Annotated in this window: 50 protein-coding genes and 5 pseudogenes (1 of these 55 only partly in view); 30 read left to right on the plus strand and 25 right to left on the minus strand. The window is 73.4% G+C overall.

From position 1 onward, the window contains the following. The 6 genes and pseudogenes from feoB to G7070_RS02200 form a co-directional block, all read right to left on the minus strand. On the minus strand, positions 1-2,009 hold the 5' portion of the coding sequence (feoB, locus tag G7070_RS02175) for a ferrous iron transport protein B (RefSeq protein ID WP_206079896.1). 25 nt of this gene lie to the left of the window's left edge; the window shows 2,009 of its 2,034 coding nt (coding positions 1-2,009); it begins with the start codon at positions 2,007-2,009; its stop codon lies beyond the left edge, outside the window. Continuing rightward, positions 2,006-2,242 (minus strand): FeoA family protein, encoded by a 237-nt coding sequence (locus tag G7070_RS02180; protein ID WP_206079897.1) that lies wholly within the window; start codon positions 2,240-2,242, stop codon positions 2,006-2,008. Before G7070_RS02180 ends, feoB begins: the two co-directional genes overlap by 4 nt. Before the next feature lie 82 nt (positions 2,243-2,324). Then, positions 2,325-2,714: pseudogene (locus tag G7070_RS02185) on the minus strand (DUF2017 family protein); the annotation flags it as partial. Further along, entirely contained in the window at positions 2,690-2,887 is a 198-nt protein-coding gene (locus tag G7070_RS02190) for a DUF2017 family protein (protein ID WP_166231626.1), read from the minus strand. The pseudogene G7070_RS02185 and the gene G7070_RS02190, both read right to left, overlap by 25 nt. Beyond that, positions 2,884-3,195: an ATP-dependent Clp protease adapter ClpS gene (clpS, locus tag G7070_RS02195; RefSeq protein ID WP_166231628.1), complete on the minus strand. Its 312-nt coding sequence runs from the start codon at positions 3,193-3,195 to the stop codon at positions 2,884-2,886. Before clpS ends, G7070_RS02190 begins: the two co-directional genes overlap by 4 nt. 64 nt (positions 3,196-3,259) lie before the next feature. Then, positions 3,260-4,105 (minus strand): alpha/beta hydrolase, encoded by an 846-nt coding sequence (locus G7070_RS02200; RefSeq protein ID WP_166231630.1) that lies wholly within the window; start codon positions 4,103-4,105, stop codon positions 3,260-3,262. A gap of 146 nt (positions 4,106-4,251) precedes the next feature. On the opposite strand from G7070_RS02200, the pseudogene G7070_RS02205 reads away from it, so the two are divergent. Beyond that, positions 4,252-5,594, plus strand: a pseudogene (locus G7070_RS02205) (nicotinate phosphoribosyltransferase). Positions 5,595-5,597: 3 nt separating this feature from the next. Continuing rightward, on the plus strand, positions 5,598-6,161 hold the full coding sequence (locus tag G7070_RS02210) for an isochorismatase family protein (RefSeq protein ID WP_166231632.1): 564 nt from the start codon (positions 5,598-5,600) through the stop codon (positions 6,159-6,161). Between the two features lie 24 nt (positions 6,162-6,185). Here G7070_RS02210 and malQ read toward each other — a convergent pair whose 3' ends face one another. Genes malQ through G7070_RS02225 form a run of 3 tightly spaced genes read right to left on the minus strand, consistent with a single transcriptional unit; the run spans position 6,186 to position 10,280 of the window. After that, positions 6,186-8,333 carry a 4-alpha-glucanotransferase gene (malQ, locus tag G7070_RS02215; protein ID WP_166231634.1) on the minus strand — a complete coding sequence of 716 codons (2,148 nt, stop codon included), beginning with the start codon at positions 8,331-8,333 and terminating at the stop codon, positions 6,186-6,188. Between the two features lie 49 nt (positions 8,334-8,382). Further along, on the minus strand, positions 8,383-8,880 hold the full coding sequence (locus G7070_RS02220; RefSeq protein ID WP_166231636.1) for a MarR family winged helix-turn-helix transcriptional regulator: 498 nt from the start codon (positions 8,878-8,880) through the stop codon (positions 8,383-8,385). Positions 8,881-8,933: 53 nt separating this feature from the next. After that, positions 8,934-10,280 (minus strand): MFS transporter, encoded by a 1,347-nt coding sequence (locus G7070_RS02225; RefSeq protein ID WP_166231638.1) that lies wholly within the window; start codon positions 10,278-10,280, stop codon positions 8,934-8,936. A gap of 41 nt (positions 10,281-10,321) precedes the next feature. Between G7070_RS02225 and G7070_RS02230 the strand changes: the two genes are divergently transcribed. Genes G7070_RS02230 through G7070_RS02240 form a run of 3 tightly spaced genes read left to right on the plus strand, consistent with a single transcriptional unit; the run spans position 10,322 to position 11,699 of the window. Continuing rightward, on the plus strand, positions 10,322-10,600 hold the full coding sequence (locus tag G7070_RS02230; protein WP_166231640.1) for a DUF3039 domain-containing protein: 279 nt from the start codon (positions 10,322-10,324) through the stop codon (positions 10,598-10,600). Continuing rightward, positions 10,597-11,097: a SixA phosphatase family protein gene (locus G7070_RS02235; RefSeq protein WP_166231642.1), complete on the plus strand. Its 501-nt coding sequence runs from the start codon at positions 10,597-10,599 to the stop codon at positions 11,095-11,097. The genes G7070_RS02230 and G7070_RS02235 overlap by 4 nt, the downstream gene beginning before the upstream one ends. Further along, positions 11,094-11,699: a hypothetical protein gene (locus G7070_RS02240; RefSeq protein WP_166231643.1), complete on the plus strand. Its 606-nt coding sequence runs from the start codon at positions 11,094-11,096 to the stop codon at positions 11,697-11,699. Before G7070_RS02235 ends, G7070_RS02240 begins: the two co-directional genes overlap by 4 nt. A gap of 9 nt (positions 11,700-11,708) precedes the next feature. Here G7070_RS02240 and ahcY read toward each other — a convergent pair whose 3' ends face one another. Continuing rightward, positions 11,709-13,124: an adenosylhomocysteinase gene (gene ahcY / locus G7070_RS02245; RefSeq protein WP_246227233.1), complete on the minus strand. Its 1,416-nt coding sequence runs from the start codon at positions 13,122-13,124 to the stop codon at positions 11,709-11,711. A gap of 135 nt (positions 13,125-13,259) precedes the next feature. On the opposite strand from ahcY, the gene G7070_RS02250 reads away from it, so the two are divergent. The 10 genes and pseudogenes from G7070_RS02250 (at position 13,260) to G7070_RS02290 (ending at position 27,151) form a co-directional block, all read left to right on the plus strand. After that, complete coding sequence (locus G7070_RS02250; RefSeq protein WP_166231647.1) at positions 13,260-16,361, plus strand: DUF4132 domain-containing protein; 3,102 nt, start codon at positions 13,260-13,262, stop codon at positions 16,359-16,361. 101 nt (positions 16,362-16,462) lie between these two features. After that, positions 16,463-16,648 (plus strand): annotated as a pseudogene (locus G7070_RS19725) (WGR domain-containing protein); the annotation flags it as partial. 169 nt (positions 16,649-16,817) lie between these two features. Beyond that, on the plus strand, positions 16,818-19,562 hold the full coding sequence (locus G7070_RS02260; RefSeq protein WP_166231648.1) for a DUF4132 domain-containing protein: 2,745 nt from the start codon (positions 16,818-16,820) through the stop codon (positions 19,560-19,562). A 25-nt stretch (positions 19,563-19,587) separates the two neighbouring features. After that, complete coding sequence (locus tag G7070_RS02265; protein WP_166231650.1) at positions 19,588-20,703, plus strand: ATP-binding protein; 1,116 nt, start codon at positions 19,588-19,590, stop codon at positions 20,701-20,703. Between the two features lies 1 nt (position 20,704). Beyond that, entirely contained in the window at positions 20,705-21,631 is a 927-nt protein-coding gene (locus tag G7070_RS19140; protein WP_166231652.1) for a DUF5682 family protein, read from the plus strand. After that, positions 21,628-23,049: a DUF5682 family protein gene (locus tag G7070_RS19145; RefSeq protein ID WP_166231654.1), complete on the plus strand. Its 1,422-nt coding sequence runs from the start codon at positions 21,628-21,630 to the stop codon at positions 23,047-23,049. The genes G7070_RS19140 and G7070_RS19145 overlap by 4 nt, the downstream gene beginning before the upstream one ends. Then, entirely contained in the window at positions 23,046-23,210 is a 165-nt protein-coding gene (locus G7070_RS17505) for a hypothetical protein (protein WP_206079898.1), read from the plus strand. The genes G7070_RS19145 and G7070_RS17505 overlap by 4 nt, the downstream gene beginning before the upstream one ends. A gap of 46 nt (positions 23,211-23,256) precedes the next feature. After that, positions 23,257-24,132, plus strand: a complete 876-nt coding sequence (locus G7070_RS02280) for a VWA domain-containing protein (RefSeq protein WP_206079899.1) — start codon at positions 23,257-23,259, stop codon at positions 24,130-24,132. Between the two features lie 492 nt (positions 24,133-24,624). Next, entirely contained in the window at positions 24,625-26,190 is a 1,566-nt protein-coding gene (locus G7070_RS02285) for a hypothetical protein (RefSeq protein WP_166231656.1), read from the plus strand. Between the two features lie 127 nt (positions 26,191-26,317). Beyond that, the gene (locus G7070_RS02290; RefSeq protein WP_166231658.1) at positions 26,318-27,151 is read left to right on the plus strand and encodes a Cof-type HAD-IIB family hydrolase; all 834 of its coding nucleotides are present in this window, start codon (positions 26,318-26,320) and stop codon (positions 27,149-27,151) included. On the opposite strand, the gene G7070_RS02295 is transcribed toward G7070_RS02290, so the two are convergent. From G7070_RS02295 to G7070_RS02315, 5 genes are all read right to left on the minus strand, one after another. Further along, positions 27,148-27,594, minus strand: a complete 447-nt coding sequence (locus G7070_RS02295; RefSeq protein ID WP_166231660.1) for a type II 3-dehydroquinate dehydratase — start codon at positions 27,592-27,594, stop codon at positions 27,148-27,150. The genes G7070_RS02290 and G7070_RS02295 overlap by 4 nt on opposite strands. 34 nt (positions 27,595-27,628) lie before the next feature. Continuing rightward, positions 27,629-28,471: an SIS domain-containing protein gene (locus G7070_RS02300; RefSeq protein WP_246227234.1), complete on the minus strand. Its 843-nt coding sequence runs from the start codon at positions 28,469-28,471 to the stop codon at positions 27,629-27,631. A gap of 169 nt (positions 28,472-28,640) precedes the next feature. Continuing rightward, positions 28,641-28,826 (minus strand): Trm112 family protein, encoded by a 186-nt coding sequence (locus G7070_RS02305; protein ID WP_166231662.1) that lies wholly within the window; start codon positions 28,824-28,826, stop codon positions 28,641-28,643. After that, on the minus strand, positions 28,823-30,181 hold the full coding sequence (gene manB / locus G7070_RS02310; RefSeq protein ID WP_166231664.1) for a phosphohexomutase domain-containing protein: 1,359 nt from the start codon (positions 30,179-30,181) through the stop codon (positions 28,823-28,825). Before manB ends, G7070_RS02305 begins: the two co-directional genes overlap by 4 nt. After that, positions 30,178-30,564: a DUF3499 domain-containing protein gene (locus G7070_RS02315; protein WP_166231666.1), complete on the minus strand. Its 387-nt coding sequence runs from the start codon at positions 30,562-30,564 to the stop codon at positions 30,178-30,180. The genes manB and G7070_RS02315 overlap by 4 nt, the downstream gene beginning before the upstream one ends. 80 nt (positions 30,565-30,644) lie before the next feature. On the opposite strand from G7070_RS02315, the gene G7070_RS02320 reads away from it, so the two are divergent. Further along, complete coding sequence (locus G7070_RS02320; protein WP_246227236.1) at positions 30,645-31,085, plus strand: metallopeptidase family protein; 441 nt, start codon at positions 30,645-30,647, stop codon at positions 31,083-31,085. Positions 31,086-31,089: 4 nt separating this feature from the next. Here G7070_RS02320 and G7070_RS02325 read toward each other — a convergent pair whose 3' ends face one another. The 3 genes from G7070_RS02325 to G7070_RS02335 all read right to left on the minus strand — a co-directional run bounded on the left by G7070_RS02325 (position 31,090) and on the right by G7070_RS02335 (position 33,270). Next, positions 31,090-31,344 carry a WhiB family transcriptional regulator gene (locus tag G7070_RS02325; protein ID WP_166231668.1) on the minus strand — a complete coding sequence of 85 codons (255 nt, stop codon included), beginning with the start codon at positions 31,342-31,344 and terminating at the stop codon, positions 31,090-31,092. A 144-nt stretch (positions 31,345-31,488) separates the two neighbouring features. Next, on the minus strand, positions 31,489-32,178 hold the full coding sequence (locus G7070_RS02330; RefSeq protein WP_166231670.1) for a hypothetical protein: 690 nt from the start codon (positions 32,176-32,178) through the stop codon (positions 31,489-31,491). A 15-nt stretch (positions 32,179-32,193) separates the two neighbouring features. Continuing rightward, positions 32,194-33,270, minus strand: coding sequence for a mannose-1-phosphate guanylyltransferase (locus tag G7070_RS02335; RefSeq protein ID WP_166231672.1), 1,077 nt, complete (start codon positions 33,268-33,270; stop codon positions 32,194-32,196). A 35-nt stretch (positions 33,271-33,305) separates the two neighbouring features. Between G7070_RS02335 and G7070_RS02340 the strand changes: the two genes are divergently transcribed. Then, on the plus strand, positions 33,306-34,004 hold the full coding sequence (locus tag G7070_RS02340; RefSeq protein WP_166231674.1) for a TIGR03089 family protein: 699 nt from the start codon (positions 33,306-33,308) through the stop codon (positions 34,002-34,004). Positions 34,005-34,033: 29 nt separating this feature from the next. Continuing rightward, complete coding sequence (locus G7070_RS02345) at positions 34,034-34,876, plus strand: serine hydrolase (RefSeq protein ID WP_166231676.1); 843 nt, start codon at positions 34,034-34,036, stop codon at positions 34,874-34,876. A gap of 30 nt (positions 34,877-34,906) precedes the next feature. On the opposite strand, the gene G7070_RS02350 is transcribed toward G7070_RS02345, so the two are convergent. The 3 genes and pseudogenes from G7070_RS02350 to G7070_RS02360 all read right to left on the minus strand — a co-directional run bounded on the left by G7070_RS02350 (position 34,907) and on the right by G7070_RS02360 (position 38,266). Beyond that, positions 34,907-36,493 (minus strand): LCP family protein, encoded by a 1,587-nt coding sequence (locus tag G7070_RS02350; protein ID WP_166231678.1) that lies wholly within the window; start codon positions 36,491-36,493, stop codon positions 34,907-34,909. A 140-nt stretch (positions 36,494-36,633) separates the two neighbouring features. Then, positions 36,634-37,131 (minus strand): 5-(carboxyamino)imidazole ribonucleotide mutase, encoded by a 498-nt coding sequence (gene purE, locus G7070_RS02355; RefSeq protein WP_166231680.1) that lies wholly within the window; start codon positions 37,129-37,131, stop codon positions 36,634-36,636. Continuing rightward, positions 37,128-38,266: pseudogene (locus G7070_RS02360) on the minus strand (5-(carboxyamino)imidazole ribonucleotide synthase). The gene purE and the pseudogene G7070_RS02360 overlap by 4 nt, the downstream one beginning before the upstream one ends. A gap of 100 nt (positions 38,267-38,366) precedes the next feature. On the opposite strand from G7070_RS02360, the gene G7070_RS02365 reads away from it, so the two are divergent. Together G7070_RS02365 and G7070_RS02370 are read left to right on the plus strand one after the other, a co-directional pair. After that, complete coding sequence (locus tag G7070_RS02365; protein WP_166231682.1) at positions 38,367-39,080, plus strand: Type 1 glutamine amidotransferase-like domain-containing protein; 714 nt, start codon at positions 38,367-38,369, stop codon at positions 39,078-39,080. A gap of 506 nt (positions 39,081-39,586) precedes the next feature. Continuing rightward, positions 39,587-40,516, plus strand: a complete 930-nt coding sequence (locus tag G7070_RS02370; protein WP_246227238.1) for a type IV toxin-antitoxin system AbiEi family antitoxin domain-containing protein — start codon at positions 39,587-39,589, stop codon at positions 40,514-40,516. 922 nt (positions 40,517-41,438) lie between these two features. Here the strand turns inward: G7070_RS02370 and G7070_RS02375 are convergent. Next, positions 41,439-42,059 carry a GtrA family protein gene (locus G7070_RS02375; protein WP_246227240.1) on the minus strand — a complete coding sequence of 207 codons (621 nt, stop codon included), beginning with the start codon at positions 42,057-42,059 and terminating at the stop codon, positions 41,439-41,441. 36 nt (positions 42,060-42,095) lie between these two features. Between G7070_RS02375 and G7070_RS02380 the strand changes: the two genes are divergently transcribed. Next, complete coding sequence (locus tag G7070_RS02380) at positions 42,096-42,779, plus strand: alpha/beta fold hydrolase (RefSeq protein WP_166231688.1); 684 nt, start codon at positions 42,096-42,098, stop codon at positions 42,777-42,779. Positions 42,780-42,800: 21 nt separating this feature from the next. Here the strand turns inward: G7070_RS02380 and G7070_RS02385 are convergent, their stop codons facing one another. After that, complete coding sequence (locus G7070_RS02385) at positions 42,801-43,574, minus strand: biotin--[acetyl-CoA-carboxylase] ligase (RefSeq protein WP_166231690.1); 774 nt, start codon at positions 43,572-43,574, stop codon at positions 42,801-42,803. An 83-nt stretch (positions 43,575-43,657) separates the two neighbouring features. On the opposite strand from G7070_RS02385, the gene G7070_RS02390 reads away from it, so the two are divergent. The 7 genes and pseudogenes from G7070_RS02390 to G7070_RS02425 all read left to right on the plus strand — a co-directional run bounded on the left by G7070_RS02390 (position 43,658) and on the right by G7070_RS02425 (position 51,845). After that, positions 43,658-45,232 carry an acyl-CoA carboxylase subunit beta gene (locus tag G7070_RS02390; protein WP_166231692.1) on the plus strand — a complete coding sequence of 525 codons (1,575 nt, stop codon included), beginning with the start codon at positions 43,658-43,660 and terminating at the stop codon, positions 45,230-45,232. A 58-nt stretch (positions 45,233-45,290) separates the two neighbouring features. Further along, a pseudogene (locus G7070_RS02395) lies at positions 45,291-45,461 on the plus strand (acyl-CoA carboxylase epsilon subunit); the annotation flags it as partial. Between the two features lie 86 nt (positions 45,462-45,547). Continuing rightward, positions 45,548-46,942, plus strand: a complete 1,395-nt coding sequence (locus G7070_RS19730) for a Maf family nucleotide pyrophosphatase (protein ID WP_431977915.1) — start codon at positions 45,548-45,550, stop codon at positions 46,940-46,942. Positions 46,943-46,954: 12 nt separating this feature from the next. Beyond that, the gene (locus tag G7070_RS02410; RefSeq protein WP_166231694.1) at positions 46,955-47,851 is read left to right on the plus strand and encodes a decaprenyl-phosphate phosphoribosyltransferase; all 897 of its coding nucleotides are present in this window, start codon (positions 46,955-46,957) and stop codon (positions 47,849-47,851) included. Between the two features lie 122 nt (positions 47,852-47,973). Then, positions 47,974-49,740: an acetyl/propionyl/methylcrotonyl-CoA carboxylase subunit alpha gene (locus G7070_RS02415; RefSeq protein ID WP_206079900.1), complete on the plus strand. Its 1,767-nt coding sequence runs from the start codon at positions 47,974-47,976 to the stop codon at positions 49,738-49,740. A gap of 112 nt (positions 49,741-49,852) precedes the next feature. Further along, on the plus strand, positions 49,853-50,662 hold the full coding sequence (locus G7070_RS02420; protein ID WP_166231696.1) for a hypothetical protein: 810 nt from the start codon (positions 49,853-49,855) through the stop codon (positions 50,660-50,662). A 130-nt stretch (positions 50,663-50,792) separates the two neighbouring features. Then, complete coding sequence (locus G7070_RS02425; protein WP_166231698.1) at positions 50,793-51,845, plus strand: glycosyltransferase family 2 protein; 1,053 nt, start codon at positions 50,793-50,795, stop codon at positions 51,843-51,845. Here G7070_RS02425 and G7070_RS02430 read toward each other — a convergent pair. Next, complete coding sequence (locus G7070_RS02430) at positions 51,838-52,749, minus strand: DMT family protein (RefSeq protein WP_166231700.1); 912 nt, start codon at positions 52,747-52,749, stop codon at positions 51,838-51,840. The two genes, G7070_RS02425 and G7070_RS02430, sit on opposite strands and share 8 nt — an antisense overlap. 83 nt (positions 52,750-52,832) lie before the next feature. After that, positions 52,833-54,257: an NAD(P)H-quinone dehydrogenase gene (locus G7070_RS02435; RefSeq protein WP_166231702.1), complete on the minus strand. Its 1,425-nt coding sequence runs from the start codon at positions 54,255-54,257 to the stop codon at positions 52,833-52,835. Positions 54,258-54,326: 69 nt separating this feature from the next. Between G7070_RS02435 and G7070_RS02440 the strand changes: the two genes are divergently transcribed. Together G7070_RS02440 and G7070_RS02445 are read left to right on the plus strand one after the other, a co-directional pair. Beyond that, positions 54,327-55,133 carry a purine-nucleoside phosphorylase gene (locus G7070_RS02440; protein WP_166231704.1) on the plus strand — a complete coding sequence of 269 codons (807 nt, stop codon included), beginning with the start codon at positions 54,327-54,329 and terminating at the stop codon, positions 55,131-55,133. Further along, positions 55,133-56,782, plus strand: coding sequence for a phospho-sugar mutase (locus G7070_RS02445; RefSeq protein WP_166231706.1), 1,650 nt, complete (start codon positions 55,133-55,135; stop codon positions 56,780-56,782). Before G7070_RS02440 ends, G7070_RS02445 begins: the two co-directional genes overlap by 1 nt. Positions 56,783-56,843: the final 61 nt, after the last annotated feature.

The raw sequence follows: 56,843 nt of genomic DNA on the forward strand, positions 1-56,843 counted from the left end.
AAGACGGCCACCGCGGCCGTCCAGGCGACGACGAGCTGCATCGCGATGCCGAACAGCGTCCATGCCCAGCCGATCTCGCGCTTCTGGGCCGCGATGGTGGCCACACACGGGGTGTAGGCCATCAGGAACACCAGGAACGCGGCGACCGCGGGCAGCGGGTGCCCGCCCGAGGAGCCCTCGAAGGCCGTCATGATCGCCGTGCCGAAGCTGCCCGGGTCCTCGCCCTCGTCGGGCTCCTCCACGGCGTAGGTCTGCGCCCACGAACTGATGACGGCCTCCTTGGCCACGAACCCGACCACCAGGGCCGACGCCGTCTGCCACTGCCCGAAGCCCGCGGGCTCGAACACGGGCGCGATGGACTGGGCGGCGACGCCGTAGGCCGAGTCCTGCACGGGGACCTCGCCGAAGCGCTCGCCGGGCTGGGTCGGGATGGACTGCAGCAGCCAGACGGCGCAGACGGTGACGACGATGATGCCCGACGCCGTCCGGAGGAAGCCCCGCAGCCGCGTCCACGACACCGCGGCGGTCAGCCGGGCGGTGGGCACCTGGTAGGGCGGCAGGTCCAGCACGAGCGGCTCGGCGCCCATCGCGCGCCACAGCGTCCTGCGCAGCACCAGGCCCACGCCGATCACCATGGCGATCGAGGCCAGGTACATGACGAACACGACCGTGCCGGCGCCGCGCCCGAAGAAGATGGTGCCGATCATCACGTAGACGGTCAGCCGGGCGGTGCAGGAGGTGAAGGGCACCAGCAGCGAGGTGAGGATGCGCTGGCGCGGGTCGCCCAGGATGCGGGTGGCGGAGATGGCCGGCACGTTGCAGCCGAAGCCGACGACCAGCGGCAGGAAGGCCTTGCCCGGCAGCCCGATGCGCCGCATCAGGCGGTCGGTGACCACGGCGGCGCGCGCCATGTAGCCCGAGTCCTCCAGCAGCGCCAGCAGGACGAACATGAGCGCCATCAGCGGCACGAACGTCAGCAGCATGCCGACGCCGGCGACGAGGCCGTCCACGACGAGCCCCTCGACCCAGGTGCCGCCCAGGCCGATCAGGCCGAGCAGGCCGCGGGCGGCGTCCGAGACCGGGCCGGTGAAGAAGCCGTCCAGCCAGTCCTGCAGCGGGGCGGCGACCGTGGTGGTGATCTGGAACACGATCCACATCACGCCCAGGAAGACCAGCGGGCCGGCGACGGGGTGGGTGACCACGCGGTCGATCCGGTCGGACCGGCTGACCCGCTCGGCGCCCGTGCGCGTCGTGCCGGACGCCGCGGCGTCCTCGATCCAGGCGAAGCGCTCGTCCTCGCGCTCGAGGTCGTCCGACCACTCGCCCACGGCGCGGGGCGCCGGAGCGGGGCGCGCCAGCGCCTCCCGGACCGCCCGGGTGAGGTTGTCCAGACCGACGCGGTGGCGCGGGTCGACCACCACGACGGGGATCCCGAGGGCCTCCGACAGGGCGTAACTGTCGACCTCGACGCCGGCCTGCCGGGCGACGTCGGTCATGGTCAGGGCGACCACGACGCGGCAGGACGCCTCGCGCAGTTGGGCGACCAGGTACAGGGAGCGGGCCAGGTGCGCGGCGTCCACCGCCACGACGGTGACGTCGGGGCGCTCGGAGGCCGGCGCCTCCAGCAGCAGGACGCGGGTCAACTCCTCGTCGGGGCTGAGCGGGTCGAGGCTGTAGGCGCCCGGCAGGTCGATGAGGGTGAACTCGGTGACGTTGTTCGCCGTGCAGGCGCCGTCGCACGCGTCGCACTGGCACACCTTGTCGCCGGCCCGGAACCGCCAGACGCCGCGTCCGACGTCGACGGTCGTGCCGGGCCAGTTGCCGGTGGTGGCGCGCAGGCCCGTCAGGCCGTTGAACAGGGTGGACTTCCCGACGTTGGGCGCGCCGGCCAGCGCCACGATCGGGGCGCCCTCGGCACCCTCGCCGCTGCCCTCGCAGCACGCCGCGCGCAGCGTGGGGGTTCGGGGCTGGATGCTGAGCACGCGGCCCGACCGGGTCTCGGCGCTCACGCGGCGACCTCGGCCGACAACTCCCGCAGCACGGCGGCGTCCACGGCCACCCGGCCGCCCGCGACCGACACGATCCGGCCGCCGCCGGCCAGGCGCTGCACGAGTTCGATCCGGCTGCCGCGGCGCAGGCCGAGGCTCGCCAGGCGGCGCGCGGTGGTGTGGTCGGGGTGCACTCCGGTGAGGAGAAGGGGGGTGTCCATCGGGGCGCCCGCCAGATTCAGCGTTTCAGGCACGTTTGAAAGGCTAACCTAAGTTTCTTACTACCGCCAGTAGTAACACCGATTTGCGCAACGTTGCCCTAGCCAAAAGGCGATCTCAGGCGTCGCGGTGCAGCGCGTCGAGCAGCGACTCCAGGACCAGGCCCAGCCAGTCGTACAGGTCCACGATCTGGCTGCGCGGGTCGCGGGGCGACAGCGCCTCCAGGTCGGCGTGATCGGTGTCGGTCTCGATGCCGAGGCGGACCGCGAGGCTCAGCCGAACCCCGTTGAACACCCTCAGCCACGCCTCGGCCGCGTCCGCCGGCACGACGAGTTCCCCGCCGTCCTCCCCGACGTCGCCCAGCACGGCCAGCACCGCGTCCGAGTCGGCGATCCGATCCCGGCGCAGCGCCTCCTGGCTGAAACGGTGGTGCTCCCCTGCGGCCCCGGCGTCCTCGTAGGCGTCGGGGAACAGCCGGGCGATCACCGGGTCGGACCGGTCGAGCTCGACGCCGGGCTCGAACTCGCTCTCCCACTGGGCGAACGGGTCGCTCGACTGCGCCCGGGGGCGCGGCCGCCCAGGAGTTCGGCGACCTGCCCGACCAGGGAGATCATCAGGGCCGCCTCGAAGCCGTCCACGTGCGCGACGAGGTCCTCGCCCCGCCTGCTGAAGGGGATCACTCCGACTTCTCCAGGGTGGCCCACAGGCCGTAGGCGTGCAGTGCGTTCACGTGCTGCTCCATCTCCTCCCGCGTGCCGGACGCGACGACGGCGCGGCCCTCGTGGTGCACGGCGAGCATCAGCCGTTCGGCCTTGGGCCGGGCGAACTTGAAGTAGGTCACGAAGACGTGGGTGACGTAGCTCATCAGGTTGACCGGGTCGTCCCAGACGATCGTCACCCAGGGGGTCACCTCCTGGGCGGTCGCCGCGGGACGGTCGGCGACCGTGGTTCCACCCGCGGGGGTGGCCAGCTCCTTCGGCGTGGACATGCTTTCATTCTGTCACGCGCCCCCGACGCCCCCGGATCCGGGCCGAACGGGACGGCTCGGGCGCTCAGCGGGCGTGCAGGTCGAGTTGCTGGGCCAGCACGCCGCCGAACCGGTCGTCGAGGTCGTGACCCAGACCGGGCACCCACTCGTACGTCGTGGGGAACCCGGCCGCGCTGTAGTAGGCCACGCCGGCCTTGGCGCCGTGCACCTCGTCACCGAGCGCGTCGTAGCCGTCGTCGGAACGCCGGCCGTCGTCCCGGGCGCCGGTGTACCAGTGCATGGGGAACCGGGGCTTGAGCGCATCGGGGAAGGCGCGCGACGCCACGTCGTAGGGGCGACCGCCGCCCGCGAACATGACCGCTCCCCCGCCGGTCAGGGTGCGCGCGTGCAGCGGCAGGTAGAACTGGGTGATGAACTGGCTGCCGCCGGAGTACCCGACGAGCCAGGTGTTGTCCGCGGCCCCCGGGTAGCGCTCCCGCATCGTGGCGATCAGCTCGTCGGCGAAGGTGGCGTTGCGCTCGCCCTCCTCCCACCACGTGGTCTCCCCGGAGCGGTCCGGCGACAGGACGGGCACCACGATGTAGCCGCGGCTGCGCGCCTCCGCCACGATGCCGGCGGACCCGCCGAAGGAGTAGCTGCTGGTCGGGTGGGTGAACTCGTACGCGCCGTCGCCGTGGAACTGGAAGACGATCCCGATGGCGGTCTCGTGGGTCAGGCCGGCCGCGTAGAGGTGGTAGGTGGAGGACAGCCCGTTCGAGGCGGTGAAGGTCTGGTTGGTGCGGTCCGCGAACGTGCCCCCACCCCCGGTGAACAGCTGCCAGGGGCGCCACCAGGTGAACCCGATCGCCGCCACCATCGTGAGCGCGACGGCGCCGAACAGCACGGGGACGTGTCGTCTCCTGCGCGCCATCGGGCGGTCCTCCTTCGCATCCGGGCCTCCCTGTCGGACGCCGGCGCGCCGCGGGAGGGCGTTCCACAGTCTGCCACCCGCACCTGTGCGTCCGGGTCGCGGTCGTTGATGTGCCGCACCGGACGCCGCGTCACTAAACTCGCGCCATGCTGCAGACGACGGCCCTGTTGACCGACCACTACGAGCTGACCATGGTCCGCGCCGCCCTCGGCTCGGGCACCGCGTTCCGGCGCTCGGTCTTCGAGCTCTTCCCGCGTCGGCTTCCCGAGGGCCGCCGCTACGGGGTGGTCGCCGGCACCGGACGCGCGCTCGACGCCCTGGAGAACTTCCGCTTCGACGACGAGACGGTCAGCTTCCTGCGCGAGCACGACGTCGTGAACGACGAGCTGGCGGCCTGGCTGGCCGACTACCGGTTCACCGGCGACATCTGGGGCTACCCCGACGGTGAGCTCTACTTCCCGGGCTCCCCGATCATGGTCGTGGAGGGCACGTTCGCCGAGGCGTGCATCCTCGAGACGGTGCTGCTGTCGATCTTCAACTACGACTCGGCCGTCGCGTCCGCCGCGTCCCGGATGACCGCCATGGCCGGGCATCGGCCCTGCATCGAGATGGGCTCGCGGCGCACCAACGAGTGGGCGGCGGTCGCCGCCGCGCGCGCCGCCTACATCGCGGGCTTCGGCTCGACCTCGAACCTCGAGGCGGGCCGGCGCTACGGCGTCCCGACCGCCGGGACGGCCGCGCACAGCTTCACCCTCCTGCACGACACCGAGGAGGACGCCTTCCGCTCCCAGATCGCCGCCCTGGGGCCGAACACCACGCTGCTGGTGGACACCTACGACGTCGCCGAGGCCGTCCGCAAGGGCGTCGAACTCACCAACGGACGCCTCGGGGCCGTCCGGCTCGACTCGGGCGACCTGCTCACCCAGGCGGTGGACGTCCGCAAGCTGCTGGACTCCCTCGGCGCGGTCAACACCAGGATCATCGTCACCTCCGACCTGGACGAGTACCAGATCGCCGCGCTGCGGGCCGCGCCCGTGAACGGCTACGGCGTCGGCACCTCGCTCGTCACCGGGTCGGGCGCCCCCACCTGCGGCTTCGTCTACAAGCTGGTCTCGCGAGCGGAGTCCGACGACCCCGACGCGCCGCTGCTGCCCGTGGCCAAGAAGTCGCTGAACAAGAGCTCCATCGGCGGCCGCAAGTTCGCGCTGCGCCGCCTCAACGACGCCGGGATCGCGGAGGCCGAGGTGATCGGCGTCGGCGCACCCCCGAGGGCGACACCAACGACCGGCCGCTGCTGACGCACCTGGTCTCCGGCGGCGAGATCGTCGGGCGCGAGTCGCTGGAGGCCGCCCGCGAGCGGCACGCGGCGTCCCGTGGCGAACTGCCCAGCGAGGCGTTCAAGATGAGCAAGGGTTACCCCGCCATCGTCACCATCATGCTGGACGCCGAGGGCGACCAGACCTTCAACCCCTACGCCCCGGAGGGCTGAGTGATGACCGGAAAGCGCGCGCTGATCGTCGTCGACGTGCAGAACGACTTCTGCGAGGGTGGCTCGCTCGCCGTGGCCGGCGGCGCCGCCGTCGCCGCCGACGTGGCGACCCTGCTCGCCTCCGACCACGGCTACGACGTGGTGCTGGCGACCCGCGACCACCACATCGACCCCGGGCCGCACTTCTCGGATCACCCCGACTACGTCGAGTCCTGGCCGCCGCACTGCGTCGCCGGGACGCCGGGCGCCGCCTTCCACCCGAACCTGGGCGAGCCCGCGTTCGACGCGGTGTTCGACAAGGGCGACTACGAGGCGGCCTACTCCGGGTTCGAGGGGTCGGACCGCGTGAGCGGCACCGGGCTGACCGGCTACCTGCGGGGCGCGGGCGTCACCGACGTGGACGTGTGCGGCATCGCCACCGACTACTGCGTCCGGGCCACGGCGCTGGACGCCGCCCGCGAGGGGTTCGCGACCGTCGTGCTGCTCGACCTGACCGCCGCCGTCTCCCCCGACGGCGTCCCCGCGACCGTCGCGGAGTGGGAGCAGGCGGGCGTCGGCGTCCGCTGACGCGCGGCGCTGGGCGGCCGCGGCTCAGCGGCGCCCGACCGACTCCACGCCGAAGCCGTTCATGACGGCGGCCAGCTTGGCCGCGCGCGCGGAGACGTAGACATCCTCGAGGGTGATCGGCTCGCCGTCGGGCCCCGACAGCGGGACGCGCCAGTTGGGGTACTCGTCGACGGTGCCCGGCTGGTTCTGGGTGCGGTGGTCGCCCACGGCGTCGGTGAGCGCCGCGTTCAGCACCCGGGCGGGCGAGGCCACGATCCAGCGGTGCATCGCGAGCACCTGCTCGTCGATGTCCTCGGCGTGCTCGGGCGCGAGGAAGCCGCGCGCGATCAACGCCTCGCGCCAGGTCGCGAAGGTCCGTTCGGCGAGTGCCGTCTCCTCCGCGATCCCCTCGGTGAGCAGGCCGAGCCGGTCCTGCAGCTTGATGTGGTCCATCGCCAGGTACCCGGCGGTGGGCGGCATGTCGTGGGTCGTCACCGACGCCATCGCGTACTCGCGGTACCCCTCGGGCGGCACCGGCCGCTCGTCCCCGCCCATCTCGAACCAGGCCACCGACGTGCCGAGCACGCCGCGGTCGCGCAGGTAGTCGCGCACCCAGGGCTCGACCGTGCCCAGGTCCTCCCCGACGACGAGCGCGCCGGCGCGCTGCGCCTCGAGCATGAGGATGCCGACCATCGCGTCGTGGTTGTAGCGGACGTAGGCGCCCTTGGTCGGGGCCATGCCCCGCGGGATCCACCACAGCCGGAACAGGCCCATGATGTGGTCGACCCGGATGCCGCCGGAGTGCCGCAGGATCCCCTTCACCATGGCGCGGAACGGCTGGTAGGACAGCTCCTCGAGCCGGTCGGGCCGCCACGGGGCCTGCCCCCAGTCCTGGCCCAGCTGGTTGTAGTGGTCGGGGGGCGCGCCGACGCCGATGCCCTGGGCGAAGGCGTCGCCCAGCACCCAGGCCTCCGCGCTGGAGCCGCTGACGCCGACGGCCAGGTCGTTCATGATGCCGACCCGCATGTTGGCCGCCCGCGCCGCGGACTGCGCCTCCCGGAGCTGGTTGTCGGCCACCCACTGAAGCCACACGTAGAAGTCGATCTCGCGGGCGTTCTTCGCCGCGAAGGCGGACACGTCCGGCGAGCTGGGCCGCTGGTACTCCACCGGCCAGTCGCGCCAGTTCGTGCCGAACTCCCCCACCAGCGCGCACCAGGTGGCGAACTGCGACAGCATGCGGCCCTCGCCGCGCACGAAGTTCTCCTTGGCCATGGTGCGGACCTCGGTCAGCCCCTGGTCGTAGACGATCCGCAGCGCGTCCAGCTTGGCCTCCCAGATCGGGTCGCGCTCGATCTGGTCCGACGGCGCGAGGAACCGGGAGAGCTCGCGGTGCAGCTTGTCGATGCGGGCGCGCTTGTGCTCGGGCAGCGTGGCGTACTCGGGGATCAGCTCGGGCCGGATGTAGAGCGGGTTGACGTAGCGGCGGCTGCTGGGCAGGTACGGGGACGGCTCCAGCGGCGGCACCGGTTGGGCGGCGTGCAGCGGGTTGACCAGCAGGTAGTCGGCGAAGTGCTGCGTGCCCGACCAGGTGGCGAGGTCCGCCAGGTCGGCCAGGTCGCCCATGCCCCACGATTCCTGCGAGCGGACGCTGTAGAGCTGGGTCGCGTACCCCCAGATCCGGTGCCCGTCCATGGACGCCGGGAAGCCCAGGAAGGCGGGCGTGACCACCAGGGTCGCCTCCGCGTCGCCCGCCTCGGACTCCAGGTGGACGCGGTGGTAGCCCAGCGGCAGGTCCCCGGGCAGTTCGAAGGTGGCCTCGCCGGTCCAGACGCCGTCCACGTCCCGGTCCGCGACCTCGTTGTCCACCTGGACCGCCTCGCGGCGGCCGCCCTCCTCCAGCCGGATGTGGACGGCCGCGGGCGTGCCGCCGGGCACGTGGACGCCCAGGCGCAGCGGGGTGCCCTGCCGCATCACGGTGCAGGCGGGCAGTCCCCGGCGCCACGGGCGCAGCTCGCGCTCGGTCAGCGCGTCCTGCGCGCCGGCGTCGGTGGTCGCGTCCACGCCCATGCCGGCGAGGATGCCGATCACCGTGGCGTCGTCGACGTGGGTGAGGCGTCCCTTCCAGTCCCAGAACTCGGTGGAGATACCGAAGGCGTCCGCCAAGCGCGCGAGGACCGGGTTCGTCAGGGGCATGGCCACGAGATTACCGGGAAGCGGTGCCGCACGGCGCGCACCTGCGCCCTCAGCCCTCGGCGGTCTCGAACGGCAGGACGAGCCGCCGCAGCAGGCCGGCGATGAGTTCGCGCTCCGCGGCGTCCAGGTCGTCGAGGATCAGCCGCTCGCGCGCCACCAGGTCGCCGAGCGCGGCCTCCACGACGGCGCGTCCGGGCGGCAGCAGCCGCACCCGGACGCCGCGGCGGTCGCGGGGGTCGGGCGCGCGCTCCACGAGGCCGCGTTCGGCGAGCCGGTCGATGCGGTTGGTCATGGTGCCCGACGTGGACAGCGTCTGCTGGATGAGCTGGCCGGGCGAGAGCTCGTACGGGGGGCCCTCGCGGCGCAGCGCGGCGAGCACGTCGAACTCCCACAGGTCCAGGTTGTGCACGGCGAACGCCTCGCGGCGGGCGAGATCGAGGTGCCGCGACAGGCGGCTGACCCGCGACAGCACGGCGAGCGGGCTGACGTCCAGATCGGGCACCTCGTGGGTCCACGCCACCAGGATGCGGTCCACCTCGTCGTCCACGGCTGCCTCCTCTCGCCGACGGTGCGCAAGCAGACTCTAGACCAACGCGAGCATCACACCGTCAGCGAGTGGTTCTCCACGAAACCGATGCGCTTGGACGCCGCGATCGCCAGCAGCGCGACGGCCGCGAGCAGCGTCATCTGGGTGCCGAACGTCACCTGGGTGGCGGCGATCGGGTTGAGCGCCGCGAACACCGTGCCGGCGATCCCGACGAACAGCGCGTTGCCCGCGGTCTCGCCCACCTGCAGCGAGCCGGTGTTGCGGCCCAGCTCTGCCTCCGAGGAGAGCTGCATCGTCGCGAGGTTCGTCGAGGCGGACTGCAGCCCCATGCCCAGTCCGCAGGTCGCGAACCCGACCGTGGTGAGGAGGAGGTCGGACGCCGGCACCCAGGCGGCGACGGCCACCAGCGCCGCGCCGGAGGCGACGCTGACGGCCCCGGCGACGATGATCTGGTCGCGGGAGAGCCGCAGCCAGGGGCGGGCCTGCAGCCACGACCCGAGCATCCAGCCCACCGACGCCAGCGTGATGACCAGCCCGGCGCGCAGCAGCGGCGTGCCGCGCGTGGTGAGCATCAGGGGCAGGAACGACTGCACCCCGAAGAAGGTGCCCGAGGTCAGCAGCCGCACCATCACGACCGCCGACAGCCCGGGGGCGGCCGGCGAGTATCCCCGCGGCATCAGCCGGCGCCAGTTGAGCACCAGGAGCGCCAGGCCGACGACGAGCCACACCAGCGACAGCCACTCGAGCCGCTGCCCGGCGGCCTGCAGCAGGGCCAGGCCGATCGCCACGGCGGCGGCGGCGTGCAGCGGCACCGGGTCGCCGGGGGCGTCGGCGTCCGTGCGGGGCGGCAGCTGCCGCAGCCCCGAGGCCATGAACGCCAGCCCCAGCCCGACGAACGGGAGGATCAGCCAGAAGACCCAGTGCCAGGACAGGTGCTCGGTCACCCAGGCGGCGATGCCGGGGCCCACGAACGAGGGCATCATCCAGCAGGCCGAGTACCACGTCATGATCCGCGCGCGTTCGGCCGGGTCGAAGGCCCGGGCGGTGACGACCATCAGGCACAGGTTGACCGCGCCGCCGCCCAGCCCCTGGATGAACCGCCCCACGAGCAGGATCAGCATGGTCGGCGCCAGCGCGGCGACCACCACCCCGACCGCGAAGAGCCCCAGCCCCACGAGCAGCGGCCGGACGGGGCCGGTGCGGTCGGCGACGCGCCCGGCGGCGGCGATCGCGAACAACTGAGGGATCATCACCGCGGAGAACGCCCAGGCGTACAGCTCCTGGTCGCCCAGGTCGGCCGCGGCGGCGGGCATCGCGGTCACGACGGCCATGCCCTCGAAGGCGACCGCCGTGACGCAGACGAGCAGCCCGAGGGTCAGGCCGCGGCGAGATGGGGTCACGGTCATCCATTCCACCACCGGAACGGCTTAGGATGAAATGCATGACCCAACTCACTCCGGCCCCAGGTTCGCAGACGGTCGTCGATGAGCGCACCGACCTCCGGCTCGACGAGGGCGATCACGAACGGTTCAGCCACTTCGTCGCCAAGAACAAGCTCACCGAGGCCATGGTGATGGGCACCCCGGTGGTCGCGCTGTGCGGCAAGGTGTGGGTGCCGAGCCGCAACCCCGACAAGTTCCCGGTCTGCCCCGAGTGCAAGGAGATCTGGGAGAGCTTCCAGGGCGGCGGCGACAAGGACGGCGGCGGGCAGGACTCATGACCACCACGCGGACGCTGGTCGTGATGCGACACGGCAAGTCGTCCTGGAAGACCAACGATCCCGACATCGCCCGGCCGCTCAACCCGCGGGGCACCCGCGACGCCGTGGTGGCGGGGCAGATCCTCGCGCCGCTGGGCTTCGACCTGGCGCTGGTCTCCCCCGCCGCACGGGCGCAGCAGACCTGGCAGTGCCTCCAGATGGGCGGCGCGACCGCCCGGGAGGTGCGGACGCTGGACGCGCTGTACCACGCGTGGACGCCGCAGATCATCGCGGAGCTGAAGGGGCTGCCCGCCGGCGCGGCCCGCGTCCTGATGATCGGCCACGAGCCGACCCTCAGCGACGTGATCCTGACGCTGACGCCCCCCTCGGCGTCCCGGTCGGAGATCGAGGCCAAGTTCCCCACGAGCGCCATCGCCGTGTTGACCACCGAGCACCCCTGGGACGCCCTGGCCGAGGACGTCGCCACCCTCGCGGCCTACGAGGTGCCGCGGGGATGATCTGGTACGACGTCATCGGTTACGCGGGCGCGGCGTTCATCGTCACGTCGCTGGCGATGAGGTCCCGGGTGAAGATGCGCTGGCTGGGGATCATCGGCGCCCTGCTGCTCGCGGTCTACGGCGTCCTGATCGCCGCGTGGCCGGTCACCATCGCCAACCTGGTCTACGCCGTCATCAGCGTGACCCAACTGCGACGCGACCTGGGGGCCGGCACCGCGTTCAGCGCCGTCCCGCTCGACCCCGGGTCTCCCTTCCTCGCCGACTACCTGGGCGGCAACGCCGGCGAGATCGCCAACAGCCAGCCCGAGTACCACCCCAGCCCGCACGACACGTTCATCCGCCTCGTCAACCGCGACGGGCTGCCCGCGGGCATCCTCATCGGGGAGCCGGCGGGCAACGAACTGCTCATCAAGCTCGACTACGTGACGCCCGCCTACCGCGACAGCACGCAGGCGCGCTGGCTGTTCGGGCCGGGGCGGACGGTGTTCACCGAGGCGGGCTTCACCCGGCTCGTGGCGAACGCGCACACCTCGGTGCACCGCAACTACCTCGAGCTGCTGGGCTTCCACCCCGAGGGCAACGCCTACGTGCTCGACCTGTGACGGCCCGCCTCAGTAGCGGTAGGCGTCGGGCTTGAACGGCCCCTGGGCGGCCACGCCCAGGTAGTCGGCCTGGGTGTCGGTCAGGGTGGTCAGCCGGACGCCGAGGGCGTCCAGGTGCAGCCGGGCGACCTCCTCGTCCAGGTGCTTGGGCAGCGTGTAGACGCCCGTCGGGTAGTCCTGCGGCTTGGTGAACAGCTCGATCTGGGCCAGCACCTGGTTGGTGAAGCTGTTGCTCATCACGAAGCTGGGGTGCCCGGTCGCGTTGCCGAGGTTCAGCAGCCGGCCCTCGCTCAGCACGATGACGGCGTGGCCGTCGGGGAACACCCACTGGTCGACCTGCGGCTTCACGGTGCGGCGCTCGATCCCCGGCGTCGCCTCCAGGCCGGCCATGTCGATCTCGTTGTCGAAGTGGCCGATGTTGCCCACGATCGCGTTGTGCTTCATGGCCGCCATGTGGGCGGCGGTCACCACGTCGCGGCACCCGGTCGCCGTGACCACGATGTCGGCCGTGCCGACCACGTCGTCCAGGGTCGCGACCTGGTAGCCGTCCATGGCGGCCTGCAGCGCGCAGATCGGGTCGATCTCGGTGACGATCACGCGGGCGCCCTGCCCGGCCAGCGACTCGGCGCAGCCCTTGCCGACGTCGCCGTAGCCGCACACCACGGCCACCTTGCCGCCGATCAGCACGTCGGTGCCGCGGTTGATGCCGTCGATCAGGGAGTGTCGGACGCCGTACTTGTTGTCGAACTTGGACTTGGTGACCGAGTCGTTGACGTTGATCGCCGGGAACAGCAGCGCCTGTTCGCGCGCCATCTCGTACAGCCGGTGGACGCCCGTGGTGGTCTCCTCGGTGACGCCGCGGACGCTGTTGGCCAGGGCGACGAAGTCCAGCCCCGAGGTGCGCAGCTTCTCCAGGATCACCCGGTACTCGCCCGAATCGGACGCGCTCGCCTGCGGCACCTCGCCGGCCTTGGTGAACTCCACGCCCTTGTGGACGTAGAGGGTGGCGTCGCCGCCGTCGTCCAGGATCATGTTGGGCTGCTCGCCGCCGGGCCAGGTAAGGATCTGCTCGGTGCACCACCAGTAGTCCTCGAGCGTCTCGCCCTTCCACGCGAACACCGGGACGCCGCGGGGATCCTCCGGCGTGCCGTCGCCGACCACCATCGCGGCGGCGGCGTGGTCCTGGGTGGAGAAGATGTTGCAGGACGCCCAGCGCACCTGCGCGCCGAGCTCGACCAGCGTCTCGATCAGCACGGCGGTCTGCACCGTCATGTGCAGGCTGCCCGCGATCCGTGCGCCGGCCAGCGGCTTGGCGTCGCGGTAGCGCTCCCGCATCGCCATGAGGCCGGGCATCTCGTGCTCGGCCAGCTCGATCTCCTTGCGGCCGAACTCGGCCAGGTTCAGGTCTGCGACGCGGTAGTCCACGAGGCCCGAGCCTACCGGGGCCGGGGCACCGCCCCGGCAACCGCCCGGTTGACCGCGCATGGCGGCGTTCGGGATCGTTGTGCCGCAGCGTCGTCGGCCCCACCCACGGCCGCGCTGCCACCACGAAGGGACGCCATGCGCACGTTCAGCCTGGTCGAGGGAACCTCCGACAAGTTCTGGAACATCGACGTCGACGGCAGCGCGGTGACCGTGAACTACGGACGCACCGGCACCAACGGCCAGACCAAGACCACGCAGTACGACACCGCGGAGAAGGCGCGCACCGAGGCGGACAAGCTGATCGCGTCCAAGGTGAAGAAGGGCTACACCGAGGGTTCCGGCGGCGGCGCGATCGCGCCGGTCACGCCGACCGTCAAGAAGGCCGCACCCGCCCCGGCCGGCGCCTCCACGAAGGCCGCCGCGCCCGCGGCCGCCCCGGCCACGCCCGCCGCCGAACCGGAGCCGGAGCCCGAGCCGGAGTGGGCGGGCGCCGACCACCTGGAGATCCGGCTCACCCCGGTCGACCGGGCACTGCTGGCGGGCGAGGCGATGGACCCGACGCCGCTGGAGGCCGACGCGCTGGCGATGGCGGCCGACCCCGCCGCGCGCCGCGCCTGGCTCGGCGCGCACACCCACCCGCTCAGCGACTACTCCTACGACGTCAGCTTCGACGCCGACCCCTTCGAGGGCGTCCCGACGGCGGACGTCGCGTCCTGGTGGATCGCGTTCGGCCAGGGCCAGGAGAAGACGTGGGCGTCCTCCTTCTACGACATGGAGCGGTTCGGGGCGATGCGGGAGCGGATGACCTTCGCGAACCGGGACGCCGACTCGGTCACCACGGCGGTGCCGGCCCGCGGCTACAACCTGCCCGCCGACACGATCGTGGCCGCCCTATCGGCGCTGTCGGGGCCCGCGGCCACCCTGAAGACCCTGGCCGCGGCCCACTCCCACGCGGACGCCGATCGCGACCTGACCCTTCCGGCGCTGCGCGTCCTGATCGCGCCGCAGCTCGCCCCGGCCGAGCGGGTGATGCCGCGCAGGCCCGATCAGGTCGGCCACATGACGCCGGTCCCCGAGGCCTACACCCAGGCGGTCCACGACCTGGCGGAAGCCGTGCTGTTCGGCTCCCCCGACGACGTGCGGCACGCGCTCGCCACCGTGTTCGCGACGGGATCGCCCCACGCCGCGCTGGTGCTCGCGGCCGTGACGGTGCTGCCCGAGGAGGCCGAGCGTGCCGAGTGGCTCGCCCGCGTCGCGCTCAAGCCGTCCACCGCCCTGGTCCACCGCCTGGTGGTTTTCGGGGGCCCGGCCGCGGTCGACACCGTCGCGGCGTGGATGGTCGGCGACGCGGTCGACAAGACCAAGGCGGTGGGGCTGTTCAAGGCCCTGATGGGCACGATAGGCGGACCCGGCGCCGTCCCGATCGTGATCCGGGCCGCTGCCAACCCGCGGCTGTCGGGCGCGGCGGTGGCGTGGCTGATCGCGCATCCGCGTGAGCTCGTCGCGAGCACCGCCCCGGTGCCCGCGGGGCAGCGGGACCTGCTCCGCACGGTGGTGCGCGAGCTGTCCGTGACGCGTGCGGAGGTGATGACCGGCCCGGTCGCGAACCCGTTCGTCGCGGACGTGCTGGCCGATCTGGCTGAGGAGGCGGCGATGCCGACCCTCGCCGCGTCGGCGGCCCCCGACTGGTTCACCGCGGCGCTGGAGCGCGACGACGCCACCCCGCTCCACGAGGGCACCCTGAAGCTCCCCACCAAGGTGCCCGCCTGGGTGGACGCGTTGCCGCCGCTCGTCGTCGACGGCATGCGCCTGGACGACGAGTTGACCGGCACCGTCCTGGGCTGCGCGGTGCGCGGCGTCAATGACCCGGATCTCGCTCCCCGTCCGCTCGTAGCCGCCGTCCGGGAGCGGATGCGCGGCAAGGACCGCGACGCGTTCGCGCTCCCGCTGATGAGCGCGTTCCTGACCAACGGCGGCAAGCCCGCCGACCGGGTGTGGTTCATGGCTGCGGGCTACCTGGGCGCCGACGGCTTCGTGCACGCCCTGACGCCGCTGGTGCGCGAGTGGCCCGGCCAGTCGCAGCACGCCCGCGCCGTGCTGGGCCTGGACGTGCTCGCCGCGACCGGCACGGACGCCGCCCTGCAGGCGATCTCGGGCATCGCGAACAAGTCCAAGTTCAAGGGCGTCCAGGCGGCGGCGCAGGAGTCGCTGGCGAAGCTGGCGGCGCTGCGCGGGCTGACGGTGGACCAGCTCGAGGACCGCGTGGTCCCCGACGCCGATCTCGATGAGCGCGGCACCCGCACCCTCAGCTACGGCCCCCGCTCGTTCCGGGTGTCGCTGTCGCCCCAGGGCAAGGCCGTCATCCGCGACCTCGACGAGGACGGCCGCCCCGTCGGCAAGCCCCGCACGACGCTGCCCGCGCCGAACAGCAAGGACGACGCCGAGCTGGCCGCGGCCGCCAAGGCCGACTTCGCCCTGCTGCGCAAGCAGCTCACCGAGGTGGCCAAGATCCAGACCGCCCGGCTCGAGAAGGCGATCGTGACCGGCCGCACCTGGGCCGGCGACGAGCACGCCGAGCTGGTGGCCCGGCACCCGGTGCTGAACGCGCTGATCCGGCCGCTGGTGTGGCAGGTGTTCGCCGCCGACGGCGCCCCGGAGGCGCTGGTGCGGGTCACCGAGGAGCAGGACTACGTCACGGTCGACGAGGAGACCTACGAGCTTCCCGACGGCGCCGTGCTGGCGCTGGCGCACCCCCTGGCGCTGCCCGACGAGGTGAAGGACGCGTGGCGGGCGCACCTGGTCGACCACGACCTGATCGCGCCGCTGGAACAGCTCGACCGCGCCACCTTCGAGCTGCCGGCCGGCGCCACCGGCACCCGGCTGCAGCCGCCCGCGGGCACCGTCAACCCCGGCACACTGGTCTCGACGCTGGAGCGGATGGGCTGGCGCCGCGGCGCTCCCGCCGACGCCGGGGTGGTGTCGCTGCTGTGGCTGCCCTTCGAGACCCAGGACCGCGCCGCGGTGCTCGACATCTCCGACGGGTTGTGGACCGGCATGATCCACGAGTCCGGCGACCAGAAGCTCGAGGGGCTCCACCTGTGCACCGTCGGCCAGGCGGAGAGCCTCTGGTACGTCGACGACCGCGACACCGAGTGGCTGCCCTGGCAGGACGCCGACCCGCTGCTGATCTCGGAGGTGCTGCGCTCGATGGCGGCGCTCGCCGAGAAGATGGCCTGACCTTCCCTGCGCCACCACCTCTCAGGTACCACCGTTCGGAAGCCCGCCGCCGCACCCCGCCCCTCCCCTAAGGTCGGGGCCACCGTCGCGAAAGGACCCCCATGCGCACCTTCAGCCTCGTCGAGGGAACCTCCGACAAGTTCTGGAGCATCGACGTCTCCGGCAGCGCGGTGACCGTGAACTACGGACGGACCGGCACCAACGGCCAGACCAAGACCACCCAGTACGACACGGCCGTCAAGGCGCAGGCCGAGGCGGACAAGCTCATCGCGTCCAAGGTGAAGAAGGGCTACGTCGAGGGCGCCGCCTCCGGCGCGCTCACACCGGTCGCGCCCACCGTGAAGGCCGCGCCGGCGCCCAAGGCGGCGTCCCCGGCGGCCCCCGCGGACGGTTCCCCCGCGCCGGAGGTGGTCCCCCGGCCGCCGCCCCCAGGAGGAGGCGTGGGGTGCCGGGGACGTGCTGCGGATCGCCACGTCCGCGGTGCAGCGGGCCCTGCTCGCGGGCGAGTCGCTGGCTCCGGAGCCCCTGCAGGACGCCGACCTCGCGCTGGCCTCCGACCCGGCCACCCGCCGCGACTGGGTCCGCGCCCACAGCGTCCCCACCCGGGACTACAGCGCCAAGGTGGTCTTCGACGCGTTGCCGTTCGACGGCGTCCCGACCGCGGCGGTGGCGTCCTGGTGGCTGTCGTTCGGACAGGGCCGGGAGAAGAACGCCGCCGACACCCGCCCCTACGAGACCCCCACGGTCCGAGAGCGGCTGGCCTACGCCGACAAGGCGGACGGACCCACCGACCTGTCCATGCCCGCGGCGTTCTACAACCTCCCCGCCGACACGCTCGTGACCTCACTGTTCGCGCTCGCCGGCGCGCCGGACACCCTGGCCGCCCTGGCGCGGGCGCGGGACTTCGGCGACACCTTCCGCGATCTCTGCCTGCCCGCCCTGCGCGCCCTCGTCGTGCCGCTGCTCGCCGACCACGAGCGGGTGATGCCGCCGCAGCCGGCCCCGCACCCACGCAGTTGGGCGCGGGTGTCCGCCGCCCGCCAGGACGCCGAGCACCAGCTGGCGCGCGAGGCGCTGTTCGGCACGCCCGAGGAGATCCGCGCCGCCCTGATCCAGGCCTTCGCGGCCGAGGAGCCCTCGCCCTCCGTCGTGCTCGCCGCGGTCACGGGGCTCCCCGACCCCGAGGAGCGGCGGACCTGGATGGAGCGCGTCGGCTTCGGCACCGACCCGGAACTGGCGGCCTCGTGGCTGGCGCTCGGCGGCGAGCGGGCCATCCCGGACGTGCTCGCCGGGCTGGCGGGCGAGTACGTGGACAAGGTGCAGGCCACCGCCATCGCGCGGGCGCTCGCCGGGGCGATCTCCGGACCCGGCGCCGTCCCCGTCATGCTCAAGCTGGCCACCGACCACCGCGTCGCCCCGGTCGCGGTCCAGTGGCTCACCGCCCACCCGCGCGCGATCGCGGCCAGCACCGCCGAGGTGCCCGCCGGGCAGCGCCCCCTGCTGCGGACGATCATCCGGGAGCTGCGCGCCACCACCCCCGACGCGTTCGGCGACGACATCGCCAGCCCCTTCCTCACCCGCGTCCTGGCCGAGTTGGCCGCCGAGGACGCCCTGCCCACCATCGGCGCCGCCGAGGCGCCGCCGTGGTTCACCGCCGCCGCGGCGGCCGAGGCGGAGGCGCCGGTCGCCGCGGGCGCGTTGAAGATCGCCAAGGCGGTCCCCTCCTGGGCCGACCCCGCGTCGCTGCCGCCGCTGATCGTCGACGGCGTCCGTCTGGACGCCGCGCTCACCGCCGCGGTGCTCGCCTCGGCCGTCAACGGCGCCAACAACGAGGACCGTGCGCCGCGCCCCCTCGTGGCGGCCGTCCGGGAGCGGATGCGCGACCAGGACCGCGACGCCCTGGCCACGCCGCTGCTGCAGGCCTTCCTCGCCAACGGCGGCAAGGCCACCGAGCGTCCCTGGTTCGTCGCGTCCGGCTACCTCGGCGCCGACGGCTTCGTGCAGACGCTCACCCCGCTGGTGCGGGAGTGGCCCGGCCAGTCGCAGCACCAGCGGGCCGTGCTCGGCCTGGAGGTGCTCGCCGCCACCGGCACCGACGCCGCGCTGCAGGCGATCTCCGGCATCGCGAACAAGTCCAAGTTCAAGGGCGTGCAGAAGGCCGCCCAGGAGGCGCTGGCCAAGCTGGCCGCGCTGCGGGGCCTCACGGTGGAGCAGTTGGAGGACCGCGTCGTGCCGGACGCCGGCCTCGACGAGCGGGGCACCCGCACGCTCAGCTACGGGCCCCGGTCGTTCCGGGTCTCGCTGTCGCCGCAGGGCAAGGCCGTCGTCCGCGACCTGGACGCCGACGGTCGCCCCACCGGGAAGCCGCGCGCCGCGCTTCCCGCGCCGAACAGCAAGGACGACGCCGACCTCGCCGCGGCCGCCAAGGCCGACTTCGCCCTGCTGCGCAAGCAGCTCACCGAGGTCGCCAAGATCCAGACCGCACGCCTGGAGAAGGCCATCGTCACCGGACGCACCTGGAGCGCCGCCGAGCACGCCGAACTCGTGGTGCGCCACCCCGTGCTCAACGCGCTCATCCGCCCGCTGGTGTGGCAGGCGAGCGTGCCGGGGCGGCCGGCCGTGCTGGTCCGCGTCACCGAGGACCAGGAGTACGTGACGGTCGACGAGGAGGCCCACGTCCCGCCCGCCGACGCCGTCCTCAGCCTCGCGCACCCCCTCACGCTGTCGGATGAGACGAAGAGCGCGTGGCGGGCCCACCTCGTCGACTACGACCTGATCGCCCCGCTGGAGCAGCTCGACCGGGCCACCTTCGGGCTGCCGGCCGGTCAGAAGGGGACCGAGTTGCTGGGGCTGCCGGGCGGCACGATCAACCCGGGCACCCTGGTCTCGACGCTGGAGCGGCTGGGCTGGCGGCGCGGCAACCCGGCCGACGGCGGGGTGGTGTCCTACCTGTGGTTGCCGTTCGAGAGCCAGGGGCTCGCGGCGGTGCTCGACATCTCCGACGGGCTGTGGACCGGCATGATCCACGAGTCCGGGGACCAGAAGCTCGAGACGCTGCTCCTGGGCACGATCAAGCAGGCCGCCGAGCTCTGGTACGCCACGGACCGCGGCAACCGCTGGCTACCCTGGGACAAGGCCGACCCGCTCATCGTCTCGGAGGTGCGGCGCTCGATCGACGCGCTCGCCCAGAAGATGGCCTGAGGCCCACGAGCACCGGAAGGACGCCATGAGCGACGCAGCACCGGCCACCGCCCAGGACGTGCAGCGGCCGTCGGCCGAGACGCTGCACGCCGCCGAACTCGCGGCGTTGGCGCAGCGCGACCGACTGGAGCGGGCGGTCGTCCCGGCCGGTTGGCACCTGTCGCCGCGCGCCGTGGTCGACTTCGTGCTCGGCGACCCGCGCCAGGGCATCACGACCAAGTTCGTCGGCGAGCGAGCGTTCGTCGAGCGGTGCGTCGTGGCGCTGGCCACCAACCGCGGGCTCATGCTGATCGGCGAGCCCGGCACCGCGAAGTCCTACCTGTCCGAACTGCTCGCCGCGGCCGTCTCGGGCGACTCGACGCTGACGGTGCAGGGGTCGGCGTCCACCACCGACGACGCGATCAAGTACTCGTGGAACTACGCGCTGCTGCTCGACCGCGGCCCCAGCCTCGAGGCCCTGGTGCCCGCCCCGGTGCACCGCGGGATGAGCGAGGGCAAGGTCGTCCGGTTCGAGGAGATCACCCGCTGTCCGATCGAGGTGCAGGACTCGCTCCTGTCCATCCTGTCCGACCGGATCCTCACGGTGCCCGAACTCGCGGGCCCCGACCGCGTCCTGCACGCCCGCAAGGGGTTCTCGGTGATCGCCACCGCCAACACCCGCGACCGTGGCGTCAACGAGATGTCGGCCGCGCTGAAGCGCCGGTTCAACTTCGAGACGGTCCGGCCGATCCGGGACCACGCCCGCGAGGTCGCGCTCGTGCAGCAGCAGTCGGACGCCGCCCTCGCCGCGGCAGGCCTGTCGGTCCGCGTCCCGGGCGACCTCACCGACGTGCTGGTGACGGCGTTCCACGAGCTGCGGACGGGGCGGTCCTCCGACGGCACCCCGGTCGAGCAGCTGTCGACGGCGATGTCGACCGCGGAGGCCATCTCCGTGGCCGTGACGGCGGGGCTGCGCTCGGCCTGGTTCAGCGGGGGCGCCCCGACGGGCGCCGACCTGGTCGAGGCGCTGGTGGGCACCGCGCTGAAGGACGAGGCCGAGGACCTGTCGAAGCTGCGCAGCTACTTCAGCCGGGCGGTGCAGCCGCGCAAGGGACGCCGCTGGCGCGAGCTCTACGACGCCCGCCATCGCATCCTCGACTGACGTGGCCGCGCTCGATCCCGCCGCGCTGGAGCGGGTCATCTGGGTCCCGGTGCGGCACCACTCCCCGGCCGCGGCCCGCGCGGTGACGGATCTCATCGAGAGTCACCGTCCCGAGGCCGTCCTCATCGAGGGCCCCGCCGAGTTCACCGCGATCGACCAGCTGCACCTGGACCACACCCTGCCCATCGCGATCATGACCTGGGTCCGGTACGTGGCCGACGGGCAGGAGCGGCAGTCGCACGCGCTGTACCCGTTCACCGTGTTCTCGGCCGAGTGGCAGGCCATCGCCGCCGCCCGACGCATCGGCGCGGCGACGGCGTTCATCGACCTGCCGTGGGCGGACTCCCTCGCGCTCCGCCTGGCGATCGACGAGCCCGACGACGCGGTCCCGCTCGGCGAGGACGACGCCGCGCCCACGCTGCGCGAGGTCGAGCCCGGGCGCGACTTCTTCGGCACCATCGCCGCCCACGTCGGACGCGAGGACATGAGCGCCGTCTGGGACGAGTTCTTCGAGATCGACCCCGGGCTGGACACCGCGACCTACCTCGAGCGCGCGCACGCCGTCGGCGCCGGCCTGCGCCTCAGCGCGCGGGACGACGACCAGGGCCCCTCCGGGCCGGAGAACGTCGCCCGCGAGGCTCACATGGCGGCGCGCATCGCCGAGACGCTGGCGTCCACCACCGGGCCGGTGCTCGTGCTGACCGGCGCCTTCCACACGTCCGGGCTGCAGGCGCTGCTGCGCGGGGAGCGCCCGGCGGCGCGGCCCGTGACGCCCGTCCCGCTGCCCGGCCGGGTGACCGGGACCGCGCTCGTCCCGACCTCGTACGAGAGCCTGGACGCCCACCGCGGCTACCTGGCGGGGCAGCCCAACCCCGGCTTCTACCACCGGATCTTCACCACGCCCCCGAGCGGGCCGAGGCGGCCGTGACCTCCCTGTTCACCGAGTCGATCAGCGCGCTGCGGCGCCGGCAGGTGCCCCTGTCCCCCGCGGACGCCATCGCGGCCATGACCACGGCGCGGGCGCTGCAGGAGATCCGCGGCCACGCCAGGCTGTGGCGCGACGACCTGGTGGACGGCATCACCGCCGCGGTGGTCAAGGACGACCTCGACGAGGACCACCCGCTGCTGGAGATCCTGCGGGAGGCGCTCCGCGGCGGGGCGTCCGGCAAGCTCGCCGCGGGCGCCGACGTGCCCCCGCTCGTGACGCAGACGCGCCGGCTGTGGGACGAGGCCGGGCTCCCCCGCGGCCGGGAGGCGACCCCGCGCGTCCTGAGCCTCGACCGGCCCGAGGATCGCCGCGTCAGCCGCCTGCTGCACGCGCTCCGCGTCCTCGACGTGCCGGCGGCGACCCTCCGCACCCCGCAGGGCGGCCGGCTGAACGCCCGCGCCGTGGTGTCGAGCGACGAGCGCTGGGACGTGGCCTGGAACGAGGCGGTCGAGGCCGCCCTGATCTTCGCCTCGCGCTGGGGCGGCTCGCTGGACCACGCGGTGACCGCCGTCCTGGAGCATCGGGCCCGCCTGGGCACGCTGGAGGTGCTGGCGGAGGTGCTCACCGACGCGGTCCGCTCCGGGCTCGACGACGTGTCCGGACGCCTGGGTCGCGCCCTGACGGACGTGCTCGCCGTCTCCGACGACCTGGGGGCCCTCGGCGTCACGCTGGACGCCCTGGTCCGGCTCGTGCACTTCGACACCTGGCTGGGCGCGGTGGGGCGCGACGACCTCGCCGACCTGACGCGGTTCGCCCACGAGCGCACCACCGCGGTCGTCGAGCGGCTCGGCCCGGTCGCGGACGGCCCCGGGCTCACCCCGATGGTGCGGGCTCTGCGCCACCTGGCCGAGACGACGGTGACGCTGCAGGAGAGCCTCGGCCTGGACGCGGACGCCGTCGCCACCGCCCTGCGGACCCAGACCGAGCGGCCGCCGGGGTCCCCGCACCACGACCCCGAGTTCGAGGGCGCCCTGATCGGCGCCGGCTGGCTGCTGTCGGGCGACCCCGGCGCCGCGCTGGAGGCCCGAATGACCGACCCCGCCGCCACCGGGCGGTTCTACTCGGGGCTGCTCGCGGTCGCCGGCCACCTCGCCATCGCGGCCCCGCAGATCTTCACCGCCGCCGACGACGCCCTGCGGCACTGGGACGACGACGCGTTCCTGGAGGCGCTGCCGGACCTGCGCCGCGCCATGCACGAGCTCACCTCCCGCGAACGCGGGGCGCTGCTGGAGCACCTCACCGGCGACGCGACGGGGGCGCCGCGCCTCACGGTCGGCGCCGCCGCGCTCGTCGAGCTCGGGCGGCGCGAGTCCCGGCTGTGGGACGCCGTGGCGACCTGGACGGGGGGTGCCGCGTGAGCGAGGAGGACGAGGTCCGCCGCCGGCAGCGGTGGCGGCTGGCCCTGGGGTCGGAGGCCGAGCAGCGGCTGGGCGCGCTCACCGGCAGCGCGGCCGGCATGGAGGAGGCGCTGGCGTTCCTGGAGGGGCGCGAGGGGTCCCCGACGGCACCGGCGCGATGACGGTGCCCGAATGGGTCAACCGGGTGCACACGCTGTTCCCCGGTCGGTGGCCGAGAAGATCATGGACGACGCCGTGAACCGGCACGGGCTGACCGAGGTCGTCACGAACGCCGAGACCCTGGCCAAAGCGACGCCCAACACCGGGCTGCTCAAGGCGATCCTGTCGACCAAGCACCTGATGAACCCGGAGGTGCTGGCGATGGCCCGCACCATCGTCGACAAGGTCGTCCGCGACCTGATGCGGTCGCTGGCCCGCCCGATCACCAACCCCTTCACCGGGCGGCGCGACCCGCGGCGGCGGTCCCGGCAGCACGTCGCGGCGAACTTCGACGCCCGGGGCACGGTCCGCGCCAACCTCCGCCACATCGACCCGGCGACCCGGCGGCTGGTGATCCGGGAGCCGTTGTTCAACACCCGCGTCCGGCTGCAGCAGGACCGCTGGCAGGTCGTGGTCGCGGTCGACCAGTCGGGGTCGATGGTCAACAGCGTCATCCACGCCGCCGTCACCGCGGCCATCTTCACCGGTATCTCGGCGATGCGCACCCACCTGATCGCGTTCGACACCTCGGTCGTCGACCTCACCGGGCAGGCCGCGGACCCCGTCGAGGTGCTGATGCGCGTCCAGTTGGGCGGCGGTACGGCGATCAACGTCGCCATGGAGTACGCGGCGTCGCTGCTGAACAACCCGCGGCGCTCCATCGTCGTGATGATCTCGGACTTCTACGAGGGCGGCCACGACGGGCCGCTGATCGCGACCACCGCCAGGCTGGTGCAGGACGGCGTCCGGGTGCTGTGCCTGGGCGCCCTGGACGCCGACGGTCGCTCGATGCACAACCAGGTCACCGCGCAGTCGCTGGCGGCGGTGGGCGCGCACGTCGCCGTGATGACCCCGACCAGCTCGCGACCTGGGTCGCGGAGGTGATCGGATGAACCTCGACGACCTCACCCCCGAGGTGCTGGCGGAACTCACCAACGTCGGCACCGTGCGGCGCGCGTCCAAGGACCTCGACGTCGCGATCGCCTGGACCGAGGAGCCCGACGGCTCTCTGGTCGCCGAGGCGGACGACGGCACCCGCTGCGTGCTGGGGCCGGGTCCGTTCGACGACTGGGAGTGCTCCTGCCCGGCCATGTTCCGCTGCCGGCACCTCGTGCGGGCCGTGCTGATCCGGCGCCGCGACCACCCAGCGACCGGCGGGCGCCCCCGGACGCCGGCCCCGGCGCGTCCGGAGGGCCGCAGGCCGCGCCCGATCCCGAGGCCTCCGCGCAGGCCCCGCCGGAGCCACCGTCCACGCAGGCCCCGCAGGACGGGCACCCGGGCGACGCACGCGCGGAGGTCGACCCCGCCCTCGCGGCCCCCGCGGACGCTGCCGATCCCGCGGGCTCTGCCGACGCTGCCGCGCCGGCGAACGAGGCTGTGTTCGGGGCGCGGCTGGCCGCCCAGGGCGACCGTCTGGCGGCCGCCGGGATCACGGCGCGGGTCACGACGGTGCCGCGGCTGCGCGTCCGGCTGCTGCACCCGTTCGACATCGGCGTCCGCTACCCGCTGGGCACCGACGCCCGTTACGCCCGCTGCGAGTGCGGGGCGCCGACCTGCGTCCACCTCTACCTGGCCGAGCGCGCCCGCGCGCTCGCCGCGCCCGGGTTGGCCGAGGCGCCCGCCGTCCTGGTGGACACCACGGTGCCGGCCGCCGATCGCGTCGACGCCGCGCCGTGGCACGCGTGGCTGGACCAACTGCTCGACGTCGGGCTCGGGGCGGCGGACGCCCTCATCGGCGGCGCCGTGCGGCTCGCGTCCGCCTGGGAGGCGCAGGGACACGTCCACCCCGCCGCCGCGCTGCGCGAGATCATCACCCAGCTGGAGCATCACCGCGGCCACGACGCCCAGTTGTCGCCCGAACGGCTGCTGCTGCTCATCGGCGAGGTCGAGGCCCGGCTGCGGGCGCTGTCCTTCGACGGCCCCGCGCCGCACGCCGTCGTGGCCGGGCGTCCGGACGCCGAGGTCGCCGGGGAGTCGGCCCGGCTGCTCGGGCTCGGCGCCGAGTGGACGCACGTGGGCGGCTGGAACGCGCTGCGGGTCTTCCTGCTGGACGTCCGCACCGGGGCGGTGCTCACCCTGGACGCCGAACGGGAGGACACCGCGGAGGCGCCGGTGCAGCCCGCCGACCTGCTGGCGCAGCGCCGCTCGGGGACCGCCCTGCGCGACTGGGCGGTCGGCAACGCGCTGGTGCCCCGGTTCCGGCGGCGGGGCGACCGGATGACGATCGGCCGCACCCGGGTCTCGGTCGCGCCCAGCCCCGTCCTCGACCTGGCCGGCCTGGGCGCGGTCGTGCCCGACGGGTTCGCCGACGTCGCGGCGCAACTGTCCGGCGTCCCCGGCCCGCTGGGGCCGCGGCGCCCCGCCGACGGCGTCCTGCCGGCGCCGGTCGCCGCGGTCGGGGAGGTCCGCGTCGACGCCACGGCCGGCCTCGTGACGGCGGAACTGACCGACTCCTCCGGCGCGACCGCCGACCTGGTGCTGCCCTGGAGCGACCGGACGGCCGAGGGCGCGCGCCGCCTGGTGGGGATGCTCGCCGAGGGCGGCGTCACGGCCGTCGCGGGCCGGTGGCGCCTGGGCGAGGGCGGCCTCGACGTCGTCCCGACCGCCGTGTGGCTGCCCTCGGGTGTGTTCCTGCCGCAGGGCGACCGCGCTCTCGGCTGCGACCCGGTCGGTCCGCCCCGGCTCCCCGCGGGCGCGCTCGACCCGTGGCGGGCGGCCTGGGACGCCGTCGCCGGCCCCCTGGGGCGCCTGCTGATCCTGGGCGGGCGCCGCGGCGCCTCGACCCTGGCGCCGGAACTCGCCCGCGCCGCGGTCGCCGCCGAGGCGTCCGGCCTGCCGCGGCTCAGCGTGGTCGCGCACGGGCTCGCCACCGCGGTGCGCTCCTCCACGACGCGCCGCGCCGCGTTCGCCGACGCCTGCGTCCTGCTCGCCTTCGCCGACTGACCCGCACACGACCCGCCCGGGCGCGACCCCCTGCGGCGGCGGAGAATGGTCGAGCCGAACGGCCGACCGGCCGCCCTCACCCGCGGCGGACGTTGAGGCGGCGGCGCCGCCCGGGCAGGCTGGTGCCATGACCGCCGCGCCCGACCTGCCGACCCTCACCGTCGACGACCCCGCCCCGCGCGTCGTCGCGGTGGACATGGACGGGACGTTCCTGGACGCCTCGTCGCGCTACGACGCCGCCCGCTTCGCCCGGATCCGCGAGCGGATGGACGCCGCCGGCGTCCGCTTCGTGGTGGCCAGCGGCAACCAGTACCCCCAGCTCGAGCGGTACTTCACCGAGCCCCAGCGGCTCGCGTTCGTCGCCGACAACGGCTCCGACGTCCGCGACCGCGGCGCGGTGCTGCGGCAGTCGCGGTTCCCCGAGCCGGACGCGCGCCGGATCATCGCCGCACTGCGCGACGTCGTCGGCGGGGAGTTCCTCGCCTCGGGCCCCGGCGGCGCCTACCTGGGCGACGGCGCCTCGGAGTGGTTCGGCACGTTCATGGCGCGCTACTGCCCGGTCCTGACCCGGGTCGGCACGCTGGAGGAGGTCGCCGACCGGGTGTTCAAGTTCTCCGCCGACCGGCGCGACCCGCTGCTCCCGGGCGAACTCGAGGCGCTGCAGCGGCGGCTGTCCGACATCGCGCACGTCACCTCGAGCGGGCACCGGAACATCGACGTCGTGGTCCCGGGCGTGAACAAGGCGGCCGGCCTGGAACTGCTGACCACACGCTGGGGCGTGCCCGCGACCGCGGTGGCGGCGTTCGGCGACGGCGGCAACGACCTGGAGATGCTGCGCTGGGCCGGCTACGGCGTCGCGATGGCGAACGCGCCCGCGCACGTCCGGGCGGCGGCGACCCACGGGGCGCCGGGCAACGACGAGGCGGGCGTCCTGACGACGCTGGAGACCTGGTTCGGCTAGTCGGGCTCGACCAGCGCCGCGGCGACGTGCGCCAGCGCCAGGTCGTACCCGCCCAGGCCCAGGCCCAGGATCGTGCCGCGCACGTAGGGCGAGATCACCATCGTGTGCCGCCACGCCTCCCGCTGGTGGACGTTGGAGATGTGGACCTCGACGGCGAACGGCACCTGCACGACGGCGTCGGCGATGGCGTAGCTGTAGTGCGACCACGCGCCCGGGTTCAGCACGACCGGCACGTCCTGGGACGCCGCCTCGTGCAGCCACCCCACGAACTCGCCCTCGTGGTCGGTCTGGCGCACCTCGACGTCCAGCCCGAGCCCCGCCCCCGTCCGCTCCAGGTGCCCGGCGAGCTGGGCGTGCGTGGTGGCGCCGTACACCTCGGGTTGCCGCTGCCCGAGCCGCCCGAGGTTGACCCCGTTCAGCACCAGGACCCGTCGCCCGGCCATGGGCACTCCTTCGTCTCGTGCCGCGGACGCGGGGTCAGCGGCGGTGTTCACGGGCGAGCCCGATCTGCAGGTAGGCGGCGGCGAACCGGCCCTTGGCCAGGACGGTCGCGTACCGCTCGAGCGTCGATCCCTCGTTCGCGGCGATCACGCTGACGCGCACGTCGGCGGTCCGCGCGTTGCCCGCCAGCGCGGTGCGGCGGTCGACGGCCTCCTCGTCGGAGTGGCCGTCGTCGACGATCACCAGGGTCGGGCGGTCCTCGGACTCGCCGTCGACCGGGTCGGCGAACGGGTCCCGGCGCCCGACCGAGGCCAGGATCGGCAGCAGCTCCGAGGCGTCCGCGGCGAGCGCCACCCGCCCGGACGCGGTGCGCACCGCCTCGGCGATCCGGCGGGAGGCGCGCGCGGCGAGCACCGAGGCGCCCCACACCAGCGGCTGGGCGTCGGCGAGTTCGATGGCGAGCGCCTTGGCCGGGTTGGTGGCCAGGTCGATCGCGTAGCCCGACTCGGTGGCGACGGCGTCCAGGGCGTCGGCGACGGCGGCCGGGTGGGTCTCCTCGCCCAGGCCGAGCCGCTGCAGCGCCGCCAGCGCGACGATCGCGGCCGGGAACGGGTCGGAGGTCAGCACGGGCAGCAGGGTGGTGGCGCGGGACGCCGACCCCTGGGCCAGCAGCGAGTCGGCGGGGGCGACGACGAGGAGCCGGGCGCCGCGGCGCAGCGCCTCGTGCGCGCCGGACAGGTCGCTGCCCTCGCCGCCCAGCACCACGACCAGGTCGAGCGGGCCGACCCAGCCGGGCAGGCGTCCGACCGACCAGGCCACGAACGGCACCGGGCAGACGGGTTCCAGCACGGCGCGCAGCAGGCGGGCCTCGGGGCCCACCGCGATGACGGCGCGGGGCCGGCTCTCCCCAGAAGGGAGTCGATGGCGGCCTGGGACTCCGCGACGTCGCGCCGCAGCCGGGCGCCGGCCTCGGCGAGGGGGCGCAGCAGGCCGTCGGCTCCGGCGAGGACGCCCGGGTCGTCCAGCCGGCCCTCGTCGAAGACGAGCATCACGGCGCCTTGGTCGAGCGCGCCTCGTCGATCACCAGGATCGGGATGCCGCCGCGCACCGGGTAGGCCAGCGCGCAGTCGGGGTCGGTGCACACGAGCTCGGACGCCTCGTAGTCCCAGGCCAGTTGGCCGTGGCAGTGCGGGCAGACCAGCAGCTCCAGGATGCCGGGGATCAGGTCACTCATCGGTTCCTCCTGTTGATGATGGCGAGCGCCTCGTCCCGCAGCGCGGCCATGGTGGCCCGGTCGCGGGCCTCGGCGTTGAGCCGGACCAGCGGCTCGGTGTTGGAGGGCCGGACGTTGACCCACCAGTCGTCGGTGGAGACGGTGACGCCGTCGGTGTCGTCCACCACGCCGCGGCCCGCGAACGCGGCGCGGACGTCGGCGAGCACCACGCCGGCGTCGGGCACGGTGGCGTTGAGTTCGCCCGAGGGCACGTAACCGTCCACCCGGGCGGCCAGCTCGGACATGGTGGCGTCGCCGTGGCCCAGCATCGCGAGCACGTTCAGCCCGGCGAGCATGCCGGTGTCGGCGCCCCAGAAGTCGCGGAAGTAGTAGTGCGCGGAGTGCTCGCCGCCGAAGATCGCGTCGTGCTCGGCCATCGCCGCCTTCACCGAGGTGTGCCCCACCTTGCTGACCACCAGGCGGCCGCCGAGGCGGGCGACCACCTCGCCGACGGCCCGGGAGGTGATGGTGTTGATGACGATGGTGCCGCCCGGCTCGCGGGCGAGCTCCTGGCCGGCGATCAGCGCCGTGACCACCGACGGGGTGACGACCTCGCCCCGCTCGTCGATGATGAAGCAGCGGTCGGCGTCCCCGTCGAACACGAGCCCGACGTCGGCCCCGGTCTCGCGGACGGCGCGCTGGGCGTCCACCAGGTTCTCGGGGATCAGCGGGTTGGGCATGTGGTGGGGGAAGGTGCCGTCGAGGTCGAGGTACAGCCCGACGACGTCCAGGTTCAGGGGGCCGAGCACCGCGTCGGTGGTCAGCCCGGCCATGCCGTTGCCGGCGTCCACCACGACCCGGAGCCGCCGCATCCCGTCCAGGTCGACCAGCGAGCGCAGGTGGGCGGCGTAGCCGTCCAGCACGTCGAGGGTCCGCAGCCCGCCGCGCCGCGGCGCGGGCGGCAGGTCGGGGCCGAGCGCCACCTCGCGCAGGGCCACCAGGTCCTCGGGCGTCACCGGCGCGGCGCCGGGGAGGCAGAACTTGACCCCGTTGTAGCCGGCCGGGTTGTGGGACGCGGTGAACTGGACGCCGTGCAGCCCCAGCGTCCCGGAGGCGTACCAGAGGCCGTCGGTCGAGGCCAGCCCGACGTCGACCACCGAGGCGCCCTGCTCGCGGGCGCCCTCGGCGAAGGCGGCGGCGACGGCCGGGCCCGTGAGGCGCATGTCGCGCCCCATGACGAACTCGCGCCCCGCCAGGTCGAACACGCGGACGTAGGCGGCCCCGACGGCGCGCGCGCCGTCGAGATCCCACTCGGCGTCAGGGCCGCCGATGAGGCCACGGATGTCGTTGGCCTTGAAGACGGCGGCGGTGATCACCGCTCAAGACTAGCGGCAGCCTCGTCCAGGTCGGCCACCACACCGAGGTGGCCGCGGCGGCGCGTGACGCGGGGCTGCGGGGGGTCCGCCGGGCCCGCGCCGGGGGCGTCCCAGGTGAGCCCGACCTCGCGCACGGCGTCGGCCAGCGCGAGCAGGTCGTCGTGGCTGGGGGTGGGCTCCCACTCGTCCAGCGGGAGCCGGATCAGCTCCCAGCCGCGCGGGGTCGACAGCCCCGCGCAGTGGTCGCCGCACAGGTCGTAGCTGCCCGGCTCGTGCCGGAGCGCGAGCGGTCCCACGACCGCCGCGCGGTCGGCGTAGGCGTACGTGAGGGTGGCGATCGCCGCCTGTCGGCAGCCCGACTTCGAGCACAGACGCGGTTTCACCCGGGTCACGCTACCCCCGGGACGTCCCGGCGCCTCGGACGAGCGCGGGAGTGTCGGCGGGCGTGGCTACAGTGACGGCCATGAGCAAGCGGCGGGAGCGGCACGGCCGGGTGATGCGCGGGCGGTTGGCCCTTCCGAACCCCTACACCGGTGAGCCCGTGCCCCTGGCGCGTCAGGTGCCGCCGCCGGCGTTCTTCACGCGCTGCGTGACCGACGCGCTCTCCCAGATCGCGCGCCAGTGCCCGCGCGCGCTCGCGGCGATGGATGTCGGGGTGGAGGACGTACCACCGATGACGCAGGCGTGGGTGGATCGGGTGCCGCTCGCCGCGGCGGTGTCGGCCACGCCGACGAAGAACGGTCAGGTGGTGGTGTTCCGGCGACCGCTGGAGCGGCGGGCGCGCACCCGCGCCGGGCTCCGGATCCTCGTCTACCGCACCATCGTGGAGCAGTTGAGCGACGCCACGGGCATCGCGATCGACGAGATCGACCCTGGCGGGCACCGGGAGGACGAGGAGGACTGACGCCTCAGACGGCGCGGCGCTTGAGCTTGCGCCGCTCCCGCTCCGACAGCCCGCCCCAGATTCCGAAGCGCTCGTCGTGACCCAGCGCGTACTCCAGGCACTCGGCCCGGACCTCGCACGTCTGGCAGACCTTCTTGGCCTCCCGGGTCGAACCGCCCTTTTCGGGGAAGAACGCCTCGGGGTCGGTCTGCGCGCACAGCGCGCGCTCCTGCCAGCTCAACAGCCCCTCGTCGTCCAGCACCACGATCAGCTCAGGCATTCAGTGGACCTCCTCGACGCGCCGACGACCGTACTTGACACACTGAATTACATCGGTGTCGTTTCGATACGTCAAGCCGAAACCGTCGGACCCGAGGGGGACACTGCCCTCCGGCGCTACCCGACACGCCGTAGTAGACGGCTTTCAGCGCGGGTCGTCCTCGCCGCGTCCGTCGAGTTCCGGGCGCTGCACGGGGTGCCAGCCGCCCCGGTTCGGATCCGTGGGCCCCGCGCCGGGCGTGCCCTGCGCGGCGTCGGCGGCCGACGCCCAGACCGTGCCGGCGTTCGGGTCCGGCGTCCAGGCCGGCGGGCCGTCGGCGACGGGCTCGGCAGGGGGCGCCGCGGGTTCGGGCTCGACCTCCGCGGCCGCCGGCGGCGCCTCGATCGGGGCGCGCGCCGCGATCCTGCCACCCAGCATCCCCCGCAGGATCAGCCACAGCGTGATGGTGGCGACGACCTTGAGCACGATGTCGAGCAGGCCGCCGAGCACCTCCAGCAGGACCGCCAGCGTGCCCGCCGACGCGCTCGCACCGATGAGGGTGCCGGCGATCGTCAGCAGCGTGCCGACCGTCACGACGACGGCCGCCACGCCCACCAGCTGCGTGGCCCGCGGCGTCGGCGAGGCGAACACGCACGCCCAGACCAGCGCGACCACGAGGATCACCAGGGTGAGATTCATCGCCGTCAGGGCCATGTCCTGCGACGCGGCGGCCAGCCCGACGCCGGCCCCGAGCGCCAGCACGAACCGGATCACCGCCAGCACGATGGCGGCGACGGTCACCGCCAGCACGGTCCACGCCGCGGGTTCCCGCAGCCTCATCACGTTGTCGAACACGTTTCCCTTCCCGGCTCAGACGTAGCGGGCGCCGGCCTGGCTGGCCACCTGCGCCACGAGGGCCTTGACGTTCTCGGCGCCCTCGAGCGTGGTGACGAGGGTGGCGTCCGGCGTGTGGACGACCACCATGTCGCTGACGCCGGTCAGCGACACCACATGGCCGGGCACCGTGTTGATGACGAGGTTGCCCTCGGCGTCCATGAGGACGCCGTCGCCGTCGACCACGTTGCCGGCCGGGTCGGCGGCGAGCACCTCGGCGAGGCTGGCGAAGCCGCCCATGTCGCGCCACTGGATCGGCAGTGCCACCGCGACCACCCGGGCGTCGGTCGCCCCTTGGGAGACCGGCTCCATGATCCCGAAGTCGACCGAGGTCTTGCGCAGCGTGGGGAACACCTCGTTGAGGCGATCCGGGTGCGCGGCCAACTCGCTGACCTTGGCGTGGGTGTCGGGCTCGAGGGCGGCCAGCTGGTCCAGCACGGTGGTGGCGCGCCAGACGAACATCCCGGCGTTCCACCAGTAGTCGCCCGAGGCGAGGTAGGCGGCGGCGGTGGCGGCGTCCGGCTTCTCCCGGAACTCCAGGACCCGGCACGCGGTGGGGAACCCGGGCAGCGCGGGGCCGCGGTGCAGGTACCCGTAACCGGTGTGCGGGCTGGTGGGCAGCACGCCGAGGGTGACGAGGTTGCGGGGATCGGCCTCGGCCACGTCGAACGCCTCCTCGAGCGCCTCGACGAAGGCGTCCAACGGCTCGATGAGCTGGTCGGCGGTCAGTTGGGCGATGACGGCGTCCGGGTCGCGGTGCGCCAGCACCGCGGCGGGCCAGGCCACCGCGTTGAGGGAGTCGCGGCCCTCCGGCTCCCCCAGCAGGTTGCCGGGCGCGACCTCGGGCAGGTCGGCGGCGACCTCGTCGAGGTAGGGCGCGCCGGTCACCACCAGGATCCGGTCGTCGGGCACGAGCCGCCGCGCCCGCTCGAACGCCAGGCGCAGCAGGCTGCGGCCGCCGATGAGCTTGAGGAGCTGCTTGGGGGTGCCCTTGCGCGACAGCGGCCACAGCCGGGTGCCGGAACCGCCGGCCATGATCACGACGTAGCGCATGCTGGGCAGCCTAGCGGCCGACCTATGCTGGAGCGGTGACCCGAGCAGCGCGTTCCCCCGGCGAGGCCCTGCGGCTTCGCGCCTCCCGCGACGGCAACGCCCCCCTGCTCACCTGGTACGGCGCCGACGGCGCCCGCACCGAGTTGAGCGTGGCGAGCTTCGAGAACTGGGTCGCCAAGACCGTGAACCTGCTGGCCGAGTCCGACGTGGAGCCCGGCGCGGTGCTGCGCCTGGACGTGCTCCGCGACCACCCGGCGCACTGGATGGCGCTGATCTGGCCCTTCGCGGCCTGGGACGCCGGCGCGTCGGTCGACCTCACCGCGTCCGCACCCGACCTCGTGGTCACGGGCCGCTCCGCGCCCGAGCCGGCCACGTCCGCGCCCGGCTTCGCCTGCTCGCTGGACGCCTGGGCCCGCCCGCTGTCGGCGCCGCCGCCCGGCCTGCTGGACTACACCGGCGAGGCGCTGGCCCAGCCCGACGTCGCCCTGCCGACCCCGCTGACCGGCCCGACCCCCGCCTGGGCCGACGCGGAGGGCGTCCTCACCACCGACGACCTGCTCGCCGGAGCGTCGCAGGCGGGCCGCGTCCTGGCCCACCCGCGCGACGCGCGCCACGCCGTGACGCTGCTGCTGGGCGTCGTGCTGGGCGGCGGCTCGCTGGTGCTCGTCGAGCAGCCGGACGCCGACGCCCTGGCCCGCACCGCCACCGCCGAGCGCGCCGAACTGCTGGCATGATGGCAGCGGCCGCCGCAGAAAGGTTCCCCATGACCCCGCTCTCCCGCCGAGGCCTGTTGGTCGGCGCCGCCGCGCTCGCCCTGACCGCGTGCTCGAAGGGCGCACCCTCGGTGCCCGCCCCGCCGCCGCTCACCGGCTCGGTGCGCGACCAGCTGCAGGCCCTCATGGAGCTGTACGCGAAGACCACCGACCTGCTCGGCCTGTCGGTGCGCGACCGCCGCACCGGCGGGACGTTCTCCTTCAACGGGGGCTACGACACCCAGAGCGCGTCCATCGCCAAGGTGATGATCGCCCTGATGGCGCTCAACAAGGCGCGCGCCGCCGGCGAGGACCTGCCCTTCGACCGCTACCGCCAGCTCAGCAAGGCGATCGTGAACTCCGACAACGACTCAGCCGACGCCCTGTGGGAGTTCGTGGGCGGCGGCGACCAGTACACCCGGCTCGCGGTCGGGCTGGGGCTGCCGAACACGCACGCGGACCCGCGCAGCCCCTTCTGGTCCTGGACCAACACCACCCCCGACGACCAGCGCGTCCTGATCGACCGGCTCGTGGAGGGCACGCCCGCCGTCCACGACGAGGACCGGCTCTACCTGGTCGACGTCATGACCAAGACGAACTCCGAACAGACGTGGGGCGTGGGGCACGACCGCCGCAAGGACAAGGTCGAGGTCGCCATGAAGAACGGCTGGGTGCAGTTCAAATCGCTGGACAACCTGTGGGCCGTCAACTCGATCGGGCACGTCGTGGGCGAGGGCCGCGACTACACCGCCGCCATCATGTGCCGCCGCCCGACCTTCGACGAGGGGCGCGACCTGGTGGACGCCATCGGCGCGGGACTGTTCACGATCTTCGGCTCGGGCGAACTGGTCTGACCGGGCCGCTCCGGCCGCGGGGGCGTCCGCTCAGGCCACGCCGCAGACCGTCTCGAGGTCGGCGGTCTGCCGCTCCTCGCTGAAGTGGCCATCCGACTTCTCGGCCTTCTTCCCCACCACGGGCTTCGGCGTCGCCTCGCCCGCGGGGGTCGCGGCGCTCCCCTTCTTCTGCCCCGACGGGGCCGCCGCGGTGGCGGACGCCGCGGGCGCGGCGGAACTCGGCTTGGGACCGGACGCCGGCGCGGCGTCCGGCGTGGGCGCTGCGGGCGCGGTCGGGGCCGCCTCCGCCTGGCGCTGGGCCTCGACGTCGAGCGTCTCGGAGTGGGCGATCTCGCCGGCGACGGTGCGTCGGATCAGGTCGTAGTCCGGGCGGGAGGGCTCGATCAGCGGCGGCGCGAACGCCGTCGATGCGAGCGGCAGCCGCCGGCCGGCGTTGGCCAGTTCCAGCAGGGGCGCCACCTCGCTGCCCGGGATGTCGGTGGAGACCATCGCTCCCCCGGCGTCCGCGAGCGAGGTGAAGTTCGTGGCGACGGTGACGGGGTTCACCTGCTTGACCAGGGCGTTCATCACGCACTTCTGGCGGGTCATGCGCTCGTAGTCGCTGGAGCCTTCCCGCGAGCGGGCGAACCACAGCGCCTGGAAGCCGTCGAGCGTCACGCCCTTGCCGGGCTGGATGTAGCCCTCGACGCGGGCCGCGCCGCCCCCGATCGGGACGGCCTTGGCGATGTCGAGCTTCACCCCGCCGAGGGCGTCGATGAGGCTCTCGAACCCGCGCATGTCGACCAGGGCGTAGTAGTTGATGCCCAGCCCGAGCGTCTCGCCGACGACGGCGCGCGTGGCGGCGATGCCCGGGTCGGCGGCGTCGGGGAAGTCGGCCTTGTGCTGGTGGCCCAGCTGGTACACCGCGTTCAGCAGGCAGCTCTGGTCAGGGCAGGCGTAGCCGCCGGGGTACTGCTTGGCCAGCTGGCTGCCGCGCGGGAACGGGGCGTGCTGCAGGTTGCGCGGCAGGCTGAACAGGACGGTGCGCCCCGTGGTGGCGCTGACGGAGGCGACCATGATGGTGTCGGCCCGCAGCCCCTGCCGGTCGTCGCCGGCGTCCGCGCCGATGAGCAGCACGTTGATGCGGCCGTCCTTGGCCTGGGTCTCTCCCCCGCCGGCGAACACGTTGCCGAAGAGCTGGGCCTGGCTGCGGGACAGCGCCGAGGCCTGCGTCGCTCCGAGCCCGACGGCGGCGGCGAGCACCAGGGAGAGCCCCGCCATCCCGAGTTGCCGCCCGCCCATCGCGCGGGGGTGGCTGATGCGCCAGGCGTCCAGGAAGAGCAGCGCCCAGCCGAGGCCGAGCGCCAGGACGACGACCGACGCGATCCACTGGGTGGCGGGGTGGGTGAACAGCGCGACGGCGAGGTTCCGGTTGAGCAGCACGGTGGCGACGAAGGCCGCGAGGAGCAGCAGGACGCCGCCCCAGACCCGCATCGCGAACCGGCCGACGCCGCGCCCGCCGGCGACCAGCTGCGCGGAGCCGGGCGCCAGCGCCGTCATCACGAGGAGCCCGACGCCACGGCGCCAGGCGATGCGCCGGCTCTGCTGGGCGGCGTCGGCGTGGGTCACCTGATTCATGGCTCACCTCGGGGGAAGGACGAGGACGGTCCGGACCATCCTGTCGCCACGAGGGCCGTTGACCGCTCCGGTGGCCCGGCGTGTTGGCCGATCGGTGCGCTCGGGTCACCCGGCGGGGGCCGGGCAACCCGGACCCCGGGTCAGTGGCCGCGGACCCGCTCGCCCTTGGCGTGGGCGGCGTCGCGCAGTGCGCCCTGGAACGCGACCATGGCGTCCACCAGGGCGGGGTCGCCCACGCCGAGCATGCGGACGGCCAGCAGGCCGGCGTTGCGGGCGTTCCCGATCGACACGGTCGCCACCGGGACACCCGCCGGCATCTGCACGATCGAGAGCAGCGAGTCCATGCCGTCGAGGTGCTTCAGGGCGACCGGCACCCCGATCACGGGCAGCGGGGTCAGGGCGGCGAGCATGCCGGGCAGGTGCGCCGCGCCCCCGGCCCCGGCGATGATGACCTTCAGGCCGCGCTCGTGGGCGCGGCGGCCGTACTCGACCATCTCCTCCGGCATGCGGTGCGCCGAGACGACGTCGGCCTCGTAGGCCACCCCGAACTCGCGCAGCGCCTGCGCGGCGGCCTCCATGGTGGGCCAGTCGGAGTCCGAGCCCATGACGATGCCGACCAGCGGCGTGGTGTCGCTCATGCGGGGTTCCCTTCGAGATGGCCGGCGGCGGCGCGGGCCGAGGCGCGGGCGGCGTCCATGTCGGCGCCGGTAACGGTGACGTGGCCCACCTTGCGGCCGGGCTTGACGCCCTTGCCGTAGAGGTGGACGCGGACGGCCGGGTCGGCCAGGACGGTGGCGAGCGAGCCGACGAGGTCGGGGTTGCTGCCGCCGAGCACGTTGGTCATGACGGCGACGCCGTCGCGCAGCGCGGTGGAGCCCAGCGGCAGGTCGGCCACGGCGCGGAGGTGGTTCTCGAACTGGCTGGTCACGGCGCCCTCGATGGTCCAGTGCCCCGTGTTGTGCGGGCGCATCGCCAACTCGTTGACGACCACCTCGCCGTCGGGGCGCTCCATGAGCTCCACGGCCAGGATGCCGACGACGCCGAGCTCGTCGGCGAGCCGGCGTCCCAGCGCCTCGATCGCGGCGGCGCGCTCGGCGTCCAGGCCGGGGGCCGGGGTGGTGGTCTCGTGGCAGATGCCGGCGCGCTGCACCGTCTCGGTGACCGGGTAGGCGACCGCCTCGCCGCCGGGTCGGCGCGCGACCAGGACCGACATCTCGCGCGTGAACGGCACGTACTCCTCCGCGACGATCACCACGTCCTCGCGGGGGCCTCGTCGGTGGTGTCTCGTTCGGTCGGGCCGAGGGCGCGCTGCAGCGCCTCGAAGGGCGCGGACGCCTCGGCGGGGCCGTCCACCTTCCACACGCCCTTGCCGTCGTATCCGCCGCGGGACGTCTTGGCGATGACGGGCCAGCCGACCTCCGCGGCGAAGGCGGCCAGCTCGGCCTCGTCGGCGACGACGCGCCACGCGGGGCAGGGCGCCCCGAGCTCGGTCAGCCGGGCCCGCATCGCCGCCTTGTCCTGGGCGTACAGCAGGGCGGCCGGCCCCGGGCGGACCGCCGTGCCGGCGTCCTCGAGGGCGGCCAGCAGGTCGGTGGGGACGTGCTCGTGGTCGAAGGTGATCGCGTCGACGCCGCGGGCGAACGCCGTCAGCGTGGCGGGGTCGGTGTAGTCGCCCACCGTCGTCTCCGGGACCACGAGCGCCGCCGAGGTCTCGGGGCCCTCCGCGAGCAGGCGCACGCGCAGGCCGAGCGGGGTGGCCGCCTCGTCCATCATGCGGGCGAGCTGCCCGCCTCCGACGATGCCGATGTTGAGTTCCGTCACAAGCGGTCACGATACTGGGCGTTCGCCGCCCGCCTCATGCCAAGATGGCCGCATGACCGCTCACATCGTCGCGATGGGGGGTGGCGGGTTCGCCACGTCGCCGCTGGGCTCCCCCACCAATTTCGATCGCTACGTGGTCGAGCTGACCGGGAAACGGAGCCCGCTGGTGTGCTTCGTCCCGACCGCGTCGGCCGACGACCCCCAGTACATCAACAAGTTCCTCGTGGCCTACGGCACGCTCGGCATCCGCCCCATGGTGCTGACGCTGTGGCAGGACGCCGCCAACGCGGTGGCGCGCATCGCCGAGGCCGACCTCATCCTCGTCGGCAACGGCGCCACGGTGAACGCGCTGGCGCTGTGGAAGGCGCACGGCGTCGGCAAGGCCATCAAGCAGCGCTACGCGGCCGGGGACGTCGTGCTCGCCGGCACCTCCGCCGGCGCGAACGTGTGGTTCGAGGGCTGCGTGACCGACTCGTTCGGCGACTTCCGCGCCTACCGCGGCGGGTTGGGCCTGGAGAAGGGCAGCTTCTGCAGCCACTTCGACTCCGAGGACGGCCGGGTCGGCGTCTACACCGACGCGGTGTCCTCGGGCGACCTGCCCGGCGGCTGGGCCGCCGACGACGGCGCCGGCGTCCACTACGCCGACGGCGCGTTCGCGGGCTGCATCGCCGAGGCCCCCGGCCAGCGGGTGTTCTCGATCCAGCCCTCCGACCTGCCGACGGCGTCCGGCGTGGTGGTCGAGCAGCAGAAGGTCGAACTGCTCTAGCTTCCCGACGGGGGCGGCCCCAGAGCGTCTCCTTACTGGCTCCTCGGCGCACGCCGGACCAGTGCGTCCTCGGCGACGAACCGCCCCCGCTTGCGACCAGCCGCCCCCGCTTGCGACCAGCCGCCCCCGCTTACGACGAGCCGCCCCCGCTTACGACCAGCCGCCCCCAGTTGCGACCAGCCGCCCCCGCTTGCGACCAGCCGCCCCCAGTTGCGACCAGCCGCCCCCAGTTGCGACCAGCCGCCCCCAGTTGCGACCAGCCGCCCCCGCTTGCGACCAGCCGCCCCCAGTTGCGACGAGCCGCCCGCGTTCGCGACGAGCCGCTCACCTAAGGAACGAGAAGCCCCCGTTCGGGTCAGTTGCCCCCGTTCCACCGGGGGCGACTGACCCGAAAGGGGGCGACTGCGAGCGAGTCGTGACGAACCAAACTGTGGATGCGCGCGTCCGCTATCCACAGTTCTCGTTCCGGGGTGGTTTCGACGGCTCCGGTCAGATGTGCTGCGGCCATGGAGCGCAACGACCTTCGACTGACCCACACCTACACCGTGGACGGCTGGTCGGCACGGGACCTCCGCGCCGCCTGCCGCGACGGCACCCTGGAGCAGCTCCGCCGAGGCGTCTACGCGCCACCCGGAGCGGACGAGCCGAGGGGCCGCCATCGCGATCTCGCTCGTGCGGCGGCCGTGCTGCGACTACCCGGTACCGCCATCAGTCACGCGTCGGCCGCCCTGTTCCACGGACTCCCGGTTCCGGCGTCCTCGCTCACTCAGGTGCACCTCACCCGTGCGTCCGGCTCGCACGGACGCCGTCGGGCCGGCGTCCATTTCCATCACTCGCCCCTACGGGACGACGAGGTCGTGCTGATCGACGGCTTCCGCGTCACCGCGCTCGAACGGACGATCGCCGACACCCTGCGTGACGAGCGCTTCGAGTGGTCCGTCGCCATCGCCGACGCGGGGCTGGCCCGACAGGCGGATGCGGGCGTGCTGCTGGCGTACGCCGACGCGGGACGCCGGCGCCGCGGAAACCGGAACCTCCAGCGGGCCCTCGCGTTCGCCGACGGCCGCGCGGGTTCGCCGGCCGAATCGATGAGCCGCGTCTCCATGCTCCGCGCGGGGATCCCGACACCGCACCTGCAGTTCGAGGTCATCAACGCCGACGGGGAGTGGGTGGCGACCAGCGACTTCGCCTGGCCTGAGTTCGGTCTGATCGGCGAGATGGACGGACGGGTGAAGTACGACGCACCCGACCGCGGGCGCACGGCCTCCGATGTCGTCGCCCGGGAGAAGGACCGCGAGGAGCGCATCCGCGCGTGCGGTTGGAGCATCACCAGGTGGGCCTGGGACGTCGCCGTCGATCACCGGCGCCTCGGCGAGCAGCTCAGGCAGGCCCTTCGCTTCGCCACGATCGGGAGTCAAGCACGCTTCACCGCTTGACCTGCACGAGTCGCAGGCATCGCGCCGTGAACTCGAGCCGCCGATGGCGCCAGCCTCGCGCGGGGGTGCCCCGCGCCCAAGAGACCTGGGGGCGCCGATGGAACGTCGACGCCGGCAGTTCCAGTTCCGCACCGACGACCGCAGTTCCGGTCCACGCACCGACGACCGCAGCCACGGGTGCACGCGCCGAGGACCGCAGTTACGGGTGCACGCGTCGTCGCCGGCTCAGCAACCCGCGACAACGGACCCCGCCTCGCACCACTAGGGCCGGCAGTCGCCCCCGTTTGCGTCAGTTGCCCCCGTTCCTGCGTGGGCAACTGACCAAATGGGGGCGACTCGTCGCAAACGGGGGCGACTCGTCCAAAACGCGGGCGGCCCGACGCAAACGGGGGCGACTCGTCCCAAACGCGGGCAGCCCGTCCCAAACGCGGGCGACTCGTCCCAAACGCGGGCGGCCCGACGCAAACGGGGGCGACTCGTCCAAAACGCGGGCGGCCCGTCCCAAACGCGGGCGACTCGTCCCAAACGCGGGCGACTCGTCCCCAACGCGGGCGGCCCGTCGCAAACGGGGGCGGCCCGTCGCAAACGGGGGCGGCCCGTCGCAAACGGGGGCGGCCCGTCGCAAACGCGGGCGGCCGTCGCAAGCGCGGGCGACTGGTCGCAGAGGCGGCCGGCCCGTCGCAAACGGGGCAACTCGTCCCAACCGGGGGCGAGCCGTCCCAACGTGAGCGACTCCTCCCAAACGCAGGCGGCGCATCGCAAACGCGGGCGACTCAGCACCCAACAGGGCGGGAGACCGCGGGCGGAGAGTTCCGCGCCGGAAGCAGAGCACCGTGCCGCCGACGAGCCGGATCCCCACGCCGGCCAGCGAACGGAAGATGCCCACCCACCCGGCGCAGCCGCGCTCAGGCGGGCCGGTGGGTCACTTGAAGATCACCGCGCGCTGGACGATGAAGTTGACCGTCGTCGCCAGGCCCTGGGCGATCACGAAGCCGACGAACTGGGCGGCGGCCACGCCCCACCACGACTCCAGGAACGGGTAGATCAGCGTGAACGTGCCCACCTGCAGGCCGAACGTGAGCAGGTAGAGCACCACCACGGCCGCCAGGGTGCGCCGGTTGCCGTCGGACTGGAACGTCCACTTGCTGTTGATGAGGTAGGCGGTCAGCGTGCCGAAGACCCAGCTGATCGCCTTCGCCGGCGCGTGCGACAGGCCCAACGCCATGCCCGCGACCAGGAGCCCGTAGTCGACGATGGCGGACAGCCCGCCGGTCAGCACGAACCGGACGAGCTGGGTCCGCAGCCCCAGCCGCTCGGCCGCCTCCCCCTGCACCGCGGACGCCGACGCGGCGTCCCCGGGCCCGTCGGCGAGCGGCCCGCGGCGTCCGGCGCGACCGTCCGTCGGTCCTGCTTCGAAGGGCGCGCTCCCGGTCGACGCGCCCCGCACGTCGGGGCCCGGCCGACCCTCGGGCGGGGTGGCCCGCTCGGGGGCGCTCGGGCCCTCGGGGAGGTTCGAGCCGGCGGGGTCGGGTGCTGACGTCACGGCGTCCATGGTTCCACAGCCCGCTAGATTGGCCGCATGCGTCGCCTCCTCGTCCTCCTGCACGGCCTGGGCCAGACCCCGCAGAGCTGGCAGGACCAGGTCACCGAGCTTCCCGCCGGCTTCAAGGCCGTGGCTCCCTGGCTGAAGGGGATGCGCCCCGGACGCGACGAGCAGTTCAGCGTCCCGACTGCCGCCGATGACGTGCTGGCCCTGCTCAACCAGAACGGCGTGGAGCAGATGTCGCTCGTCGGCGTCTCGCTGGGCGCGATGGTCGCGATGGACGCCGCCATCCGGGCGCCGCAGACCGTCTCGCACCTCGTGCTCGCGGCCGGTCAGGTGAACCCGCCGCGTTCGGTGATGCGGATGCAGCGCCTCGCCTTCAGCCTGATCCCGGCGCGCCGGCTCGCGGCGCTGGGCGTCGAGAAGAAGCGGTTCCGGCAGGCCCTGGACGCCGCCGCGCAGATCGACTACCGCTCGCAGCTGGGCGCCATCACCGCCCGGACGCTCGTGCTGGTCGGGTCGACCGACAAGGCCAACCGGCCCGCCGCCGACGCGCTGGCCGCGGGGATCCCGGGCGCGCGCCTCGAGGTCGTCGAGGGCGCCGGGCACCAGGTGAACACCGACAACCCCGCCGTCTTCAACCGGCTCGTCTACGACTTCCTCGCCGAGGGCGTCGAGCCGGACGCCGCCGCCCAGGCCCCCGGGTCACCCCGCCCGTAGGTCACCGGCCGCCCCGGCCGATCAGCCGCCCGGACGCAGGTGCTCCACATCGCCGGCGACGAACGTGCGGCGCCCGGCGGGGGTGTCCACGACGAGCGCGCCCTCGCGATCCACGTCCACCGCCGTGCCGTCGACCGGGCCGGCCGGGAGGTGCACCGTCACCGCGCGCCCCAGCGTGCCGCACAGGGCGCGGTAGCCCGGACGCGGGTCCTCCCCCGCCTCCCACCCGGCCAGGACGGCCGCGAGGTGGCGCAGCACCGCCGCGAGCACCGCGGCGGGGTCGGGGTCGGCGCCCTCCAGGAGCAGAGACGTGGCGGTCGGCACGGGGCGGTCCTGCGCGGTCAGCGCGGTGTTCAGCCCGAAGCCGAGCACGGCCGCGGGCGGGGAGGCGTCGGCCACCGCCTCGCAGAGGATCCCGCACAGCTTCCCCTCGCCGACCAGCACGTCGTTGGGCCACTTCAGCCGCGGCTCGAGCCCGGTCGCCTCGGCGACGCCGCGGGCGACCGCCACGCCGACCAGCAGCGGCAGCCAGCCCCAGTCCGCCATCGGACGCCGCGGCGCGATCAGCACCGACGTCGCCCAGGACGCGCCGGGCGGCGCCTCCCAGCGGCGGGCGAGCCGACCGCGTCCGGCGCTCTGGTGGGCGCTGATCAGCACCTCGCCCGCCGCGGCACCGGAGCGGGCGGCGGCGGCGAGGTCGGCGTTGGTCGACCCGGTGGCAGCGACCACGCGCGGCCGCCACGGCGTCCCGGCGAGCGCTGCGGCGAGGTCCCCGGCGTCCAGTCCCACGGTCATGGGGCCTCACTGTAGGCCCGGCAGGTGGGACGCCGCGCCCGTTCGGCTTAGGCAAAGACCGGCCGAGCCGTTACATTCGGCGCATGGAGATCGACATCCACACAACGAAGGGAAAGATCGCCGATCTCGGGGAGCGCATCGACGCCGCCGTCAACGCCGCCTCCCCTGCTGCCGTCGAAAAGCAGCATGCGAAGGGCAAGCTCACCGCCCGCGAGCGCATCGCCGCGCTGCTGGACGAGGGCACCTTCGCCGAGTTCGACGAATTCGCCCGCCATCGCTCCGTCGCGTTCGGCATGCAGGCCAAACGCCCCTACACCGACGGCGTCATCACCGGCGTCGGCGCCATCCACGGCCGCCCCGTCTGCGTCTTCTCCCAGGACGTCGCCCTCTTCGGCGGCGCGCTGGGCCAGGTGTACGGCGAGAAGATCGTGAAGATCATCGACTTCGCCATCAAGACCGGCTGCCCGCTCATCGGCATCAACGAGGGGGGCGGCGCCCGCATCCAGGAGGGCGTGGTCAGCCTCGGCCTCTACGGCGAGATCTTCCGGCGCAACACTCTCGCGTCCGGCGTGATCCCGCAGATCTCGCTCATCATGGGCGCGGCCGCCGGCGGCCACGTCTACTCCCCCGCCCTCACCGACTTCACGATCATGGTCGACCAGACCAGCCAGATGTTCATCACCGGCCCCGCCGTCATCAAGACGGTCACCGGCGAGGACGTGACCCTGGAGGAACTGGGCGGCGGCCGGACGCACAACGAGAAGTCCGGCAACGCGCACTACCTGGCCGCGGACGAGACCGACGCCATCGAGTACGTGCGCGACCTGATCAGCTACATGCCCCAGAACAACCTGGAGGACCCGCCGGTCTACGACGAGGCCGAGGTCGACCTCACGATCACCGACCGCGACCGCGAACTGGACCTGCTGATCCCCGATTCGCCCAACCAGCCCTACGACATCCGCACGGTCATCAAGACGGTGCTCGACGACGACGAGTTCCTCGAGGTGCAGCAGCTCTACGCCGGGAACATCGTGGTCGGCTTCGGACGCATCGAGGGCCGCGTGGTGGGCGTGGTCGCCAACCAGCCGATGGTGTTCGCGGGCTGCCTGGACATCAACGCCTCGGAGAAGGCGGCCCGCTTCGTCCGCACCTGCGACTGCTTCAACATCCCGGTGCTGACGTTCGTCGACGTCCCGGGCTTCCTCCCCGGCGTGGAGCAGGAGCACAACGGCATCATCCGCCGCGGCGCCAAGCTGATCTACGCCTACGCCGAAGCCACGGTGCCGCTCGTGACGATCATCACGCGCAAGGCCTACGGCGGCGCGTACGACGTGATGGGGTCCAAGCACCTGGGTGCCGACGTCAACCTGGCGTGGCCCACCGCACAGATCGCGGTGATGGGCGCCGAGGGCGCGGTCGAGATCCTCTACCGCAAGGAGCTGGCCGAGGCCGAGGACCCGATCGCGCGGCGCAAGGAGCTGGTCGCCGAGTACAACGACGAGCTGGCCAACCCCTACGTGGCGGCCGAGCGCGGCTACATCGACCAGGTCATCTACCCGCATGCCACGCGGGAGACCATCATCCGGGTGATGCGGCTGCTGCGCACCAAGCGCGAGTCGCTGCCGCCCAAGAAGCACGGGAACATCCCGCTGTGACCGCCCACGAGGCCGAGCAGCCGGTCGCCTTCGAGGTGCTCACCGGGTCCCCAGCGACGAGGAACTGGCCGCCCTCACGGCCGTCCTCGCCGTGCTGCGACGCGGACGCGGGCGCCCGCGTCCGCCCGCCAACCGCGCCATCGCGGGCGGCTGGCGGTCGCATTGGCACCTCGTCCGACACGACCTGATGCAGGGCGACGGCGCCTGGCGGAGCACCGCCCGTCGCTGACGCCGTGTCACCCGGCCCCGCGCTTCCTGGAGGGGGCGCGGGGCGCTAGGCTCCCGGGCATCCGTTCATGGTGCGAAGGAGCCTTCATGTCCGCCGTTTCCGATATCAAGTCCCAGCTCGACCTCGCTCAGGTGGCGCAGTTGCTGGGAACCGACCAGGCCACCGCCGACCAGGCGGTCGACCAGGCCCTGGAGTCCCTCGTCGGCACGATGGACGCCAACGTCGGCGATCCCAGCCAGGCCATCGGCCTCACCCGCGCCCTGGGCGACCACCTCGACGCCTCCGGTGACGTCGACCTCGAGCAGGTCGACACCGTCGACGGCGAGAAGATCGTGGGCCACGTCTACTCGGCCGACCAGATCCAGAGCCTGTCCGCCGGCGCCGGCGGCTCGCTGATCCGCAAGCTGCTGCCGATCCTCGCCCCGCTCGTGATGGGCTACCTGGCCTCCAAGCTCGACGGCTACATGCGGGGCGGCGCGGCAGCGCAGCAGGCGCCCGCCGGCCAGGGCGGCCTCGGCGACCTCCTCGGCGGCCTGCTCGGCGGCGGCCAGGGCGGCGCGCCCGCCGGCGGCGGCGGTCTCGGCGACCTGCTGGGCGGCCTGCTCGGCGGCGGCCAGGGCGGCGCGGGCGGCGGCCTGGGCGACATCCTCGGCGGCGTGCTGGGCGACCCGCAGCAGGCCCCGGCGCCCCAGCAGGCGCCGGCGCAGCAGCCGCAGAACACCGGCGGCGGCACCTTCCGCGTGCCGACGCCCGGCGACACCTCCCTGAACACCGGCGCCGCGGCCCGACCCAGCAGCCGCAGGCGGCCGGCCCCGACGCGGGCGGCCTGCTCGGCGGTATCCTCTCCGACCTGCTGCGGGGCCGGCGCTGAGCGTGCGGCTCGTCCTGGCGTCCTCGTCCCCGCCCGGCTGCGTGCGCTCCGGGCGGCGGGACTGGACCCCACGGTGGTGGTGTCCGGCGTCGATGAGAGCCGCATCACCGCCCCCACACCCCAGGAACTCACCCTCGCGCTCGCCCGGCTCAAGGGCGAGGCGGTCCTGCCCGCCCTCGACCCGGACGCCGATCTCGTCGTCGTGGCCTGCGACTCGGTCCTCGACCTGGACGGGGCGGCGCTGGGCAAGCCCGGCACCGACGACGCCGTCCGGGAGCGCTGGCGGGCGATGCGCGGGCGCGACGGCTTCCTCGTCACCGGCCACTGGGTCGCGGTGCGCCGCGACGGCGTCTGGCGGACGACGCAGGCGGCGGCGCGCACCCGTGTCCGGTTCGCCCAGGTCTCCGACGCCGAGATCGAGGCCTACATCGCCACCGGCGAGCCCCAGCAGGTCGCCGGGGCGTTCACCATCGACGGCTACGGCGCCGCCTTCATCACCGGTCTGGGCGGGGACCACCACAACGTGATCGGGATCAGCATCCCGCTGCTCCGCTCGCTGCTGGGCGACCTGGGGGTCGCCTGGACGTCGCTGTGGCAGCCCACCGGGTAGGCTTGCCGGGCTATGTCTGAGGTCCCCGCCGTCCGCTCGTCACGCCTGCCCGCGCCGATCCGCGCCATGCGGCCCCGGCAGTGGGTGAAGAACATCCTCGTGCTGGCCGCCCCCGTCGCGGCCGGTTCGCTGTTCCAGCCCACCGTCCTGCTCAACACCCTGTGGGCGTTCGTGGCCTTCTGCCTGATCAGCGCGTCCATCTACCTCATCAACGACGTCCGCGACGTCGAGGCGGACCGACAGCACCCCAAGAAGCGGCTGCGTCCGATCGCCGCGGGCGAGCTCGCCCCGCGCACCGCGCTCATCCTGGCCACGGTCTGCCTCGTGGCCGCGCTGGCGCTCGGCTTCTTCGTGACGCCCCTGCTCGCGCTGACGGTGGCGGTCTACTGGATCCTGCAGGTCGGCTACTCGGTGTTCCTCAAGAACGAGCCGATCATCGACCTGGCGATGGTCGCGGCGGGCTTCCTGCTGCGCGCTGTGGCCGGCGGCGTCGCCTCCGGCATCGAGCTGTCGCAGTGGTTCCTCCTGGTCGCCTCGTTCGGCTCGCTGTTCATGGTGGCCGGCAAGCGCTACTCCGAGATCGTCGAACTCGGCCCGGACGCCGGCACGCGCGCCTCCCTGGCCCGCTACTCCGACTCCTACCTCCGCTTCGTCTGGACGATGGCCTGCACCGCGGTGATCATGTCCTACAGCCTGTGGGCGTTCGAGCAGAGCGGCGACATCGAGTGGCTGGGGCTGCCCTGGCACGCGTTCTCGATCGCACCGTTCACGCTCGCGCTGATGCGCTACGCCTACGTCGTGGACCGCGGCGACGCCGGCGAACCGGAGGACGTGGTGCTCAACGACCGGGTCCTGCAGGTGCTCGGCGTGCTCTGGGTGATCCCCGTCGCCATCGGCGTCTTCCTCTGATCCGAGACGCCCTGACGCGTCTCGCGGCGCGCACCCGGGATTCGAACCGGGCACCGGTTTGGTCCTAGACTCGCGATCGGACGCGGCCCCACGGGTCGCCCGGGACTTTTCAAGGAGGAAATGTGCCGATCGCCAAAGTGCTCGTCGCGAATCGCGGTGAGATCGCCGTCCGCGTGATCCGCGCCGCGCGTGATGCGGGCATCGCCAGCGTCGCCGTCTACGCCGACCCCGACGCCGATTCCCTGTTCGTGAAGCTGGCCGACGAGGCGTTCGCCCTCAACGGGCAGACCCCAGCCGAGACCTACCTCGACGTGTCGAAGATCCTCGGGATCGCGGAGCGCTCGGGCGCGGACTCGGTCCACCCCGGCTACGGCTTCCTCGCCGAGAACGCCGACTTCGCCCAGGCCGTCATCGACGCGGGGCTGACGTGGATCGGCCCGCCCCCCGCGGCCATCGACTCGCTCGGCGACAAGGTCAAGGCACGCCACATCGCCCAGAAGGTGGGCGCCCCGCTCGTGGAGGGCACCGCCGACCCGGTCAAGGACGCCGACGAGGTCGTCGCCTTCGCCCAGGAGCATGGCCTGCCCATCGCCATCAAGGCGGCCTACGGCGGCGGCGGCCGCGGCCTCAAGGTCGCCCGCGAGCTCGACGAGGTCGCCGAGCTGTTCGAGTCCGCCACCCGCGAGGCCGTCACCGCCTTCGGGCGCGGCGAGTGCTTCGTCGAGCAGTACCTGGACCGGCCCCGCCACGTCGAGACGCAGTGCCTGGCCGACGCCCACGGCAACGTCGTGGTGGTGTCCACCCGCGACTGCTCCCTGCAGCGCCGGCACCAGAAACTCGTCGAGGAAGCCCCCGCGCCGTTCCTGACGCCCGAGCAGCTCGACACGCTCTACACCTCCTCCAAGGCCATCCTGCGGGAGGCCGGCTACGTCGGGGCGGGCACGTGCGAGTTCCTCGTCGCCCAGGACGGCCGGATCTCGTTCCTCGAGGTCAACACCCGCCTGCAGGTCGAGCACCCGGTCTCGGAAGAGGTCACAGGCCTCGACCTGGTGCGCGAGATGTTCCGGATCGCCGACGGCGAGGAACTGGGCTACGACGACCCGGTCGTCGAGGGCCACAGCTTCGAGTTCCGGATCAACGCCGAGGACGCCGGCCGCAACTTCATGCCGGCCCCCGGCACTCTGACCGCCTGGCAGCCGCCCGCCGGCCCCGGCGTCCGCGTCGACGAGGGCTACCGCACCGGCATGGTCGTGCCCGGGTCGTTCGACTCGCTCGTGGCCAAGATCATCGTCACCGGCGCGAGCCGCGAGCAGGCGCTGGAACGCTCCCGCCGGGCGCTGGCCGAGACGGTGCTGGCGGGGATGCCGACCGTGATCCCCTTCCACCGCGTCGTCATCGAGGACCCGGCCTTCACCGCGCCCGACGGCAGCTTCGGCGTCCACACCCGCTGGATCGAGACGGAGTTCGACAACACCATCGCGCCGTACACGGGCGTGCTGGGTGAGGCCGACGAGTCCGAACGGACCACCGTCGTGGTCGAGGTGAACGGGCGCCGCGTCGAGGTGCGGCTCCCCTCCTCGATCGGGGCGGTCCCCACCGGCAACGGCCGGGCCGCCAAGCGCCCGACGCGGCGCGACCGCGGCGGCGCGAAGGCCGCGGCGCCGTCCTCGAACGCGCTCACCTCCCCCATGCAGGGCACGATCGTCAAGGTCGCCGTCACCGACGGCGACGAGGTGGCCGAGGGCGACCTGATCGTGGTGCTGGAGGCCATGAAGATGGAGCAGCCGATCAACGCGCACCGCGGCGGCGTCATCGCCGGCCTGAGCGCCGCGGTGGGCGAGACCGTCGCGTCCGGCACGACGCTCTGCGAGATCCTCGACCCCGCCTGATCGCGCTCCCTCGGCCGCCCGTCCCGCCGGGGTCGGGCGGCCGTCGGCGTCCGGGGCGGGCGCGGGTGCTCCCGCGTGGTGCGGCTTGGGTTCCGGGGGCATGCTTGGAGCCATGGAAATCGTTCTGCTGCTGCTGGTCGTCGCCGTGGTGATCTTCGGGGCGCTGCGTCTGGGCGCCCGCAACCGGGCGGTCGAGCGCCAGCAGAACGAGGAGCTGGAGAACCAGCTCGTCACCTCGAAGAAGGCCGCCGAGGAGGACGTCACCAAGTTCGGTGAGGAACTGCAGCGGCTCGACTCCGACGTGGCGGGGCACCCGCTCGACGAGGCGATGCGCCAGGACTACGAGCGCGCACTCGACGGGTACGAGAACGCCAAGACGTCCCTGGACGCCGTGACCCGCCCCGAGGAGATCCGGCACGTCACCGAGATCCTGGAGGACGGGCGCTACGCCGTCGCGTGCGTCAAGGCCCGCGTCGCGGACGAGCCGCTGCCCACCAAGCGGCCCCCGTGCTTCTTCAACCCGGCGCACGGCCCCAGCTCCCAGAACGTCGACTGGGCCCCGCCCGGGGGCTCGGTCCGCAGCGTCCCCGCCTGCGCGGCGGACGCCGAGCGCGTCCTGGTCGGCGCCGAGCCCTACATCCGCACCGTGCAGGTCGGCGCCCAGCGCGTCCCCTACTGGCAGGGCGGCGAGGCGTACGCGCCGTGGGCGCAGGGCTACTACAGCAACTGGCGCGGCAACTCGCTGATCGCCGACATCGCCATCGGCTCGATGATCTTCCACGGCCTGTCGGGGCTGCCGTACCTCATGGGCGGCATCGGCGACGGGCTGGGCGACATCGGCGAGGGTATCGGCAACGGCCTGGAGGGCCTGGGCGAGGGCATCGGCGGCCTGTTCGAGGGCTTCGGCGACCTGTTCGACTGACGCCCCCGCGGCCCTGTGATGGAGTGAAACCGGCGGCACCGCGTGCCTGGGCTGCGGCCCCCAACAAGGCCCGCTAGCCTGGTGAGAGTGCCGGGCGACCGCCCGGCGAAGGCACGACCGAAGGACTCCTGTGACCGACGACCATCCTTACCGTCAGCAGAAGGAAATCACCTTCGTCGTCCCCTGCTACAACTCCGCCGAGTACATGGATCACTGCATCGACTCGATCCTGCACGGCCGCGGGGACATCGAGATCATCATCGTCAACGACGGGTCCACCAAGGACGACACCGCCGCGAAGGCGGACGAGTGGGCCGAGAAGTACCCCGAGATCATCAAGGTGATCCACCAGGAGAACAAGGGCCACGGCGGCGCCGTCATGGCCGGCCTGCGGGCGGCGTCCGGGGTGTACTTCAAGGTCGTCGACTCCGACGACTGGCTCGACCCGGTCGCGCTCAACCTGATGCTGTCCAAGCTGCGGCACTTCATCCACTCGGGCAGCCCCGTCGACCTGGTGATCGCCAACTACGTCTACGAGCACACCAACACCGGCACGCAGAAGGTGATCCGCTACCGGCACTTCCTGCCGCAGAACCGGGTCTTCACCTGGAACGAGATGGGCTTCTCCACGCCGGGCCAGAACATCCTGATGCACGCCGCGACCTACCGCACCCAGGTGCTGCGCGACAGCGGCATGGACATGCCCGAGCACACCTTCTACGTCGACAACATCTTCGTGTACGTGCCGCTGCCCAGCGTCCAGACCCTGTACTACCTGCCGGTGAACCTCTACCGCTACTTCATCGGGCGCGAGGACCAGTCGGTCAACGAGAAGGTCCAGATCAGCCGCCTGGACCAGCAGATGCGGGTCACCGACATCATGATCGAGGCGCACAAGCTGCCCGAGGGCGCCGGCAACCGCACCCTGGCCGGCTACATGGAGCAGTACCTGGGGCTCATCATGGCGGCGTCCTCGACGTTCGCGCTGCTGGAGGGCACCTCCAAGGGCCTCAAGATGCGCAAGGAGATGTGGGAGCACGTCGACCGCGTCGACCCGCTGCTGAAGGCCCGCCTGGGGCTGCGGCAGCCGCTGGTGCTGGCCGCGAACCTGCCCGGCCCGATCGGCCGACGCGTCTCGGTGGCGCTGTTCCGGATGGCCCAGCGGCTCTACAAGTTCAGCTGATCGACTCGGTCTCGGACGCCGCGGCGGCGTTGTAGGTGGGGTGGAAGCGGGTCAGCGACACCACGCCCGCGATGGCCGCCGCGCCGAGCGCCACCATGAGCAGCGCCGGGCCGACCGTGATGCGGGCGCCCTCGCCCAGCACCACGAACCCGTACACCACCGCGACCACGGGGCTCGTGACCGTCATGGAGCCCACGACGACCTCCGCGGGCCCCGTGGCGTAGCCCTGCTGGATCATCCAGCCGGCGGCGACCGCGCCCAGGACCAGGGCGACGATGATGCCGATGATCGCCGGTGAGTAGGGCCACTGGTGGCTGCGCACGTACTCGATGAGCGACTTCACCAGCGCGGCCTCCAGGCCGTAGAACAGCGCGCCGCCCGAGGACCAGAACAGGCTGCGCCAGCCACGCGGCCCCTTGGTGCCGAGCAGGCCGAACAGGATCGCGATCGCATAGACCACCAGGGCGCCCCAGATCACCCGCCGCAGCACGAGCTCGGAGGTCTCCGTCGCGTTGGTGCCGGTGATGATCGTGAAGGCCAGCGTCGAGGCGACGGTCAGCGCCACGGCGGCCTGGACGCGCTTGGGCACGCCCGAGTGCGCCGCGCGGGCCGCCAGCAGGATCGACCACGGGAAGGCGAGCAGCCCCACGGGCTGCACCACCGAGACGGGCGCCAGCAACAACGCCGTGCACTGCAGCAGGAAGGACGCCGCCAGCAGGCCCAGGCCCAGCATCCAGCGGGGCTGGCGGATCGTCTCGAGCAGCGCGGCGAACCGCATCCGCTGCTTGGTGGCGTTCCCGGACAGATGCGTGTCGACCGCGTTGTGCTGGAAGTGGGCCGACAGGGCGAAGCAGAACGACCCGATGATCACCAGTCCGACGGCGAGGGGGATGTTCTGCGTCACGAGAACCTACCGTAGCCGGAGCGTGCCCCCGAACGCGGGAGCGCGACCCCGGAATCATCCCGTGGTCGCATCAGGATTCCCCCTCAGTAGACCAGTTGCTCGTCGCCGGCCGTCCCGTGGAGGCGGCGCGACGCCTCCGCCACGGACCCCGACAGCGACGGGTACACGGTGAACGCCTGGGCCAACTGGTCCACGGTGATCTTGGCGCGCACGGCCAGCGAGAGCACGTGGACGAGCTCGCTGGCGTGCGGTGCGACGATGACGCCGCCGATGACGATCCCCGTCGTCGGCAGGCAGAACACCTTGACGAACCCGTCCTTGAGACCCTGCATCTTGGCGCGGGCGTTGGAGTCGAGTTGCAGCACCACCTCGCGGGCGCGCACGAGGCCGGCGTCCACCTCGCCCTGCGTGGCCCCGACGGTGGCGATCTCGGGGGCGGTGAACACGTTGGCGGAGACGGTCTTGAGGTCGAGCGGCTCGACGGCGTCCCCCAGCGAGTGCCACATCGCGATCCGGCCCTGCATGGCGGCCACGGACGCGAGGTTGAACACCCCGGTGCAGTCGCCGGCCGCGTACACCCCGCGGGCGGAGGTGCGCGAGACCTTGTCGACCTCGATGTGGCCGCTCGGGAGCGTCGCCACCCCGGCCTCGGCCAGCCCCAGGCCCTCGGTGTTGGGCACGGCGCCCACCGCCATCAGGACGTGGCTGCCCTCGACGGTGCGGCCGTCCTCCAGGGTCACCACGACCCCGCTGCCGACAGCGGCCGCGGCGACGGCCCGGGCGCGGGACATGATCGTCATGCCCGACTCCTCGAAGACAGCCTGCAGGACGCGGCCGGCGTCGTCGTCCTCGCTGGGCAGCACTTGGTCGCGCGAGGACACCAGCACCACGTCGACGCCCAGGGCGTTGTAGGCGCTGGCGAACTCGGCGCCGGTGACGCCCGAGCCGACCACGATGAGCCGGCGCGGCAGCTCGGTCAGGTTGTACATCTGCGTCCAGTTGAGGATGCGGTCGCCGTCGGGCCGCGCGTCGGGCAGCTCCCGCGGCCGAGCGCCGGTGGCGACCAGCGTGATGTCGGCTGCCAGGCGCTCCCGCGTCCCGTCGGCGTGGGTCGCGATGACGGCCTCGGTGCCATCGAGGCGTCCGGTGCCGTGGATGATGCGGATGCCCTCGGCGGTCAGCCGCGCCTCGATGTCGGCGGACTGCTGCACGGCGAGCTGGACGACCCGCTCGTTCACCAACGCCAGGTCGACCTCGACGGTGTCGGCCACGGTCTCGCCCACGGCGCGGTCGCGGTCGGGCCGCAGCCCGAGCTCGTCGGCCCGCCCGATCTGCGTCATGACCTCGGCGGTCGCGATGAGCGTCTTGGAGGGCACGACGTCGGTCAGCACGGCCGATCCGCCGAGCCCCCGCCGCTCGATCAGGGTCACCTGCCCGCCGAGCTGCTTGCCGACCAGGGCGGCCTCGTAGCCGCCGGGACCGCCTCCGATGATCACCACATCCGCCACGCACGCATTGTTCCATGGCGGGGCGCTGCGGTCGAAGCGCGGCGGGCTCCCCAGCACTATGCTCGTCGCGTGAACCCGCAGACTGACCCCTACGCCCTCGCCGCCGAGGCGGCGGACGCCCTGAAGAATCGTCTGGGGGTGGAGGCGCTCGACGCCGCGATCGTGCTCGGCTCGGGCTGGTCGACCGCCGCCGCCGACCTCGGCGACGTGGTCGGGGAGGTGGCGCTGGCGGACCTGCCCGGCTTCGCCGCCCCCGTCGTCGCGGGCCACGGCGGCGGCGTCCGCGCGCTGCGCACGCCGTCGGGACGCGTCGTGGCGCTGTTCACCGGCCGCACGCACCTGTACGAGGGGCGCGGGGCGCACGCCGTGGTGCACGGCGTCCGGACCGCGGCCGCCGCCGGCGCCCGCCGGCTGGTGCTCACCAACGGGTGCGGCGGCCTGGACCCCGCCTGGGGGCCCGGCACGCCGGTGCTGCTGGCCGACCACATCAACCTCACCGGCGCCACGCCCCTGCAGGGGCCGCGCTTCGTCGACCTGACCGACGCCTACTCCCCCGCGCTGCGCGACCTGGCCCGCACCGTCGACCCCGACCTGGACGAGGGCGTCTACGTGCAGTTCCACGGGCCCGCCTACGAGACCCCCGCCGAGGTCCGGATGGCCGGGACCCTGGGCGGCACGCTGGTCGGCATGTCGACGGCGCTGGAGACCATCGCCGCCCGCGAGGCCGGCATGGAGGTGCTGGGGATCTCGCTGGTCACCAACGCCGCCGCCGGCATGAGCGGCGAGCCGCTCAACCACGACGAGGTCATCGAGGCCGGCCGGCAGGCCGTGCCGCGGCTGCGGAGCCTGCTGTCCGGGCTGCTGGAGGTGCTGTGATGCTGCCCGGCGACCGCCTGGAGACCCTGCGCGCCTGGCAGGCCGAGGATCCCGACCCCGCCACCGTCGCGGCCCTGGACCACCTGATCGAGCGCGCCGGTAGCGGCGACGCCGAGGCCGTGGCCGAGATCGTGGACGCCTTCTCCGGACGCCTGGAGTTCGGCACCGCCGGGCTGCGCGCCGCCCTGGGCCCCGGCCCCAACCGGATGAACCGGGTGGTGGTGGCCCAAGCCGCCGCCGGCCTGGCGCGGTGGCTGGTCGAGAACGGCCACTCCGGCGCCCGCGTCCTGGTGGGCTACGACGCCCGCTACAACTCCGACGTATTCGCCCGCGACACCGCCGAGATCCTCGCCGGCTACGGGCTGGCGCCGGTCCTCACCGACCGGTACGTGCCCACCCCGCTCGTCGCGTTCGGGCTCGGGGCGCTGGACTGCGTGGCCGGCGTCGTGGTCACGGCGTCGCACAACCCGCCGCAGGACAACGGCTACAAGGTGTACGTGGGTCGGTCGCAGATCGTGCCGCCGACCGACGAGCAGATCGCCGCACAGATCGCCGCTGTGGCGGCCCGCCCGCTCGCCGACATCCCCCGCTCGTCCGACTACGAGACGGTCGGGGACGCGCTGATCGAGGCCTACGTGGCGCGCGACGCCTCGCTGGTGCCGCCGGACGCGCCCCGCGACCTGACCTGGGTCTACACCCCGATGCACGGCGTCGGCGGCGACATCGTGGCCCGCGTCCTGGACGCCACGGGCTTCCCGCCGCCCGCGCTCGTGGACGCCCAGGCAATGCCGGATCCCGCCTTCCCGACGGTGTCGTTCCCCAACCCCGAGGAGCCGGGCGCGATGGACCTCGCGCTCGATCTGGCCCTCGAGGTGGGCGCCGACGTCGCGATCGCCAACGATCCGGACGCCGACCGCTGCGCGTTGGCCGCGCCCTTCGACGGCACCTGGCGGATGCTGACCGGCGACGAGCTGGGCTGGCTGCTCGCCGACGACGCGCTGCGCCGCGGCGCCGCCGGCACGTACGCGTGCTCGGTGGTCTCCTCCACGTTGCTGCGCGCCATGGCCGAGGCCGCGGGGCGCCCCTTCCAGATGACGCTGACCGGATTCAAGTGGATCGGACGCGTCCCCGGGCTGGCGCTGGGTTACGAGGAGGCCATCGGTTATTGCACCGACCCCGAGGCCGTGGCCGACAAGGACGGCATCTCGACCCTGACCCGCCTCCTGACGCTCGTGGCGGGCCTGAGGGCCGAGGGCGGCACCGTCGCGGGCCGCCTGGACGAGATCGCGCGCACGTTCGGCGTGCACGCCACCGGGCAGGTGTCGTTCCGGGTCGCCGACCTGTCCCTGATCGCCGACGCGATGGCGCGGCTGCGCGCCGACCTGCCGGCGGCGCTCGCGGGGGTCGCCGTCACGGCGTCCGACCTGAACGAGGGCTGGAACGGGCTGCCGCCGACCGACGGCGTCCTGCTGGAGGGCGACGGCGTCCGCGCCGTGGCGCGCCCGTCGGGCACCGAGCCGAAGCTGAAGGTCTACCTGCAGGCGTCGGTGCCGCCGGAGCGGTCGCAGGACCTCGCGGCGGCGCGCGCCGAGGCGTCCGCGCAACTGGAGCAGCTCAAGGCCGACATGACGGCCGCGCTGGGGCTGTGACGCGGATCGTCCTGCTCGCCGGCCCCTCGGGCGGCGGCAAGTCGCGGCTGGCCCGGCTCGT

Origin of the sequence: Propioniciclava coleopterorum (genome assembly GCF_011393335.1) — a bacterium.
Taxonomy (GTDB): domain Bacteria; phylum Actinomycetota; class Actinomycetes; order Propionibacteriales; family Propionibacteriaceae; genus Propioniciclava; species Propioniciclava coleopterorum.

Excerpts from the sequence above, each read along its gene's own strand:
- G7070_RS02230 (WP_166231640.1), top strand. The coding sequence starts at position 10,322 with ATGACCCAACTCACTCCGGCCCCAGGTTCGCAGACGGTCGTCGATGAG.
- G7070_RS02370 (WP_246227238.1), top strand. The coding sequence starts at position 39,587 with ATGGAGCGCAACGACCTTCGACTGACCCACACCTACACCGTGGACGGC.
- G7070_RS02305 (WP_166231662.1), bottom strand. The coding sequence starts at position 28,826 with ATGAGTGACCTGATCCCCGGCATCCTGGAGCTGCTGGTCTGCCCGCAC.
- G7070_RS19730 (WP_431977915.1), top strand. The coding sequence starts at position 45,548 with ATGTCCGCCGTTTCCGATATCAAGTCCCAGCTCGACCTCGCTCAGGTG.
- G7070_RS02290 (WP_166231658.1), top strand. The coding sequence starts at position 26,318 with ATGACCGCCGCGCCCGACCTGCCGACCCTCACCGTCGACGACCCCGCC.
- G7070_RS02390 (WP_166231692.1), top strand. The coding sequence starts at position 43,658 with ATGGAGATCGACATCCACACAACGAAGGGAAAGATCGCCGATCTCGGG.
- G7070_RS02365 (WP_166231682.1), top strand. The coding sequence starts at position 38,367 with ATGACCGCTCACATCGTCGCGATGGGGGGTGGCGGGTTCGCCACGTCG.
- G7070_RS02210 (WP_166231632.1), top strand. The coding sequence starts at position 5,598 with ATGACCGGAAAGCGCGCGCTGATCGTCGTCGACGTGCAGAACGACTTC.
- G7070_RS02295 (WP_166231660.1), bottom strand. The coding sequence starts at position 27,594 with ATGGCCGGGCGACGGGTCCTGGTGCTGAACGGGGTCAACCTCGGGCGG.
- G7070_RS02325 (WP_166231668.1), bottom strand. The coding sequence starts at position 31,344 with ATGCCTGAGCTGATCGTGGTGCTGGACGACGAGGGGCTGTTGAGCTGG.
- G7070_RS02420 (WP_166231696.1), top strand. The coding sequence starts at position 49,853 with ATGGAAATCGTTCTGCTGCTGCTGGTCGTCGCCGTGGTGATCTTCGGG.
- G7070_RS02410 (WP_166231694.1), top strand. The coding sequence starts at position 46,955 with ATGTCTGAGGTCCCCGCCGTCCGCTCGTCACGCCTGCCCGCGCCGATC.
- G7070_RS02320 (WP_246227236.1), top strand. The coding sequence starts at position 30,645 with ATGAGCAAGCGGCGGGAGCGGCACGGCCGGGTGATGCGCGGGCGGTTG.
- G7070_RS02445 (WP_166231706.1), top strand. The coding sequence starts at position 55,133 with ATGCTGCCCGGCGACCGCCTGGAGACCCTGCGCGCCTGGCAGGCCGAG.
- purE (WP_166231680.1), bottom strand. The coding sequence starts at position 37,131 with ATGAGCGACACCACGCCGCTGGTCGGCATCGTCATGGGCTCGGACTCC.
- G7070_RS02345 (WP_166231676.1), top strand. The coding sequence starts at position 34,034 with ATGACCCCGCTCTCCCGCCGAGGCCTGTTGGTCGGCGCCGCCGCGCTC.
- G7070_RS02200 (WP_166231630.1), bottom strand. The coding sequence starts at position 4,105 with ATGGCGCGCAGGAGACGACACGTCCCCGTGCTGTTCGGCGCCGTCGCG.
- G7070_RS02335 (WP_166231672.1), bottom strand. The coding sequence starts at position 33,270 with ATGCGCTACGTCGTGATCATGGCCGGCGGTTCCGGCACCCGGCTGTGG.
- G7070_RS02235 (WP_166231642.1), top strand. The coding sequence starts at position 10,597 with ATGACCACCACGCGGACGCTGGTCGTGATGCGACACGGCAAGTCGTCC.
- G7070_RS02250 (WP_166231647.1), top strand. The coding sequence starts at position 13,260 with ATGCGCACGTTCAGCCTGGTCGAGGGAACCTCCGACAAGTTCTGGAAC.
- G7070_RS02350 (WP_166231678.1), bottom strand. The coding sequence starts at position 36,493 with ATGAATCAGGTGACCCACGCCGACGCCGCCCAGCAGAGCCGGCGCATC.
- clpS (WP_166231628.1), bottom strand. The coding sequence starts at position 3,195 with ATGTCCACGCCGAAGGAGCTGGCCACCCCCGCGGGTGGAACCACGGTC.
- G7070_RS02265 (WP_166231650.1), top strand. The coding sequence starts at position 19,588 with ATGAGCGACGCAGCACCGGCCACCGCCCAGGACGTGCAGCGGCCGTCG.
- malQ (WP_166231634.1), bottom strand. The coding sequence starts at position 8,333 with ATGCCCCTGACGAACCCGGTCCTCGCGCGCTTGGCGGACGCCTTCGGT.
- G7070_RS02380 (WP_166231688.1), top strand. The coding sequence starts at position 42,096 with ATGCGTCGCCTCCTCGTCCTCCTGCACGGCCTGGGCCAGACCCCGCAG.
- G7070_RS02240 (WP_166231643.1), top strand. The coding sequence starts at position 11,094 with ATGATCTGGTACGACGTCATCGGTTACGCGGGCGCGGCGTTCATCGTC.
- G7070_RS02385 (WP_166231690.1), bottom strand. The coding sequence starts at position 43,574 with ATGACCGTGGGACTGGACGCCGGGGACCTCGCCGCAGCGCTCGCCGGG.